At 28.6% G+C, this 57,671-nt stretch carries 51 protein-coding genes (1 of these 51 running past the window's edge); 30 read left to right on the top strand and 21 right to left on the bottom strand.

Translation table 11 applies throughout. From position 1 onward, the window contains the following. Positions 1-161: 161 nt before the first annotated feature. Both ACPKM0_RS04510 and ACPKM0_RS04515 read right to left on the bottom strand, forming a co-directional pair. Positions 162-1,634, bottom strand: a complete 1,473-nt coding sequence (locus tag ACPKM0_RS04510; protein WP_472473720.1) for a response regulator — start codon at positions 1,632-1,634, stop codon at positions 162-164. Next, positions 1,627-3,117: a sensor histidine kinase gene (locus ACPKM0_RS04515; RefSeq protein WP_472473722.1), complete on the bottom strand. Its 1,491-nt coding sequence runs from the start codon at positions 3,115-3,117 to the stop codon at positions 1,627-1,629. Before ACPKM0_RS04515 ends, ACPKM0_RS04510 begins: the two co-directional genes overlap by 8 nt. Positions 3,118-3,269: 152 nt before the next feature. Between ACPKM0_RS04515 and ACPKM0_RS04520 the strand changes: the two genes are divergently transcribed. The 3 genes from ACPKM0_RS04520 (at position 3,270) to ACPKM0_RS04530 (ending at position 6,124) form a co-directional block, all read left to right on the top strand. Beyond that, a complete protein-coding gene (locus tag ACPKM0_RS04520) occupies positions 3,270-4,265 on the top strand; it encodes a TRAP transporter substrate-binding protein (protein WP_472473724.1) in 996 nt (331 codons plus the stop codon). Positions 4,266-4,326: 61 nt separating this feature from the next. Continuing rightward, positions 4,327-4,833, top strand: coding sequence for a TRAP transporter small permease (locus ACPKM0_RS04525; RefSeq protein ID WP_472473726.1), 507 nt, complete (start codon positions 4,327-4,329; stop codon positions 4,831-4,833). Continuing rightward, positions 4,826-6,124 carry a TRAP transporter large permease gene (locus tag ACPKM0_RS04530; RefSeq protein WP_472473728.1) on the top strand — a complete coding sequence of 433 codons (1,299 nt, stop codon included), beginning with the start codon at positions 4,826-4,828 and terminating at the stop codon, positions 6,122-6,124. Before ACPKM0_RS04525 ends, ACPKM0_RS04530 begins: the two co-directional genes overlap by 8 nt. A 55-nt stretch (positions 6,125-6,179) precedes the next feature. On the opposite strand, the gene ACPKM0_RS04535 is transcribed toward ACPKM0_RS04530, so the two are convergent. Continuing rightward, the gene (locus ACPKM0_RS04535) at positions 6,180-7,511 is read right to left on the bottom strand and encodes a uracil-xanthine permease family protein (RefSeq protein ID WP_472473730.1); all 1,332 of its coding nucleotides are present in this window, start codon (positions 7,509-7,511) and stop codon (positions 6,180-6,182) included. A 457-nt stretch (positions 7,512-7,968) separates the two neighbouring features. Here ACPKM0_RS04535 and ACPKM0_RS04540 point away from each other — a divergent pair, with 457 nt between their 5' ends. The 6 genes from ACPKM0_RS04540 to ACPKM0_RS04565 all read left to right on the top strand — a co-directional run bounded on the left by ACPKM0_RS04540 (position 7,969) and on the right by ACPKM0_RS04565 (position 16,104). Continuing rightward, positions 7,969-9,222 (top strand): ABC transporter substrate-binding protein, encoded by a 1,254-nt coding sequence (locus tag ACPKM0_RS04540; protein ID WP_472473732.1) that lies wholly within the window; start codon positions 7,969-7,971, stop codon positions 9,220-9,222. A 64-nt stretch (positions 9,223-9,286) separates the two neighbouring features. Next, positions 9,287-10,180, top strand: coding sequence for a carbohydrate ABC transporter permease (locus tag ACPKM0_RS04545; protein ID WP_472473734.1), 894 nt, complete (start codon positions 9,287-9,289; stop codon positions 10,178-10,180). Further along, the gene (locus tag ACPKM0_RS04550; RefSeq protein ID WP_472473736.1) at positions 10,173-11,000 is read left to right on the top strand and encodes a carbohydrate ABC transporter permease; all 828 of its coding nucleotides are present in this window, start codon (positions 10,173-10,175) and stop codon (positions 10,998-11,000) included. The genes ACPKM0_RS04545 and ACPKM0_RS04550 overlap by 8 nt, the downstream gene beginning before the upstream one ends. Position 11,001: 1 nt before the next feature. Further along, positions 11,002-13,311, top strand: coding sequence for a TIM-barrel domain-containing protein (locus tag ACPKM0_RS04555; protein ID WP_472473738.1), 2,310 nt, complete (start codon positions 11,002-11,004; stop codon positions 13,309-13,311). Between the two features lie 89 nt (positions 13,312-13,400). Continuing rightward, complete coding sequence (locus ACPKM0_RS04560; protein ID WP_472473740.1) at positions 13,401-14,408, top strand: LacI family DNA-binding transcriptional regulator; 1,008 nt, start codon at positions 13,401-13,403, stop codon at positions 14,406-14,408. 91 nt (positions 14,409-14,499) lie between these two features. Beyond that, positions 14,500-16,104 (top strand): mannitol dehydrogenase family protein, encoded by a 1,605-nt coding sequence (locus tag ACPKM0_RS04565; protein ID WP_472473742.1) that lies wholly within the window; start codon positions 14,500-14,502, stop codon positions 16,102-16,104. 54 nt (positions 16,105-16,158) lie between these two features. Here the strand turns inward: ACPKM0_RS04565 and ACPKM0_RS04570 are convergent, their stop codons facing one another. Both ACPKM0_RS04570 and uxuA read right to left on the bottom strand, forming a co-directional pair. Further along, entirely contained in the window at positions 16,159-16,857 is a 699-nt protein-coding gene (locus ACPKM0_RS04570; RefSeq protein WP_472473744.1) for a GntR family transcriptional regulator, read from the bottom strand. Positions 16,858-16,868: 11 nt separating this feature from the next. Further along, positions 16,869-17,936 carry a mannonate dehydratase gene (gene uxuA / locus ACPKM0_RS04575; protein WP_472473746.1) on the bottom strand — a complete coding sequence of 356 codons (1,068 nt, stop codon included), beginning with the start codon at positions 17,934-17,936 and terminating at the stop codon, positions 16,869-16,871. 182 nt (positions 17,937-18,118) lie between these two features. Here uxuA and ACPKM0_RS04580 point away from each other — a divergent pair, with 182 nt between their 5' ends. Both ACPKM0_RS04580 and ACPKM0_RS04585 read left to right on the top strand, forming a co-directional pair. Next, entirely contained in the window at positions 18,119-18,763 is a 645-nt protein-coding gene (locus tag ACPKM0_RS04580; RefSeq protein ID WP_472473747.1) for a CBS domain-containing protein, read from the top strand. Then, positions 18,763-19,962 (top strand): Smr/MutS family protein, encoded by a 1,200-nt coding sequence (locus tag ACPKM0_RS04585; protein ID WP_472473749.1) that lies wholly within the window; start codon positions 18,763-18,765, stop codon positions 19,960-19,962. The genes ACPKM0_RS04580 and ACPKM0_RS04585 overlap by 1 nt, the downstream gene beginning before the upstream one ends. Positions 19,963-20,079: 117 nt before the next feature. On the opposite strand, the gene infA is transcribed toward ACPKM0_RS04585, so the two are convergent. Further along, complete coding sequence (gene infA / locus ACPKM0_RS04590) at positions 20,080-20,310, bottom strand: translation initiation factor IF-1 (protein ID WP_464625604.1); 231 nt, start codon at positions 20,308-20,310, stop codon at positions 20,080-20,082. A gap of 271 nt (positions 20,311-20,581) precedes the next feature. On the opposite strand from infA, the gene ACPKM0_RS04595 reads away from it, so the two are divergent. From ACPKM0_RS04595 to ACPKM0_RS04610, 4 genes are all read left to right on the top strand, one after another. After that, entirely contained in the window at positions 20,582-21,001 is a 420-nt protein-coding gene (locus ACPKM0_RS04595) for an RrF2 family transcriptional regulator (protein WP_472473751.1), read from the top strand. A gap of 95 nt (positions 21,002-21,096) precedes the next feature. Further along, on the top strand, positions 21,097-22,023 hold the full coding sequence (cysK, locus tag ACPKM0_RS04600) for a cysteine synthase A (protein ID WP_472473753.1): 927 nt from the start codon (positions 21,097-21,099) through the stop codon (positions 22,021-22,023). Positions 22,024-22,218: 195 nt separating this feature from the next. Beyond that, positions 22,219-23,259, top strand: a complete 1,041-nt coding sequence (gene arsB / locus ACPKM0_RS04605; RefSeq protein ID WP_472473755.1) for an ACR3 family arsenite efflux transporter — start codon at positions 22,219-22,221, stop codon at positions 23,257-23,259. A 142-nt stretch (positions 23,260-23,401) separates the two neighbouring features. Continuing rightward, complete coding sequence (locus tag ACPKM0_RS04610; protein WP_472473757.1) at positions 23,402-23,977, top strand: DNA-3-methyladenine glycosylase I; 576 nt, start codon at positions 23,402-23,404, stop codon at positions 23,975-23,977. Between the two features lie 47 nt (positions 23,978-24,024). Here the strand turns inward: ACPKM0_RS04610 and ACPKM0_RS04615 are convergent, their stop codons facing one another. Beyond that, positions 24,025-25,407, bottom strand: coding sequence for a sodium-dependent transporter (locus tag ACPKM0_RS04615; protein ID WP_472473759.1), 1,383 nt, complete (start codon positions 25,405-25,407; stop codon positions 24,025-24,027). A gap of 241 nt (positions 25,408-25,648) precedes the next feature. Between ACPKM0_RS04615 and ACPKM0_RS04620 the strand changes: the two genes are divergently transcribed. The 3 genes from ACPKM0_RS04620 (at position 25,649) to cdd (ending at position 29,934) form a co-directional block, all read left to right on the top strand. Further along, complete coding sequence (locus ACPKM0_RS04620; RefSeq protein ID WP_472473761.1) at positions 25,649-27,169, top strand: glycine hydroxymethyltransferase; 1,521 nt, start codon at positions 25,649-25,651, stop codon at positions 27,167-27,169. 143 nt (positions 27,170-27,312) lie between these two features. Beyond that, a complete protein-coding gene (locus tag ACPKM0_RS04625; protein WP_472473763.1) occupies positions 27,313-28,713 on the top strand; it encodes a dihydroorotase in 1,401 nt (466 codons plus the stop codon). A gap of 69 nt (positions 28,714-28,782) precedes the next feature. Next, a complete protein-coding gene (cdd, locus tag ACPKM0_RS04630) occupies positions 28,783-29,934 on the top strand; it encodes a cytidine deaminase (protein ID WP_472473765.1) in 1,152 nt (383 codons plus the stop codon). Between the two features lie 25 nt (positions 29,935-29,959). On the opposite strand, the gene ACPKM0_RS04635 is transcribed toward cdd, so the two are convergent. Beyond that, positions 29,960-31,192, bottom strand: coding sequence for an FMN-binding protein (locus tag ACPKM0_RS04635; protein ID WP_472473767.1), 1,233 nt, complete (start codon positions 31,190-31,192; stop codon positions 29,960-29,962). A gap of 468 nt (positions 31,193-31,660) precedes the next feature. Here ACPKM0_RS04635 and ACPKM0_RS04640 point away from each other — a divergent pair, with 468 nt between their 5' ends. The 7 genes from ACPKM0_RS04640 to surE are packed head-to-tail and all read left to right on the top strand — an operon-like array spanning position 31,661 to position 39,230. Further along, positions 31,661-32,443: an SDR family oxidoreductase gene (locus ACPKM0_RS04640; protein ID WP_472473769.1), complete on the top strand. Its 783-nt coding sequence runs from the start codon at positions 31,661-31,663 to the stop codon at positions 32,441-32,443. Between the two features lie 36 nt (positions 32,444-32,479). Then, complete coding sequence (locus ACPKM0_RS04645) at positions 32,480-33,742, top strand: MFS transporter (protein WP_472473771.1); 1,263 nt, start codon at positions 32,480-32,482, stop codon at positions 33,740-33,742. A gap of 36 nt (positions 33,743-33,778) precedes the next feature. Further along, positions 33,779-35,212 (top strand): FGGY-family carbohydrate kinase, encoded by a 1,434-nt coding sequence (locus ACPKM0_RS04650; RefSeq protein ID WP_472473773.1) that lies wholly within the window; start codon positions 33,779-33,781, stop codon positions 35,210-35,212. A gap of 22 nt (positions 35,213-35,234) precedes the next feature. Further along, positions 35,235-36,686 carry an FAD-binding oxidoreductase gene (locus ACPKM0_RS04655; RefSeq protein WP_472473774.1) on the top strand — a complete coding sequence of 484 codons (1,452 nt, stop codon included), beginning with the start codon at positions 35,235-35,237 and terminating at the stop codon, positions 36,684-36,686. Beyond that, a complete protein-coding gene (locus ACPKM0_RS04660) occupies positions 36,686-37,471 on the top strand; it encodes an electron transfer flavoprotein subunit beta/FixA family protein (RefSeq protein WP_472473776.1) in 786 nt (261 codons plus the stop codon). Before ACPKM0_RS04655 ends, ACPKM0_RS04660 begins: the two co-directional genes overlap by 1 nt. Then, complete coding sequence (locus ACPKM0_RS04665) at positions 37,468-38,406, top strand: FAD-binding protein (protein WP_472473778.1); 939 nt, start codon at positions 37,468-37,470, stop codon at positions 38,404-38,406. The genes ACPKM0_RS04660 and ACPKM0_RS04665 overlap by 4 nt, the downstream gene beginning before the upstream one ends. Positions 38,407-38,420: 14 nt before the next feature. Beyond that, positions 38,421-39,230, top strand: a complete 810-nt coding sequence (surE, locus tag ACPKM0_RS04670; RefSeq protein ID WP_472473780.1) for a 5'/3'-nucleotidase SurE — start codon at positions 38,421-38,423, stop codon at positions 39,228-39,230. Between the two features lie 42 nt (positions 39,231-39,272). On the opposite strand, the gene ACPKM0_RS04675 is transcribed toward surE, so the two are convergent. From ACPKM0_RS04675 to ACPKM0_RS04690, 4 genes are all read right to left on the bottom strand, one after another. Continuing rightward, positions 39,273-39,839, bottom strand: coding sequence for a glycerol-3-phosphate responsive antiterminator (locus ACPKM0_RS04675; protein ID WP_472473782.1), 567 nt, complete (start codon positions 39,837-39,839; stop codon positions 39,273-39,275). Between the two features lie 21 nt (positions 39,840-39,860). Beyond that, the gene (locus tag ACPKM0_RS04680; RefSeq protein ID WP_472473784.1) at positions 39,861-41,231 is read right to left on the bottom strand and encodes an FAD-binding oxidoreductase; all 1,371 of its coding nucleotides are present in this window, start codon (positions 41,229-41,231) and stop codon (positions 39,861-39,863) included. A 159-nt stretch (positions 41,232-41,390) separates the two neighbouring features. Next, positions 41,391-42,398, bottom strand: coding sequence for an electron transfer flavoprotein subunit alpha/FixB family protein (locus ACPKM0_RS04685; protein ID WP_472473786.1), 1,008 nt, complete (start codon positions 42,396-42,398; stop codon positions 41,391-41,393). Continuing rightward, positions 42,398-43,186, bottom strand: a complete 789-nt coding sequence (locus ACPKM0_RS04690) for an electron transfer flavoprotein subunit beta/FixA family protein (protein ID WP_472473788.1) — start codon at positions 43,184-43,186, stop codon at positions 42,398-42,400. Before ACPKM0_RS04690 ends, ACPKM0_RS04685 begins: the two co-directional genes overlap by 1 nt. 338 nt (positions 43,187-43,524) lie before the next feature. On the opposite strand from ACPKM0_RS04690, the gene ACPKM0_RS04695 reads away from it, so the two are divergent. The 4 genes from ACPKM0_RS04695 (at position 43,525) to ACPKM0_RS04710 (ending at position 48,606) form a co-directional block, all read left to right on the top strand. Further along, a complete protein-coding gene (locus tag ACPKM0_RS04695; RefSeq protein ID WP_472473790.1) occupies positions 43,525-44,679 on the top strand; it encodes a YibE/F family protein in 1,155 nt (384 codons plus the stop codon). Beyond that, on the top strand, positions 44,676-46,541 hold the full coding sequence (locus ACPKM0_RS04700) for a bifunctional metallophosphatase/5'-nucleotidase (RefSeq protein WP_472473792.1): 1,866 nt from the start codon (positions 44,676-44,678) through the stop codon (positions 46,539-46,541). The genes ACPKM0_RS04695 and ACPKM0_RS04700 overlap by 4 nt, the downstream gene beginning before the upstream one ends. Positions 46,542-46,678: 137 nt before the next feature. Beyond that, a complete protein-coding gene (locus ACPKM0_RS04705; RefSeq protein WP_472473794.1) occupies positions 46,679-47,149 on the top strand; it encodes a MarR family winged helix-turn-helix transcriptional regulator in 471 nt (156 codons plus the stop codon). Between the two features lie 80 nt (positions 47,150-47,229). Beyond that, positions 47,230-48,606 (top strand): MATE family efflux transporter, encoded by a 1,377-nt coding sequence (locus tag ACPKM0_RS04710; protein ID WP_472473796.1) that lies wholly within the window; start codon positions 47,230-47,232, stop codon positions 48,604-48,606. 55 nt (positions 48,607-48,661) lie between these two features. Here the strand turns inward: ACPKM0_RS04710 and ACPKM0_RS04715 are convergent, their stop codons facing one another. The 9 genes from ACPKM0_RS04715 to ACPKM0_RS04755 all read right to left on the bottom strand — a co-directional run bounded on the left by ACPKM0_RS04715 (position 48,662) and on the right by ACPKM0_RS04755 (position 56,866). After that, positions 48,662-49,099 (bottom strand): RpiB/LacA/LacB family sugar-phosphate isomerase, encoded by a 438-nt coding sequence (locus ACPKM0_RS04715; RefSeq protein ID WP_472473798.1) that lies wholly within the window; start codon positions 49,097-49,099, stop codon positions 48,662-48,664. Between the two features lie 73 nt (positions 49,100-49,172). Next, positions 49,173-50,060 carry a ribokinase gene (locus tag ACPKM0_RS04720; protein WP_472473800.1) on the bottom strand — a complete coding sequence of 296 codons (888 nt, stop codon included), beginning with the start codon at positions 50,058-50,060 and terminating at the stop codon, positions 49,173-49,175. A gap of 83 nt (positions 50,061-50,143) precedes the next feature. Beyond that, positions 50,144-50,764 (bottom strand): dihydroxyacetone kinase subunit L, encoded by a 621-nt coding sequence (locus tag ACPKM0_RS04725; RefSeq protein ID WP_472473802.1) that lies wholly within the window; start codon positions 50,762-50,764, stop codon positions 50,144-50,146. Between the two features lie 9 nt (positions 50,765-50,773). Continuing rightward, positions 50,774-51,784: a dihydroxyacetone kinase subunit DhaK gene (locus ACPKM0_RS04730; protein ID WP_472473804.1), complete on the bottom strand. Its 1,011-nt coding sequence runs from the start codon at positions 51,782-51,784 to the stop codon at positions 50,774-50,776. A 15-nt stretch (positions 51,785-51,799) separates the two neighbouring features. Further along, positions 51,800-52,282, bottom strand: a complete 483-nt coding sequence (locus ACPKM0_RS04735) for an ureidoglycolate lyase (RefSeq protein WP_472473805.1) — start codon at positions 52,280-52,282, stop codon at positions 51,800-51,802. Between the two features lie 14 nt (positions 52,283-52,296). Next, positions 52,297-53,268, bottom strand: a complete 972-nt coding sequence (locus tag ACPKM0_RS04740) for an ABC transporter permease (protein WP_472473807.1) — start codon at positions 53,266-53,268, stop codon at positions 52,297-52,299. A 14-nt stretch (positions 53,269-53,282) separates the two neighbouring features. Beyond that, the gene (locus tag ACPKM0_RS04745) at positions 53,283-54,281 is read right to left on the bottom strand and encodes an ABC transporter permease (protein ID WP_472473809.1); all 999 of its coding nucleotides are present in this window, start codon (positions 54,279-54,281) and stop codon (positions 53,283-53,285) included. Further along, positions 54,274-55,779 carry a sugar ABC transporter ATP-binding protein gene (locus tag ACPKM0_RS04750; RefSeq protein WP_472473811.1) on the bottom strand — a complete coding sequence of 502 codons (1,506 nt, stop codon included), beginning with the start codon at positions 55,777-55,779 and terminating at the stop codon, positions 54,274-54,276. Before ACPKM0_RS04750 ends, ACPKM0_RS04745 begins: the two co-directional genes overlap by 8 nt. A gap of 79 nt (positions 55,780-55,858) precedes the next feature. Then, positions 55,859-56,866 carry a substrate-binding domain-containing protein gene (locus tag ACPKM0_RS04755; protein ID WP_472473813.1) on the bottom strand — a complete coding sequence of 336 codons (1,008 nt, stop codon included), beginning with the start codon at positions 56,864-56,866 and terminating at the stop codon, positions 55,859-55,861. Between the two features lie 269 nt (positions 56,867-57,135). On the opposite strand from ACPKM0_RS04755, the gene ACPKM0_RS04760 reads away from it, so the two are divergent. After that, positions 57,136-57,671, top strand: partial view of a LacI family DNA-binding transcriptional regulator gene (locus ACPKM0_RS04760; protein ID WP_472473814.1) — the 5' portion only. Its footprint extends 466 nt past the window's final position; only the first 536 of its 1,002 coding nucleotides appear in the window; it begins with the start codon at positions 57,136-57,138; its stop codon lies beyond the right edge, outside the window.

Genomic DNA, 57,671 nt, shown 5'->3' on the forward strand with positions numbered 1-57,671 from the left:
ACAAAAATCAATAAAATGCAGATAACTGAAATATTTAAGGGAGCATTGCCGTTTGTAATTTGTAATGTTATAGTGCTAATCTTAATAAGTATTTTCCCAGCTCTTACAACATATTTACCATCATTGATGTCATATTAATTAAATATACAACATATGAGAAATTATTTTTTCTCATATGTTTGTCTATATTGTGATGGAGAAATATTAAACTTTTGATTAAATACTTTAGAGAAATATGCTGAATCTAAATATCCAACAGATTGAGCACTTTCTTTTACTCCGTTTCCTTCTTTTAATAGTTTTTGAGCTTTAGTCATTCTTATGTTTGTTAAACAATCAATAAAACTAATTTTATTATAGCATTTAAATAGTTTAGAAAAATATTTTATGTTGATATTTAAAAGCTCAGAGTAATAATCCATTGTAAGTTGTTTGTTATAATTTAATTCAAGCTCTTTTTTTATTTCAAAGAAAATTCTTTGATATTTATCTTTTTTATCTTCTTGTAATGCAGCGACTGAACTATCTATTAAATTAAAGAATGAAATTTCTATTTCTTGTATAGTTTTATTTGGTTTTTCTATTCTCAAAAATAATATACTTTTTGTTAAATCGTGATGAAGTAAAAGAACATTTTGATAATAAGTCTCTAATAAATTTGTTTTATCAAGGTGCGTGATTGAATCATAGAAAAAGTGAGCTAATTCTCTAGCATGTTTTATATCTAAATTATAAATTGCTTTCTCTATTTCATATATATAATTAGTATTTGTATTATTAATAATAAATTCATCTAAATGATTAAATTCATGAATTGTTTCGTTATTTTTCTTAGCAATACTGTATGCAATTGAAGATTCTCTAATGGAGCGTGGAAGTTCTTTTAAATTTGTAAAAACACTACCAATTGATATTGTTAGATTTGTAAAAGTATTGATTAAATAAGATTTTGAATTATATTGTAATTGATTAAAAAATTTAGTTTTATTTTTGAAGAAAACAATTATGGTTGATCTATCAATTGATGGGAAATAATAAAATCTATTATTTATAAATTCTTTTTGTTCAAAAAAGGTTTTTAAATTATGAATATTTACTTCATTAACAATAATACTAACACCTTCAAAGTATTTGTCCTTGTTAAGATTAAAATAATTTAATAATATTTTTTCATCAATTAACCCATGTTTCATATATGCAAAAAAAGATCTAGAAAATTGATTAACAACTGTTTTAAGTTCTTCATTCTTCATAGATTTTTCTATGTTCTGTTTTTCAATATAATTTTCTAAGACTCTATAAAGTTCTTTTTTATTTATTGGTTTTACTAAATAATCTAAAGCTCGAATAGATATAGCTGATTTTGCAAAGTCAAAAGTGCTCCAAGCTGTTAAATAAACTATAGGGATTTTATTGTTAATATTTCTAATTTCTTTTCCAACTTCAATTCCATCTATCAATGGCATTTTAATATCTAATATTAGAAAATCTATTTTATTTTTTTTAAAAATATTTAATGCTTCTTTACCATTTCTAGCTTTAATTACGTTGAATGGTAATTTTCTTTTTTTGATTAGAAATTCAATAGCATCTCTTTCAAGTTGTTCATCATCAGCAATCAATAAGTTATACATTTTTCACCTCGAATGGTAATTTAATTTCAACTTTACAACCTCCATTTTCGTTTAATTTACTAAAATTAATTGAGGCTTTGTTTTCGAAATAAATTATTAATCTTTTTTTTATATTATTAATTCCAATATTATGACCTTTAAAATTATTAAAAGTTTTATTCTTTTCTATTCCAATACCTGTATCTGAAATATTAATTACAATTTCATTTTTATTTTTAAATGCTTCAATATCAACTCTACCACCTTTTTCTTTTGGCTCTATTCCATGAATAATTGAATTTTCTACTAATGGTTGAATAATAAGAGGGGGGATTAAAATATTCTTGCATAGCTCACCACAAGAAATAGAATATTGTAACCTTTCTTTAAACCTAGCTTGTTGAATTTTTAAATATTGCTCAGTAAAATCTAATTCCTCTTTTATTGTTATTTCTTCTTGATGTTCTAAGGAGTATCTAAAAATACAACTTAGGTTCTCAATTAATTTACCAGTTTTGCTTGCATTTTCAAAAAGAGCTGTTAATTGTATGATATTTAGGGTATTAAATAAGAAATGAGGATTGATTTGAGATTGTAGAGAGTTAAATTTAGCTTTTTCTAATTCTTTTTGTATGTTTAATTGTTCGATTTCTTTTTTATGTATTTCTTTTTCTAATAACGAGTTTTCTTCAATTAATTTCATTCTATCTTGTAAAGATATTTTCATATTGTTAATAGAGTCTGCTAAAAATACTAGTTCTTGTGGGCCTTCTGTTACCCTTTGCTTAGAATTAAAATCTCCTTCTGCAATTGATTTTGCAGTTTGTACCATTTCATCAATTGGTGTTAACATTTTCTTAGTTGTTCGTGAAGTTGTTATTATATAACCCAGTAATAAGATTAAAAATAAGATAATTGACGATATTCGCAGTCGAAGTAGCTGTTGCTCTCTTTGTTCCATAATTTCAACATTATCTTTCACCATAACTAATAGATATTGGTTTGTTAAATATTTATTTAAATAATCATATGTATTACTTATCCTATAATACACTTTATAAAATGATTCATCATCATTTATTGAATCAGTATCCAATTTGGAAAGTAATTCGTTAATTGTTGTTTTACCATTAATTATACCATTATTTAAGAAATACCTATTAGGAGAATCTTTATATAACATGGATAAACTATTAATTTCACTTTCAATATTTAATAATATAGTTTCTTGTTTTAGTAGTAGTTCTTTTTGTCTTTCTGGTATTTTTGAAATTCTATATTCTTCTAATAAAGTTGAGCATTGTTCTATTTCTGTAATAATATTATGTACAATTAAATTTTCTTTTGAACTTTGTTGTTCTTCGTCTAAAATGTTATATATATAGTTAAATAAAAATAAGGCAATTAAAAAAATAATTACTACTGTAAAAAAATTATGCTTGAATAATAATTGATGAATATTTTGGGTTTTAAAAAGGTTAAGTTTATTTCTATTTTTATACATATTTTAATTATATCATGAAAAGATATGATAAAAATTATGAAAATTTGTAAAAAAGGAAAAATAAAGTGATTTATGTGTATTTTTTCTTACTGTTTTTCTTGAACTTTTCAAATAATAATATGTATAGAATTAAAAAAAAGGAGATTTTTTCTATGAAAAAAATGTTAACTCTATTAATGTTAGTATGTGTAACTTTATTACCAATGTTTGCGCAAGGTGGTGGAGAAGTAAAAGCTGAGGAAACTATTGTGTTAAGATTAGCTGATAATCAACCTATTGGCTATCCAACTGTTATTGGAGATGAGAAGTTTGCTGAATTAGTCGAAGAATATACAGAAGGAAGAATTAAAGTTGAAGTTTATCCTCAAGCAACTTTAGGTGATGAAAAATCTTGCATTGAGCAAGTTCAATTTGGTGGTATTGATTTTACTCGTGTTTCTATTAGTCCTTTATCCTCCTTTAATCCTTTGTTAAATGCTTTACAAATGCCTTATTTATATAGAAATCCAGATCATATGTGGAACGTATTAAATGGAGAAATTGGAGCATATTTTTTAGAATCAATGGAAGATAGTGGTTTTGTTGGACTTACTTATTTTGATTCCGGTGCTAGAAGTTTTTATAATACAATTAAACCTATTTATACAGTTTCAGATTTATCAGGCATGAAAATACGTGTTCAAGAATCTGATTTAATGATGGGACTAGTTGAAGCTTTAGGTGCAACCCCAACTCCAATGAGTTATGGAGATGTTTATTCTGCATTACAAACAGGTGTTATTGATGGCGCTGAAAATAATTGGCCTTCATACGATTCGTCTAGTCATTATGAAGTAGCTAAATTTTATTCAATTGACCAACATACTCGTGTTCCTGAAATGTTAATTGCCTCAAAAACTACAATGGATAAATTAAGTGCTGAAGATCAAGAATTAATTAAAAAAGCAGCAAGAGATTGTCAAGCAACTCAAATAGAAGCTTGGGCTGATTATGCAATGAAGTCTGAAGAAAAAGTTAGAGCTGCAGGTTGTCAAATTAATGAAATTAATGATCAAAGTGAATTTGCTAATGCAATGAATCCATTATATGAAAAAATGTTGGATGCAGAAGGAAAAGCTTGGGTAGAAAAAATTAGAGCTGTTAAATAAATAGTACTAATATTTAAAAAGGGGTTCTAAATTTTGAGCCCCTGTTTTAATAGGAGCAAAGATGAAGAAATTTAAAGAAAACTTAGATAAAGTTTTCAATTTAGTTTTATATTTCTGTATGGCTTTAGTAATAATTATGGTATTAATAGTTTTTTCTAATGTTGTGTTGAGATATGGATTTCAAAGTGGAATAAAATGGGGTGAGGAAATTCCTTTAGTAATTGTTATTTGGTTTACATTTATAGCAATGGCATTAGGAGTTAAAGAGAATTTACATATTAGTATTACTTTACTTCCAAAAAAGCTACCTGCACATTTAGAAAGATTTTTAAGAGCATTTAAATATATTTGTGAAATAATATTAGGAATAATACTGTTTTATTATGGTTTAGGATTAGCAAAAAATGGACTAAGAAGTTTTCTCCCTGCTACTCATATAACAAATGCAATTAATTATATTGTTTTACCAATAAATGCTGTTTTTATAATTCTATATGCTTCGATATATTTATATGCAGCAATAACTTCGAAAGATTTATCAAAAAGTGAGGTAGAATTAGATGATTAATGTTAGTATGGCTTCAACTATTTTAGTAGGATCTTTTATTTTATTATTAATTTTAAGAATGCCTATTACTTTTTCTTTGTTTTTGTCTTCAGTTGTAACCGCAATTTATTTAAACATCCCTTTGTTAGCAATTGTTCAAAGATTAGTTAGTGGAGTTAATTCGTTTTCACTATTAGCAATACCTTTCTTCATTCTAGCAGGAGAGATGATGAGTAGGGGTGGAATATCTAGAAGATTAATCAATTTCTCAAATGCGATGATAGGTAGATATAGAGGTGGATTAGCTCAAGTCAATATTTTAGCTAGTATGTTCTTCGGTGGTATATCTGGTTCTGCAGTTGCCGATGTTTCATCTATTGGGACAATGATGATACCAATGATGAATGCAAAAGGGTATGATGATGATTTCTCTGTTGCAGTTACAGTTACTAGTGCTTGCCAAGGTGTTATTATACCTCCAAGCCATAATATGATTATCTTTGCTTTAGCTGCTGGTGGTGGAGTAAGTGTTGGTAAATTGTTTTTAGGTGGTTTACTTCCAGGTGTTATTTTAGGTGTTGGGTTGATGATTGTTACTTACATAATTGCTAGAAAAAGAAATTATCCTAAAGAGAAGAAATATACACTAAAAGAAACTCTTAAAGTAAGCGCTGATGCAGTTCTTGGAATGTTAACAATGATTATCATAATTGGAGGAGTTGTCTCTGGTGTATTTACCGCAACTGAAAGTGCTGCGGTTGCAGTAGTTTATTCTTTCTTTATTACTTTCTTTGTTTATCGTGAGATTAAATTATCAGAATTAAAAGATATTTTATTAGCTTCTCTAAAAACGTTGGCTATGGTTATGAGTTTAATTGCTGCAGCTTCTTCTTTTGGGTATTTATTAGCATTTTTAAGAATCCCACAAGCTATAACAAATGCATTAATTGGGATAAGTAGTAATAAAATTGTTTTATTATTATTGATTAATATAATGTTATTACTTTTAGGAACTATTATGGATATGGCACCATTAATTATTATATGTACTCCCATATTATATCCTGTAGTTGTAGGAGCTTTAGGTATGGATCCGGTTCAATTTGGTGTTGTTATGATACTTAACTTAGCAATTGGTCTTTGTACTCCACCTGTTGGTTCAGCGTTGTTTGTGGGATGTGCCGTTGGTAAAATATCAATTGAAAAAGCTACAAAGAGTATGCTTCCGTTTTATTCTATTATGATAATTGTTCTGCTTTGTATTACGTTTATACCTAGTTTAACTCTTTCTATTCCATCATTAATGGCTTAATAATTTATAGGATTGCATAATATGCAATCCTATAAATAAAATATTTAAAATATAATTATTTTGTTGCTGGAGCAACTTCCATATTTTTAGGTAAGAGTAAATCTAGTACTAGAGATATAATAAATACAATTGCTACACAGTTATTAGATAATTCTTCAGCAACTAATTCAGGTAAAATATTAAATAATTCACTAGCAGAAGGAAATCCCAATCCAATAGCAAGTGCAAATGCAGCAATTAAACTGTTTCTTTGATTTAATCCAGCTTTTGCTAACATTCGAATACCTGAAATAACAATTTGACCAAACATTAAAATAGTACAACCACCTAGAACTGATTCAGGTAAAGTGTTGAAGAAAGCTCCAATTGGTGGGAATAATCCTGCAAGAATTAATGCAACACCACCTGTTGCAATTGTGTATCTATTTACAACTTTTGTCATTGCAATAATACCAACATTTTGTGAGAAAGATGTAACAGGTAAACAACTAAATAAACCAGATAGAGATGATGAATAACCATCACAAGCAAGAGATCCTGAAATTTCTTTTTCGCTTGGTTCTCTTCCAACACCCATTACACAACAAGCTGTTGTATCTCCTATTGTTTCAGTTGCAGAAACTAAGAATACTAAAATTACTGAAATAATAGCACCTAAATGGAAAGTAGGTTTTACAGGTAAGATTTTTGGTAAATCAAAAATAGCAATATTGTTAAAAGCAGAAAAATCAACTTTTCCCATGAATAATGCGACTATATAACCAACAATAAGACCAAAAAGGATTGCAAGTTGCTTTAAATAACCTTTTGCAAAAATTGTAAAAAGTAATAATGATAAAAGTGTTATAGTTCCTAGTAACATGTTTTGAGCAGATCCAAAATCTGCAACATATCCACCACCAAAACTTCTAGCACCTACTGGTAATAAAGACATACCAATAGCTAATACTACATTAGCAGAAACAACAGGTGAAATAAATCTTTTCCAATATTTTGCTAAAAGGCCTAATGTTCCTTCTACTAAACCACCAACTATAATTGCCCCAACTACTGCAGAATAACCAAAGTTGGCAGCTACATAACTTAAAATTGCTACAAAGGTAAAACTAACACCCATAACAACTGGTAAACCAGAACCAATTTTCCAAATTGGGAATAATTGAATTAGAGTACCAATTCCTGCAATGAACATACAGTTTTGTAATAAAGCAGTTGTAGTTGCTTGATCTAAAGCCCCACTACCTGCAACGATGATTATTGGGACAATGTTAGCTACGAACATAGCGAGTACATGCTGTAGTCCAAAAGGAATAGCTTTTCCTAAAGGGACCTTTCCATCTAATTGATATATATTCTCAATTGATGCTGTTGAATTTGAGCTTTTCATATAAATTTTCTCCAAAATTAATATATATATAAATTTTTTGTTGAAGCAACATTATGCAACAACCACACAAGGAGATATACTATCCTAAGATATTTTAGCGCACAAGAAATATTTATTTTTTATACCATATTTAGTATATTTATATCGATATCTAAACTGTTGTTAAATAAATACTTAATTTATGTTAAGCTAAACGTCTCTAGTAATGTAATAAAAGAAAGAAAAATTTACTATTTGTTGTAGTTCAATCTTTATTATTTTTTATGTCTTATAGCTCAAAAAGAATAATTAAAACAAAAAGAGATTACATAAATCTTTGTTAAATCTATTATTTTCATAATAAAATTTTTATAAATTTGTGTTTGACATATTTAAAATCTCATTTTATTATAAATTAGCAAATCGTTTTGCTAAAATTTGACAAATATTTTGTTTTTACATTTATTAGGAGGTTGAAATGAAAAAACTATCATTATTAATGATATCACTTTTACTATTTACAAGTTTCTTATTTGCTAATGGTGCAAGTGAAGAAAAAGCGGCAGATGAAGATGTAACTTTAACAGTTATGTGGTTTAATGATGCAAATGAATCAGATGTATTTTTAGATACAATTTCTTCTTATTTAGAAGAAAACCCAAATGTTAAGGTTGATATGCAAGTAGTTGCATTTAGTGAATATGAACAAAAGTTAAAACTTATGATTAGTGGTGGAAATCCACCTGATATTGCTCGTGTTACAAATAACCATTTAGCAGCATTAGGAACAAGTCTAGAACCAATTAATTCTTATGTTGATGATATTAGTGCTGTTGAAGATAGTTTTATGCCAGGTTCAATTGCATTTGCTCAAAATACTGATGGTGAATTACTAGCTTATCCAACTGAAGCTACAGCAAATGGTATGTTAGTTAATTTAACTGCATGGGAAAATGCTGGTATTGATGTACAAGAATTATGTAAAACTTGGACATGGGATGAATGGGAAGAAGCAGTTAAGAAAGTAATTGCTGCAAATAGTGGCATGAAATATGGTTTAGCTCTTGATTTCTCTCCACACCGTTTCTCAACTATTATTTATGAACATGGTGGTAGCATGATGAATGCTGATCAAAGTGAAGTTGATTTTAATGATGCTGGAACAATTGCAGCTATTGAAAGATTTGCAAGATTACATGAAGAAGGTTTAGTTCCATCTAGTGTTTGGTTAGGTAGTGAAAATCCTGCTGAATTATTCCAAGCTGGCTTAGTTGCATGTCATATTGGTGGTAGCTGGAATATCAACACTTATAATAAAAATGTTAAAGATTTTGATTGGGCTGTTGTAAATACTCCAATTGCAGAAATTAGATCATCAGTTCCTGGTGGTAAATTTATTGCTTCTTTCAAAGATAGTGAAAATAAAGAAGCAGCAATGGACTTAATGGCAGCATTTAGTTCAAAAGAAAGCAATGAAAAATATTGTGCTGAAACATTTAACTTATCAGCAAGAGTTGATGCAGATGTTCCTTATACTTCAAATAAAGCAGACTTTGAAGTATTTGCAGAAGACTTAAGAGTAACTCCAGCTTTTACAGCTACAGAATGGAAAAATAATGCAGTAAATAAAGTTTATTCATATATTAGAGAACAAATTGTTCAAGTATTAATGGGTAATATTAGTGCTGATGAAGCAACTAAAAATATAAATAAAGAAGCTGCTAAATATTAAAAAAAATAGGAATAAGCCTCCTATATAAATAGGGGGCTTTTTTAGAATTAAAAAGGTATATGTAATGAAGACTAGATCTCAAAAAGGGAATTTTCATCAAATTCTTGCTCCAATTCTATTTTTACTACCCAACTTATTAATCTTTGGATTGTTTATTATTATTCCTGCATTTCAGGGATTGAGAATGAGTTTTATGAAATGGGGAGTATTTACACCTAAAGAGTTTGTAGGGTTTGATAATTTTATTAGTTTATTTAGTGATGAAGTATTCTGGATTACGTTTAAGAATACTATGGTTTACTCACTTTGTACTGTAGTTTGTTTGCTTGTAAGCTCGTTATTCTTAGCATTGTTATTATCAAAAAATAATATAAAAGGTGAAAAAGCTTTTAGAGCAACTTTTTATATTCCTGCTCTAATTAGTATGATTGCTGTTGGTATCGCTTGGAGATTTATCTTAGGTGATGAAATGGGAATAATTAACTATGTATTAAGAGCAATGGGTAAAAATCCTGTTGGATGGTTAACAAACGGTTCGATAGCAATGCTTAGTGTAATATTAGTTACTGTATGGGCACAATCAGGTTATTACATGATTATGTTTATCGCAGGATTACAAGCAATTCCAATAGAATTGTATGAAGCTGCTAAAATTGATGGAGCTTCAACTGTTCAAAGCTTTAGAAAAATTACAATACCAATGTTAAAAAGTACAATTCTAGTTGTATTAGTTTTGGCAACAATACAATCATTTAAAGCATATGAATTGATAGTCACAATGACTAAAGGTGGCCCAGGATATGCTACAAAATTTGTTGTTCAACAAGTTTATCAAGTAGCATTTATTGAAGATAGATTTGGATATGCATCCTCAATGTCTATGGTTTTAATGTTTGTAATAGCTATATTTACATTAATCCAATTTAAATTAACAGGAAAGGAGGAATCTTATGAATAAGAAAGTATCAACTTCAATAATTATTCAGCACGTTGTAGTCGTATTGTTAGCTGTGTTTTGTTTATTTCCTGTTGTTTGGGTTATTTTATCTTCTTTTAAACCTCAAAGTGAATTATTTAGAATTCCAATGACTTTATTTCCAAAAAAATGGAGTTTCTCTAATTATATAGAAGCCTTAAGTTATGGAAGTTTTGTAACTTATTTTTCTAATACTTTATTTGTTGCAGTAGTTGCAACAGTACTTACTGTTTTGATAAATATAATGGCTGGCTATGCATTAGCAAAGTATATATTTCCAGGAAGAAATTTGATATTTACTATTATGATAGGAACACTTATGATTCCTCTTCAAGTAATTATGATTCCAATATTTTTGCAACTAAAAAGATTTGGTATGTTAAATACACTATGGGGAATTATTATTCCACCAGCAGCAACTCCTACAGGAATTTTCTTAGCAAGACAATATATGGTTAACCTACCAAATTCAATGATAGAATCTGCAAGAATAGATGGGGCTAAAGAGTTCTTTATTTTTAGGAAAATTATAATTCCTTTGAGCAAACCTATTATTGCAACAATTGCAATATTCTCCTTTATGTGGAGATGGAATGATTATCTTTGGCCATTGATTGTTATAACAGATAATGATAAACAAACTCTTCAACAAGCTCTTGCAAATTTTGTTGGACAATTACAAATTAATTGGTCAAATTTATTGGCAATGACTACTGTTTCTATAATACCTGTTATAGCAGTATTCTTAATGTTTCAAAGATATTTTATGAGTGGAATTACAACAGGGGCGGTTAAAGGATAATATGAAAAGATTTATTCATGACTTACAAAACTATAAAATTAAAGAAAATGTAATTTTTTTTGAAAGTGAAAATGGTAGAATTGAATTAAGTATATTTGAAGAAGGTATTTTTCATTTTAATTATATCTTTAATGATATATTAGTAGATCCGTTGTTAGATAAATGGAGTGCTTATTTATCTAAAAATGATTTAAAGCCTTCAAGAAGTTTTGAAGTAAAAGATTTTGAAGATATTTATGATATTGAATCAGATAATATAAAAATTATTGTTGATAAGATTAGTGCAAATATCACAGTATATAAAAATAATGAAATTATTCATGGCGGAGTTTTAGGCTCTAGTGATACGGTAATTCCAGATTATCAACTTAGATGTATAGGTAGTAATGATAAAAAAAATCTTTTTGGAAAATTTAATTTTCCTCTTGAAAGTGATGATTCTTTTTATGGTTTAGGTGATAAAGGTGGTTTAATCGATAGAAAAAATAAATCTTTTAGATTTTTTAATAGAGATAGTTTAGGTTATGATGCTGAAATATCTGATCCTTTATATAAATCTATTCCATTTTTTATTAAAGAGAAGAACAAGAACTATAGTGGGTTTTTCTTTGATGAATGTAATATTGATTTTATGGATTTTGGTAAAGAAAGCCCTTACTTTTATTCAATAAAAATTGATGGAGGTCCCTTTTCTTACTTTTTAATTGATGGAGATGATTATAAAGAAGTATTAAGAAAGTATTATATTATAAGTGGTACTTCTTATTTTCCTCCTTTATTTAGCTTTGGCTTTTTAGGGTCTTCAATGAATTATGTAGAAAGCGATGATGCAAAAGATAGGATATTAAAATATTTTGAAACTATAGAAAAGTTTGATATTCCTTGTGAAGGTATGTATGTTTCATCAGGATATTTAAAAGCCAATGATGGGAAAAGATATGCTTTTATGTGGAATAAAGATAAATTCCCAAATTATAAGGATTATTTATTAGATTTATCAAATAGAGGATATAATTTAATAATGAATATTAAGCCAGGTATTTTAACTACCCATCCTTGGTATGATGAATTAGCTAAAAAAGGTTATTTTATTAAAGATGAATTTGATAAACCTTATGTTGAATTCTATTGGGGTGGAGATGCTTCCTTAATCGATTTTTCTAATCAAGATGCAAAAAACTGGTGGAAAAGTCAGTTAAAAAAACAGTATCTAGATCATGGATGTAGTGGAATTTGGAATGATAACAATGAATTTGAAATTGAGGATGTTGAAATACCAAATAGTAAAATAAAAACTATTCTTCCAATATTAATGAGTGAAGCTGCTTATGAAGCTTTTGAAGAACAAGCTCCTACAAAAAGAGCATGGAACTATTCTAGAAGTGGTTACAGTGGTATTCAAAAATATGCAAGAACTTGGAGTGGAGATAATTGTAGCAATTGGAAATCTTTAAAATATAATCAATATCAAAGTATTTCTATGGCTTTAAGTGGATTAACTTTTTATGGACATGATTTAGGTGGATTTTTTGGAGAAAGACCAAGTGAAGAATTATTAATTCGTTCATGTGAAAGTGCTGTTTTCCAATCAAGATTTGTAATCCATTCGTGGAGAGAAGATGATAAACCTACAGAACCTTGGACTTATGAAAAAGCTTTACCACAAATTAGAAATTTAATTATCGAACATTATAAATTTTTACCATATACCTATAATTCTGCTTATAATGCAGTGATAAAAGGTAGTCCTATGGATCGCTCTCTAAAACTAGAATTTAATGAAGATGATAATATTGATGTTGCTGATATAAATTGTATGTTCGGTGAAGATATTTTAAAAGTTTTAGTTGTTGATAAAGGGTGTTCTTCAACAAATGTTTATTTACCAAAAACAACTAATTGGTATAGTCAAGATGGTAAATATTATGAAGGTGGTAGGGATGTTGATGTTTCAACACCTTTAGGTAATCATAAATATTTTGTTAGAGAAGGAAGTTTGATTCCTACGTCGAATATAAATAAATTAAAAACAGCGTTCTTTGAAAGAGTTATTTTTAATGTTTATCCTATTAATGAGGGAGTTAGAGAAGGTTCTTATTTTGAAGATGATGGTTCAACAAAGCTTGAACTTAATAATTATAATCTTTATAAATATAGAGTTTATAAAAATGAAGTTGAATTTACACTAACTACTGAAGGTGTTAATTTAGAAAATAGAGAATTTATTTTTAAATTACCTAATAAAGATGTAATAAAGAGAATTAATCTAAATTCTTTTAAAAAAGACGATACAATAATTATTAATTTTTAGTTTTTATTTTTTTTGTATTTAAAATATGGTACTATTAACAATTGTTATATATATATTACAATTGATGAAAAGAAAAATAGAGGAAATGTATGAGTGATGCTGTAACAATATTTGATGTAGCTAAGAAAGCTGGAGTCGCTCCTGCTACAGTATCTCATGCATTAAATGGAAAACGACCTGTAAGTAAAAAAACTAAAGATGTAATTCAACAAGCTATAGATGAATTAGGATATGTTCCATCTTGGAATGCTTCAAAATTGAAAAGCAGTGGATCTGGTATTATTGGTTGTTTAGCAATTGATATTACTGAATCTTTTGTTAATAAAATAGTAAAAGGCATAGAAAAAGGTATTAGTGGTGGTCAATATTCACTATTATATGTATCTGCATTAGAGTTTGATGGAGATTTTCAAAAAGCTTATAATTTTTTAAAATCTCATAATGTAGATGGAACTTTGTTTTGCCATCATATTCCTCGTCCATTAAATAATAATATTGGTGATTTAAAATTTAATAGTCCTTTGGTATCGGTTAACACTGTAATTGATAAAGTGCCTTCAATAGTTGTAGATAATAAAACTGGAGGGCTTCAAGCTGCTGAACATTTAATTAGTTGTGGAGTTAAAAATCCTGCAATTATAGGTGGTCCAAAAGATAGACTCTCTGCAATAAATCGTTTAGTTGGATTTAAAAAAAGGTTGAATGAACTAAATATATTATTAAATGAAAGAAAAATTTGTTTTGGTGAATATGAAGCAGACCATGGTTATGAAGCTGCAAAAAAAATTCTATCATTTGATAAAAGTGTTGATGGAATATTTTGTGAAAACGACTATATTGCAGCGGGGGCTATTAATGCTATTTTAGATTTAGGGCTTTCTGTTCCAAATGACGTAAAAGTATTAGGTTTTGATAATAGAGATTTTTCTAAATTTTGGAGGCCTTCTATTTCGACTTTTGATATTCCATTAGAGGAAATGGGACTTTTAGGAGCTTATAAACTTAAAGAAATTATAAATAATAATAGTAGTAGTAATGATGAAATAATCGCTATGCAATCAAAAATTATTCCTAGAAAAAGTACTTTAATGATATAAATATTGAAAAAAAGAAAAATTAAAGTAATTATCTTTACAACTAATATATTAGAATGTTAGAATGTTAGTAGATGTTTAATTTGGAGGAATTATGAAATTAAATTTAGCAGAATTAAAAAATAAAGAGCAATGGTTAGAAAAGGGGTATTCTTTATCAACATATAATAGAGAAAGAATGGTTAAAAATACTATTAATAATCCAAAATGGATACATTTTGGTGCTGGTAATATTTTTAGAGGTTTTCCAGCTCATTTAATGCAAAATTTATTAGAGAATAATATTGAAGATACTGGAATTATTGTAGCTGAAGGTTTTGATTTTGATATTATTGATAAAATTTATTCTCCTCATGATAATTTGAATTTATTAGTTACATTAAATTCTGATGGAACAATTGAGAAAAAAGTAATTGATAGTTTAGCTGTTTCATATAAATGCGATTATGCTTTTCAAGAAGATTGGGAAAGCTTAAATAAAGTATTTTCTAATAAATCACTTCAAATGGTTTCTTTTACAATTACTGAAAAGGGATATTCTTTACAAGATTCTAATAATAATTATTATTCAATAGCTGTTGAAGATTTTAATAATGGTCCAATGAAATCAAAATTATTCTTATCAAAACTTACAGCCTTAGTTTATAATAGATATAAAAAAACTAATTGGCCATTGGCACTAGTTAGTATGGATAATTGTTCTCATAATGGGGAAAAATTACAAAAGGCTGTAATGACAATTGCAGAGAATTGGTTAAAAAATAACTTTGTTGAACCAGAGTTTATAACATATTTAAATGAAAGCGTATCATTTCCATGGTCAATGATTGATAAAATTACGCCACGTCCAGATAAATCAGTAGTTGAAATGTTAAAAGCTGATGGGTTTGAAGATACTGATATTATAGTAACTGATAAAAATACTTGGATTGCCCCTTTTGTTAATGCTGAAAAGCCACAATATTTAGTAATTGAAGATGATTTTCCAAATGGAAGAGTTGCTTTAGAAAAAAGCGGGGTATTTTTTACATCTAGAGAAACAGTAAATAAAGTTGAAAAAATGAAAGTTTGTACTTGCTTAAATCCTTTACATACTACTTTAGCAGTATTAGGGTGTTTATTATCCTATAATTTAATTTCAGAAGAGATGAAAGACCCACAGCTTAAAAAGCTTGTAGAGATTATTGGTTTAGAAGAAGGTATGAAAGTTGTAGTTGATCCAAAAATTATTAATCCTAAAGATTTTATTTCTGAAGTTTTAAATATTAGATTCCCTAACCCATTTATGCCTGATACCCCTCAAAGAATAGCTTGTGATACTAGTCAAAAGTTGTCAATCAGATTTGGTGAAACTGTGAAAGCTTATATAGAAAGAGAAGATTTAAATGTTAATCAACTAAAATATATTCCTTTTGTATATGCTGCTTGGATTAGATATTTGATGGGAGTTGATGATAATGGTGTGAAATTTGAACTTTCTCCAGATCCTCTATTAAATGTTGTTACTCCTTTTGTAAGTGATATTAATTTAGGAGATAAAGGTCCTTTCGAAGATCAACTAAAGGATTTATTATCTAATGAAAAAATCTTTGGTGTAAATCTTTATGATGCTAAATTAGCTAAATTAGTATTGAAGTATTTTAGTGAAATGGTAAGTGAAAAAGGTGCAATACGAAAGACTTTAGAAAATATTCTATAATGCATTAGATTAAAGAAACCAAGAAAAATAAACATTCTTGGTTTTTTTTGTTTGTTAAATAAATAACTTTTTTTTCTTAGTATCTGTCTTGAAATATAAAGGGTATTCATCAAGTAGAGTTTTTATTTCGATATCAATTTTATTCAAGTGCTTATTGATTTCTGCTTCAACATTCTTTTTATCCCTGCTAATTAATGCATCTATAATGTTATAATGTTGTTGAATTAAAGTTTCTTTATCTATATTTTGTTTAAAAGATAAAAATCTAAGCCTATCGTAATTAACACATCTTTTATTAATTATTTCCCAGCATTGTTTTTTATTGATTATGTCAAAAGTTATTTTGTGGAAAGAAACGTCATGATTAAAAAAATCATATAAATCAGTATTATTACTTAAATATTCTTGAGCAGAAATAGCTTCTTTATATTTATTAATATCTTTATCGTCCATTATTAATATAGCTTGTAATAGTGCTTTTTCTTCAAGACTACTTCTTAAAAATTTTTCTTCTTCTACTAGATTTAAATCAATCAAAGAAACCCTAGTTCCGCGTTGTGGGAAAATATCAACAAGTCCATCAGTTGCTAATTTCATAAGTGCATCTCTAACAGGAGATCTGCTAACTTGAAGTTGTTCGCATAAAGTATTTATTTTTAATTCTTTTCCTGGTTCAAAGTTTAGAGATAAAATCTCTTCTCTTAGTATGTTGTATATTTCATCACTCGCAGTACTTCTAAGGTTTCTTGCCATAATATATCCTTTTATTTATTGCTTTTTTCTATAGCCTCGATTAGTCCGTTTATATAAGTTGCTCCTAGAGCTCTATCAAATAAACCATAACCTGGCATTGCCTTTTCATCCCAAATCATTCTTCCATGATCCGGTCTAATAGGTCCTTTAAAGTCAATATCATACAATGCTTTTACAATTTCATAAAGGTCAAATGAACCATCTCTTGATAAATGAGCAGCTTCTTCAAATATTCCTGGTTCAAAATGATGTAAATTTCTTACATGTGCAAAATGAATTCTTCCTGGTAATGATCTGATAATGTCGGGTAAATCATTATTTGGGTTTGTTCCAAAAGATCCTGCACAAAAAGTTAAACCATTAAAAGGGGCATCAATAGCTTTCATTAATTTTAATATTTTCTCTTTAGATGTTATAATTCTAGGTAAATTAAATACTGGCCAAGCTGGATCATCTGGGTGAATAGCCATTTTAATTCCATATTTTTCACAAGTTGGTCTTATAGCTTTTAAGAAATAAACTAGATTATCAAATAATTTGTCTTCATTTACATCTTTATAAGCATCAAAAAGTTCTTGAACATGAGCTAGTCTTTCAGGTTCCCATCCTGGCATCTCAAAACCTTGAGAAGAATCATTTGTATTATCAAAAAAAGTTTTAGGATCAATATTATCAATTATTCCTTGATTATAAGCTAAAACAGTAGATCCATCAGGCCTTTCTTTAGCTAAATCAGTTCTTGTCCAATCGAAAACTGGCATAAAATTATAGCAAACTAAATCTATACCTAATTGTCCTAAATTTTCTAAAGTTTTAATATAGTTTTCAATATATTTATCTCTATCTGTATTTCCAATTTTAATGGAATCGTGAATATTTACGGATTCAATACCTGATAAATTTAATCCAGCTTCTTCTATTTCATTTTTTAATGATTTAATTGCTTCTAAACTCCAAACTTCTCCTGCAGGAACATCATATAATGTTGATATAACACCTGTAACACCAGGAATTTGTTGTATTTGTTTTAATGTAACTGTATCAAATTTTGATCCATACCATCTGAGAGTCATTTCCATAAAGTATCTCCTAATATATTTATACTGCTATTCTAACATACTAATATATTAGTTGTAAAGTAAATACATCTCTCATTTATGTTTCTTGTAATTTTTTTGTGTGCTCACACAAATAAAAGAATAATTATTGTAGAAAAAATTTGAACAATAGGTTAATATATATATATCAAGGAGAAAACCTAATGATTATTGAACGAAGAATGACTAGACACCCAATAACTTGCAATCCAGAAATGTCTTTAGCAGATGCTAGTGCATTGATGAAACATGAAAAAGTTCATCGTTTGCCTGTGTTAGATAAAGAAAAAAAATTAGTTGGGTTAATTACGGAAAAAGATATTTTATATGCATCTCCTTCCCCAGCCAGTTCACTTTCAATACACGAAATGGCTTATTTATTAAGTCGTCTTACTGTAGGTAAATTAATGAATAAAGATGTTGTAACTATAGAAAAGAATACTACTGTTGAAGAGGCAGCTAGATGTATGGTAGATCAAGATTTATCATGTCTTCCTGTTTTAGAAAACGGTAAATTGATTGGAATAATTACAAAATCTGATATGTTTAAAATTTTACTTGAATTATTTGGAGCTAGACATTTTGGTGTTAGGGTTTCTTACCTTGTAGAGGATCAACCTGGTACTATTGCACATATTACTACTGCATTAGAAAAAGAAGGGGTTGATATCATTACATTTGGAACATTTATGGGAACCGATCCAACAAATGCAATTTGTACTATGAAAGTACAAGGGGCTTCAATGACTAAAGTTATAGAAATAATTAAACCTTTCGTTTCCCAGATTCTAGATATTCAGGAGGTCTGATGGCTAGAAAACGAAAAAAAAGTCCTCAGAATAGACAAAATGCGGCTGGAAACAGTCGCATTTCTGTCTTGACAGAGGATAGTGACACATATAACCCATTTAAAGATATTAACAAAATGGATGTTATCGAAAAAGTAAATACACCTACAAAATCAAAGGTTATAAAAAATCAGCAAAGAAGAGATAAAATTATAGATATTGATGATAATGTTTCTTTTGAAGATATATTTAATCAATGGGAAAATGCAGGTGTAGTTGGTAAAAATAAAGGAAAAAAGCAAGCAAAGAAAACAGATGAAAGTGAAGACTTTGCTTCAATATTTAATAAATGGGAGGTTAGTCAAGGGTTAAAACCTAAACATGAAAAAAAGGTTAAAGATTCTCCTAACCGGAAAGCTAGTAAATATACTCCTAAAAAAGATTTTTCTCAAATCCTAAATGAATTTGAAAATGGTGGTAAAGAAAAGAAGGAAAACGTTAAAATAAAAGAAAATGTTAAGACAAATGAAAATGTTAAGACAAATGAAAAACTAAAAAACACTATTAGTTCTAATAAAAAAAATATTATAGAAAAAGATGGTGCTGAGGCTAATAAAAGTATCAAAACGAGTGAGAAAGTTAGTTGGACGAGAACTAATTTATCTGAAAATGTTTCAAAAAACAAAGAAGATAATGTTATTAAAGAACACTCTTCTAAAAAGAAATATCATAAAGATAATAAATATGATAAGGATAGAAAATCTAATATAAATAACAAAAATAATCACAATTCAAAGTGGGATTTTAGTGATATTTATAATGTTTGGGAATCTAAACATAATGATTCTTTAAAGATTGAAGAGAAAAAGAAGACCGAAAAGAAAGAAAATAAAGGAATTTCTATTTCTTATCTTCGTTCAATGTCCCCAGAGGCAGAAATTGATTTACATGGATTAACTAGTGATATTGCTGCGTTAAAAGCAAGTGAATTTTTAAATGCTTCAAGGAATAAAGGCTTTAAGAAAGTAAGTATTATTACTGGTAAAGGAATTCATAGCGATAATGGAAAGTCTGTAGTAAAAGAGGCTGTTTTAGATGAAATTAGATTTTCTAACATAGTTAGAGAAGCTTATCATCCAAAAGCTGTAAATGGTGGAACTGGAGTTATTTGGGTTATTTTTAAATCTAACAGTGATAAAAAGATTTATTTTAACAACTAAATATAGAATAATGAATTCTTTTTTATTTAATTGAAATAGAAATACAAAAGCAAGAGGGGATAGACCTTCTTGCTTTTTATTAATTAAATTAGAATAATAGTAATTTATAAAGAGAGACTATCTTTCTCTATAAATAATTCTACCTTTTGTTAAATCGTAAGGTGAAAGTGCTACTCTTACAGTATCACCAGGGACAATTCTAATGTAGTGTTTACGCATCTTCCCTGAAAGATGTGCTAGGATAACATGTTTGTTTTGTAGTTCAACGCGGAACATTGTATTAGGTAGTGCTTCTTTTACTAAACCTTCTACTTCAATTGCTTCTTCTTTGGCCACATAGCCCTCCATTTTTATAAAGAAACTCATTAGTTATAATAACTAAAGTTTTTATATAATTATACTTGAATTAATCAAGTTTTTTTTACTCACAGAAAGAAATATACTTCTTTTTTTAAAGAATATCAATATTTATATGTTTATAAACTTAATATAAAAATGTATTTCTATAGAATAAATCAATTAATTTTATTATATTTTAGATAGTATTAATTATCATCTATATAATTATAGCAAATAGAATTACATTGGATTTATGAGAATTTTCTTTAGGAGGCATTCTTTGATAGTTTCAACAAAAGGCAGATATGCTCTTAGAGTAATGTTAGACTTAGCAAAAAACGAAAATGAAAAGTTTGAATCATTAAAAGATATTTCAAACAGACAAGAGATTTCATTAAAATATTTAGAAGCAATAATAGGAATATTAAATAAAGCAGGCTTTGTGAAGAGTTTACGAGGTGTTCATGGTGGATATAAATTAGCTAGAGATCCTAAGAACTATACTGTCGGAGAAATATTAAGGCTAACTGAAAATGGATTAAATTTAGTAAATTGTGAAGGTTGCTCTTCTGATGGTACTTGTTCAAGATCTTCTGAGTGTTTGACAATGCCTATTTGGCAAAATTTAGATAAAATTGTTAATTCATATCTAGATAAGATTTCTTTATTAGATGTACTGAATGGAAATTATAAAATTTAATAAATATTTCTAATTCCTATTGACTTTATAGGAATTATATTTTATATTTAATTCATATAAGATTAGTAGGATTTGTTAGAGAATAGGATAAATATATGAATATAAATAAAAGTATAGATGAACTAATTGGAAAAACTCCATTATTAGAATTGTCTAGACTGAAAGAAAAATTAAATTTATATGGTAATATTATTGCAAAAATAGAATTTTTTAATCCCTCAAGTTCTGTGAAAGACAGAGCTGCAAGAGAGATGATTGAAGATGCAAAGGCGCAAGGATATTTAAAGAAAAATTCAACGATAATAGAACCTACCAGTGGAAACATTGGAATTAGTTTATCTATGATGGCGGCAATCAATGGATATAAAGCTATCATGGTAATGCCTTCTACAATGAGCGTAGAAAGACAAAAAATAATGAAAGCCTATGGTGCTGAAATCGTACTAACCGATGGAAAATTAGGTATGAAAGGTGCTATAGATAAAGCTAATGAGTTAGCAAAAGATATAGAGAACAGTTTTATTCCTAGTCAATTTGAAAATGCTAATAATCCACTAGCACATTACAAATATACTGGTTCAGAAATATTTGAAGATACTGATGGAAAGTTAGATTTTTTTGTTGCAGGAGTAGGTACTGGAGGTACATTAAGTGGCACCTCAAAGTTCCTAAAGGAAAAAAATAGTGATATTAAAATTATTGCAGTTGAACCTGAAGGTTCTCCAATAATTAGCAAAGGAGAAAAAGGTCCTCATAAAATACAAGGAATAGGGGCTGGCTTTATTCCAAATAATTTAGATGTCTCAATTATTGACGAAGTTATAGTTGTAGATGATAAAGATGCTTTTTCTTCAAGTGATACATTAGCTAAGACCGAAGGTGTTTTGGTAGGAATTTCTTCAGGAGCTGCCCTTAAGGCCGCTATAGAAATTGCTAGTAGAATAGAAAATAAAGATAAAAATATTGTTGTAGTATTCCCAGATACGGGTGAAAGATATTTATCTACAGCATTATTTGAGTAGATAAAATAATAATTTTGTTCATTTCGAGAAATATGGATTTAGTTGTTTTTATGTTTGATAATACTAATACAGTCAATCTAAACAATTGGCTGTATTTTTTTATTATGAAGCATTACTAAAAGATAAGTTAAATATATTTATTTATTGTCTAGTTATATAAGTAAATAGTAATACAAAAAAAACAAGGATTAAGAAATGGAAAAGAAAACAAGTAATATAGGTTTTTTTGAAAAATATTTAACTATTTGGGTTTTATTATGCATAGTTGTAGGATTGCTAATTGGATTATATTTGCCTAATATACCAAATACCTTAAGTAAAGCAGAATATGCTAATGTATCAATTCCTATTGCTATATTAATTTGGTTGATGATCTATCCAATGATGTTAAAAGTTGATTTTACTAGTATTATTAATGCAACAAAAAATCCAAAAGGTTTAGCAATTACTTGTGTAACAAACTGGTTAATTAAACCATTTACAATGTATTTAATTGCAAGTTTCTTTTTAAAGGTAGTGTTTAATAGATTTATTGGATCTTCATTAGCTAATGAATATGTTGCTGGGGCTGTTTTATTAGGTGCCGCCCCTTGTACTGCAATGGTTTTTGTTTGGAGTCATTTAACAAAAGGAAATCCTGCTTATACTGTTGTTCAAGTAGCTGTTAATGATTTAATTTTATTATTTGCTTTTACACCAATTGTTGCTTTTTTATTAGGTATAAATAATATAGTAATTCCTTATGATACTTTATTCCTATCTGTTATTTTATTTGTTGTAATCCCATTAGCTGCGGGAATTTTATCAAGAAAATTTGTTATAAAGAAATATGGTGAAAAATATTTTAATGAAGTATTTATTAAAAAGTTTAATAGTACAACTATAATTGGTCTATTATTAACATTAATTATAATATTTTCTTTCCAAGGCGATATTATATTAAATAATCCCCTTCATATATTATTAATTGCAATAGCCTTAATTATACAAACAATATTAATTTTCTTTGTAGCTTATTTATGGGCAAAAAAATGGAAATTACCTCATAATATTGCAGCTCCTGCAGCAATGATTGGTGCAAGTAATTTCTTCGAATTAGCTGTAGCTGTTGCCATTGCTCTTTTTGGATTAAACTCAGGTGCAACTTTAGCAACAGTTGTAGGTGTTTTAGTTGAAGTACCTCTAATGTTAATTTTAGTAAAGTTTGCAAATAATACGAGAACTTGGTTTAAATAACATATATATTCAAATTAGTTTTTATCCCTTAAGTTAAGATTAATCATATTAATTTAACTTTAAGGGTTTTTTATTAGCTTTTTCTAAATAGATAAAATATAATAAATTAGTTTGAAAATTAATTTAATATTGGAGGTGTTTTGTGAATACTCGGTGTTATTGGTGTGCTGATAATGAGTTGTTAATAAAATATCATGATTTAGAATGGGGAACTCCAGTTCATGATGATAAAATTCTATTTGAATTTATTCTTTTAGAAGGTGCTCAAGCTGGGTTAAGTTGGTTAACTATATTAAAAAAAAGAGAAGATTATAGAAAGGCTTTTGATAATTTTGATTTTTATAAGATTGCTAAATATGATGAAGGTGATTTTGAGAGATTAATTAATAATCCCAAAATTGTTCGAAATAAATTGAAAATAAAATCTGCTATAACAAATGCACAAGCAACTATAGAAATTATAGAAGAATTTGGGTCATTAGATTCTTATTTATGGTCATATGTAGATGGAAGTCCCATAATAAATAGATTTAAAACATTAGATGAGTTACCTATACAAACTGATATTTCTGATAAATTAAGTAAAGATTTAAAAAAAAGAGGATTTAAGTTTGTTGGTTCTACAATAATGTATTCATTTATGCAAGCAGTTGGTATGGTTAATGATCATACTATAGACTGTTTTAGATATAATGAACTAATAAATTCAGAAAGTTAATAAAAAAAATGAGCTATTGTTTAATAGCCCATTTTTAGATTTAACTCTTATATTTTACTAAAAGTATTATAATATCCTTGAATAAAGATAAATAAAACTATTAATGGTAAAATGTAAGATACATAAATTCTTGACCATTTAGGGAATTTTACCCCTTCTCCAATATCTGCTTCTTTTAAGAAATTCTTAAAGCCCCAACCGTATCTTTTGTTGCAACAAAATAATAAGAAAATTAAAGATCCTAAAGGTAAAAGTGTTGTGCTTACAAAGAAATCCTCTAAATCTAAAACACCTGTTCCAGCTCCTAATGGTTGGAAATCTGACCATACATTAAATCCTAAGATACATGGTAGAGAAAGTACTATAATTACAAAAATATTTATAATTGCTGCTTTCTTTCTATCAACTTTCCAAATATCAATCCAGTAAGATACGATGTTTTCAAATACTGCAATTAATGTTGATAATGCTGCAAAGCTCATAAATACAAAGAATAAAGTTCCCCATATTCTACCACCACCCATTTGATTAAATATATTAGGTAAAGTAACAAATAAAAGACCTGGGCCTGCGCCTGGATCAATATTAAAAGCAAAACAAGCAGGGAATATAATTAAACCACTTACTATAGCAACAAAAGTATCAAGACCAATAATTCTTAAGCTTTCACCAGTTAAAGTATGTTTTTTGTCTATGTAAGAGCCAAATATTGCCATAGATCCTATACCGATACTAAGAGTAAAAAAGGCTTGTCCCATTGCTGCAAAAACTGTTTCACCAAAACCATATTTAGTAAAATTAGAAAAATTTGGTGCTAAATAGAATTTTAATCCTACACTACCACCTTCTAATGTAATTGAATGTATAGCTAAAATTACCATCAATCCAATAAGTAAGCTCATCATTATTTTTGTTACTTTTTCAACACTGTTTTCTAAACCACCAGCTACAATACCTAGTGCTAAAACAACTGTAATTATCATCCAAAAGATTTGTGAACCAGGATTTGATAGCATATTTGTAAAATAGGATCCTATTTGTTCTGTATTTAATTTTGTAAAATCACCTGTTGCTGTGTGGAACATATAAGAAAATAACCATCCTGAAATAGTTGTATAGAACATCATTAATATATAGTTCCCAAGAATAGCAAGGTGTCCATAATAATGCCATTTAGTACCTTTAGGTTCTAAAGTCTTTAAAGCTCCTGCAATATTTTGTTTACTAGCTCTACCTATTGCAAATTCCATTACCATAATTGGTGTTCCTAAAATTAATAAGAATAATAAGTAAATTAGAACAAAAGCTCCTCCACCATATTTACCTGTAATTGCAGGGAATCTCCAAACATTTCCTAATCCTATAGCACATCCTGCTGAAAGTAGAATAAAACCTAATCTACTACTAAGAGATTCTCTTTCTTTCTCCATATTTCATGCTCCTCAATTTTTTAGTATTAATACATAAAAAAAAATATATAAATATAATCAATGCATTAATTTATATAAATAAAATTTACATATTAATAAATTCAATCTCATTATATTAATATGCTATTTTTAATAAATCAATATTTTTTTTTAATATTATGTAAATTTATATATTTAGATGTGTTGACACTTTTTTATATAGAAAAGAAAATAAGGTATATATATATTTTTGGGGGACAAAATGGCCAAAATACTAGATTCATATCTAAAAGAAAATTTGGACAAGGGTTTAGATGCAAAAATGGTTGCTTATTTAGCATCATTAGAAACAATTAATGAGGTATCACCATCAGTTGCTGCTTATATAGTAAATGAGTTAGCAGACCAGAGATCTAATTTAAAATTAATAGCAAGTGAAAACTTCTCAAGTGAAGCAGTACAATTAGCTATGGGAAATTTATTAACTGATAAGTACAGTGAAGGTTTTCCTTTTCATAGATTTTATGCTGGATGTGATAATGTTGATGCTATTGAAGCTGAAGCAGTTGAAAAGGCTTGTGAACTATTTGGTTGTGACCATGCTTATGTTCAACCACACAGTGGTGCAGATGCAAATCTTTGTGCTTATTGGGCAATATTAAATCATAAGGTTCAAGTTCCAAAATTAGAAGAAATTGGAATCACTAATCCTTCTGCTTTAAGTAGAGAAGATTGGGATTCAGTTAGAAAAGCAGTTGGTAATCAACGTCTATTAGGTATGGACTACTATAGTGGTGGTCATTTAACTCATGGATACAGACAAAATGTTTCAGCACAAATGTTTGATGCTTATAGTTATACTGTAAATAAAGAAACTGGTTTATTAGATTATGATGAATTAGAAAAGATGGTTAAAGAAATTAAACCATTAATATTTTTAGCAGGATATAGTGCTTATCCTAGAAAAATAAATTTCAAGAAATTAAGTGATATTGCTCATGAAAATGGTGCAGTATTTATGGTAGATATGGCTCACTTCTCTGGATTAGTTGCTGGAGGTGTTTTTGAAGGTGAATTTAGTCCTTTCCCTTGGGCTGATGTAGTTACTACAACTACTCATAAAACTCTAAGAGGCCCTAGAGGTGGAATGGTTTTATGTAAAGAAGAATTTAAAGAAGCAGTAGATAAAGGTTGTCCTCTTGTAATTGGTGGTCCACTTCCTCATGTAATGGCTGCAAAAACTGTAGCATTTACTGAAGCTTTAAGTGATTCATATAAAGATTATGCTAAAAAGATTGTTGAAAATTCAAATGTTTTAGCTAATGCTTTTATTGAAAGAGGTGTTAAAGTTGCAACAGGTGGTACTGATAATCATTTAATGCTATTAGACGTAACTAATTTTGATTTAAATGGTAAACAAGCAGAGTTTGTTCTTAGAACTGCTGGTATCACTTTAAATAGAAATGCTTTACCATTTGATCCAAATGGTCCTTGGTATACAAGTGGATTAAGAATTGGTACTCCAGCTGTTACTTCCCTTAATATGGGAAAAGAAGAGATGGTAGAAATAGCAGAAATTATTTCTACAGTATTAAAGAACTCTACTCCTACTATATTAAAGAAAGGTAAAAATGCAGGAAAACCTTCTAAAGCAAAAGCCGTTTGTAAAGAAGAAGTTAGAGTTGAAATGAAAAAAAGAGTTGAAGCTTTATTAAATAAATTTGTTTTATATCCTTCACTAGATTTAGAATTTTTACAAAAGAATTTTCCATTAAATAATTAATTGATATAATTTCGTTATTATATAGGGGTTGTTGTTTTTACAATAACCCCTTTATTTATTTAATAACATTTAATAGTTATTTTAGTTGTTTTTTGTTGCATTTTTTTCTTTTAAAAGAAATAAAACAGTAGTATTATAAAGCTATGAGTACATTATTAATACAAGGCGGTCTATTAGTTGATACTGAATGGACTAGACATGCAGATATTTTAGTAGATGGACCTAAGATTGTTAAAATAGCTAACAAGATTAGTGAAGATAGTCTTCCACCTGGAACAGAAATTGTTCAAGCAGATGGATTATGTGTTCTTCCTGGACTAATTGATGCCCATACACATTATCATTTAGTAAGTCGAGGTACAGTAACAGCTGATTCATTTGAAGAAGGAAGTAAATTAGCAGCTTTTGGTGGAGTAACTACCGTAGTTGATTTTGCAGATGATGATAAAAAAGGTGATTTAAAAGCTTGTGCAAAGTCAAGAATGAAAGCTATGCAAAAATCAATGGCTATTGATTTTTCTTTACATCAAGGTGTTTATGCATATAGACCAGGTGTTGAAAAAGAATTAGCACAGTTAAAAGAATCAGGTATAAGTACAATTAAAATATTTACAACTTATAAAAATGTTGGATATTTAATTGATAATCCGGATGAGCTTAGAGAATTATTTAAACAATGCAAAGCTTTAGATATGCTAGTTTGTGTTCATTGCGAAGATGATGCTTTAGTTACTAAAATAAGTGATGAATGGGAAGGCGAATATAGGGCTGAAGATCATGCTGATTTAAGACCTAGTGAAGTTGAAGCTAGAGGCATTGAAACTGTAGCAAAAATAGCTCTTGAATTAGATATGGGATTGTATGTTGTTCATCTATCTTCTAAGAAAGGCTTAGAAGTCATAAGAAAATATAGAGATGAAGGATTAGATGTTTTAGTAGAAACAACTCCACATTATTTATTCTTAGATAGAAGTAAACTAGAAGGGGATAAAGGTCCATTATATGTAATGACACCACCACTTAGAAATACAGAAGATAATTTAGCATTACAAGAAGCACTTCGACATGGTGAAATTCAAGTTGTTGCAACAGATCATTGTACATTTACATATGACCAAAAATTAGAAAGTGATGATTGTAGAACAATCTTCCCTGGTATTCCTGGAACCGAAGAATTGTTAGTATTGTTAAATACTTTTGCATATAGCCATGGAGCATTTGGTTTATCTCAAGTTGTAAATTTATTATCTACAGGTCCTGCAAAAGCCTTTGGATTATATCCACAAAAAGGAAATTTGAGAGCTGGAGCTGATGCAGATATTGTTTTATTTGATCCTGATGAAACTTGGGTTATTGAAAATGAGAATATCCATTCTGCTGCAAAATATTCAGCATATGATGGGTTTGAAGTAAGTGGTAAAGTAAAAGCTACTTACCTAAGGGGTCGATTAATAATGAGTGAAGATGTATACTTAGGTATCCCTGGTGATGGATTATTTGTAAAACAAAAAGAAATTCATCAACAAAAAACATATTGGATGTAAAATTCGATATAAAAAAAATATGCCAAGGTGTAAAGCCTTGGCTTAAATTATCTATAGAGGCAACGATAAATGAATATTGAAGCAATATTATTTGATTTAGATGGTGTTTTAGTTGATTCAGAAAAAGTTATTGGAAAAATATCAATAGAAGTTTTTGCTGAATTAGGTATAAATGTAACAATGGAAGATATTATTCCTTTCATGGGTGGCGGAGATAAATATTTTGTTGATAATGTTGCAAAATTACAAAATAAAACAGTTGATTTCGAAAGCACTTTTAATAAAATTTATAACAGATATTATGAAAGTGATATTCCACTTGTTAAAGGGGCTCTCAAGTTTGTAAAACAAGCAAAAGATGCTGGTATTAAGATTGCAATAGTTTCAAGTGCAAGAAAAAAGAAAATAATTAAAAATTTAAATGCATTAGGTCTTGGAGAAGATTATTTTGATTTAGTCGTATCTGGTGAAAATATGGTAAAAAATAAACCTGAGCCACATATATATCAATATGCAGCATTAAATTTAAAAGTTCCATATGAAAATTGTATAGTATTTGAAGATAGTTTATTAGGTGTAACTGCAGCAAATAGAGCTAAATGTAATGTTATGGCTTTATCTACTAATTGTGAAGAATCTGATCTTTTAGAAAGAGGAGCAATGTTTGTTTTTGAAGACTTTAATGCTATTGATGATTTTGATTCAAAAGAACAATTAACTGATTTTTTAGAAGAATGTATTAAAGATGATAGAATTCAATACGGAGCTGTTAAATGTTTTGAAAAACAATATCCTTTGCCACATGATAAGCTATTGGCTGATGCGATAAAAATAGCTTATAAAGCAAGGAAAAATGCATATACTCCTTATTCTCATTATAATGTAGGAGCTGCAGTAGTAAGTGCAAAAACAAATAATATATATCCTGGATGTAATGTTGAAAATGCAAGTTTTGGAGCAACTATTTGTGCAGAACGTGGTGCTATTATGTCGATGTTAGCAAAAGAAGGTGAAACTGGAATTAAAATGATTGTAGTTGTAACACAAGATAATCCACCAGCACCCCCTTGTGCTCTTTGCTTACAAGTATTGAGTGAGTTTTCTAAAAGTGATACAGAAATACATTTAGTAGATATTGAATATGCTAAAGATCAAACAAAAGGGGTTCATGAAACCTATAAGTTTATAGATTTATTACCCAACCCTTTTGTTTTAAAATAGCTATATATAATAGTGCCTTTGGGCACTATTTTATTTTTGCTTGCTCTAAAGCATTTTTAATTGCATTAATAATACCATTAGATGAATATGTAGCTCTACTTACAGCATCAACATCAGTAGATTGTTTTTCTAAAATTTCTTCAACTATAGTGTCGTATGCCATATCAAAAAATCTAGCATCATCTCTATTGTAATCTACTTCTAAATCAGTAATTATATCATTTTCAATGGTTACAGCCATTGATATATAATCTCTATAACCTCTCGCCATATCAACATACACACCATCATTATAAATCTTATTTTCACTAACTAATTTACTCTCTTCAATAGAATTTTCACTTTCACTTTCTATTTCAATGTCTTTAGTTTCTTCAATTATATTATCATTTGATTCTAATAGTATTTCATTGTTAGATGATTCTGTATCATCTTCTTGATTAGTTCTAATTTGAGATTGCTCTCTTGTTTGTGTGTTTAAACTTGAGGTATTCTCATCAAAAACAATTGCTTCATTACTTAACTGCATTTGGTTACTTTGTTTAATAGCTTTTATTGGCATAATGATAAAGAAAATAATTACTATTATTTGAATAAATAAATAGTATTTTTTATTACTTTTTTTTCTAGCTAGGTTTAATCTAAGTATAAAATAAAGTAAGAAAACGAATGAATAAATACTTAAATCTATAATTGCTGAAGTGCCTGCTCTAGATATATGTAAAGCTGTTACTGAAAATACATGAAGGAATGTTAGAAAAAAGAAAGGGTATGCTAATCTTTGTACTTTTTTCCAGTTTTTCCCCTTTAATTTTATCTTGAAGTATTTAAAAGAAGTAATAAATAATATAACAAAAAATATGAAAATTATTAATGTTATAATTCCTGTAACTTTTAAATCTAAAATATCAAATATACATTTTTGATATAAAGTGAAAATATGAGGAATTGTAATTATAGATGCTATAATCGATAATTGAGTCCTAATAGGTATTAGCTTTTTATATATTTTTGAGTTTTTATTTAATGCGCCGATAAACATTACTATTGTGAATAAAGCTAGTGAAATGAAGCCTCGATTAACAACTCTTAGAATGTTGCTAATAATAATATTTTCAAATTGAAATGAATTAAAAATGATTGTTGCTATACTTAAAATAGATATAGCTATGTAATGAATATTTTTCTTTTTTTTAATCGACTTATAAAAAATTGCGATATATATAATAGAAAAAATAATACTGTATAAAAATGTCATTTATTATGTCCTTAAATTGTAGTTTAAATATAAATATATTATATATAAATATTTACATAGAAAATATATTCTATAATTAATATAAAAAAAAGATATTTAAGAATAAATTTTGTGTTGTTTAATTGTACTTTATGTAAATTATGTAAAATACTATATATAGGAGTTTATTAATTGTCTATATAGGAGTATTTTAAACAGTTTGAAATAAATATAAAGGTTTATTTTCCATTGTAAAGTATTAATAATCTTGCGTTTTTTTAAACAAAATTTCTACATAAAAAAAATTCTTGACAACTCATATTTTGTTTGATAATGTAAATTTATAGATAATAATATTTAATCGTTAGAGTGGAAAAACGAGGAAAATAAGTTTATTTAAAATGCCATAGGTGTATTTTTGATAGGCTCGTTTTCCTCGTTTTTTATTTGCTTAAAATTTAATACGGGCGATTAAATTAGGAGGAAAAAATGCATGATATTAAGGAGTTTGAACTAGGACTTTTTTCATTAAAAGGAAAAAACGCATTAGTTACAGGAGGAAACTCTGGTTTAGGACAAGGTTTTGCTACAGCTTTAGCAAAAGCAGGTGCTAATATTATGGCAGTATCATTATTGGATGATGAGGGTGAAACTCAACAAATAATTGAAGAATGTGGAGTTAAATACAAACTTGTTCTTGCAGATATCACAGCAGAAGGTGAATGCAAAAGAGTTGTAAAAGATTGTGTTGATACTTATGGTAGTATTGATATTTTAATCAACTGTGCAGGAAGAGGTATTAACATTGAAAATGTTAGAGAATTTAAAAAAGATAGTTGGGATAAAGTTGTAGCACTTAATCTATCAGCTGCTTTTGAAATGACTCATGAAGCTATTCAATATATGATTCCTCAAAATAGAGGTAAAATTATAAACATTGGTTCTTTGTTTACTTTCTTAGGTGGCCAATGGGATCCAGCTTATGCTGCAACTAAACACGGTATTTCTGGATTAAGTAAAGCAATGTGTGATGAATTAGCACAATTCAATATTCAAGTAAACACAATAGCTCCTGGTTATTTTGCAACTAAATTAACAGCAGATACAAGAGCTAATGAAAAAGCAAGCAGAACTATATTAAATCACGTTCCAGCAAATAGATGGGGTGATGTTTATGATTTAATGGGTCCATGTGTGTTCTTAGCAAGTGATGCTTCAAATTATGTAAATGGAACAGTTTTAACTGTAGATGGAGGATATTTAGTAAGATAATAGCTTACTAAGTAAAAAAAACAAAAGGAAAAAAAGATGAAAGAAAGTAAGAGTGCAAGTAAATGGGTTGTTTTTGCCGTTATTTGTTTAACAACAGGTGTAATAACAGAATTACCTTATTTAAGATGGGCATTATACGAACCACTTAGAGAATTTTTAGGTCAAGATAATACTCACTTTGGTATGTCAGCAAGTTTGTTTGGTTTATTATCAATGTTCTTATATATCCCAGGTGGTTGGATTGCTGATAGAGTTTCCCATAAAATATTATTTACTGTTTCAGCCATTGGTTGTGGTCTTTTAGGTTTATGGTTATCAACTGGCCCTGGATTCGTTTCTGTTATGATTATTCATGGTCTTTGGGCAATAACTAATATTGGTTTATTCTGGCCTACAATGACAAAAGCTATTTCATTATTAGAAAAGAAAGATGGACAAGGAAAAGTTTTTGGTTATTTCGAAGGTGTTAGAGGTGTATTTGTTATTGTAATGTGGCTTGGATTAATGCAAGTATTTAAAGCAATGGGTGGAATTGGTGCAGTTATTGTAGTTATGTCAATTTTATCAATCATTTGTGGTATTATTTCATGGTTCTTTATGCCAGATAATTCTGATGCTGAAGCAACAAGTAGTGTTGGTATCTTAAAAGATATGGGAAAAGCAGCAAAATATCCTGCAACTTGGTTATGTGCTGGTACTATCTTCTGTGTTTACTCAGTATATTCAGCTTCATCATATATGCAACCATATACACAACAAGTATTAGGTTTTAGTGCAGTATTAGCAGGATATGTTGGAATTATAAGAAAAGATGTTGCAAGATTATTTGCAGCTCCATTAAGTGGCTTTATTTCACAACATTGGGGTGGTAGATGTGCAGCTCTTATTGGAATTTTTGGAACATTATTTGCTCTTTGTTTAGCAGCTCTTTTAATAGTTCCAACTGGAACAGCTGCAGCAGTTATTGTTATTATCTTAGTTACTTCTTCATTTGCTATTTATGGTATGAGGGGTATGTATTATGCAATTATTGGAGAAGCTGGAACTCCTAAATCCATATATGGTACAGTTGCTGGTTTAGCAATGTTTATTGGCTTCTCCCCTGACTTCTTTAATCCAACTTTAATTGGTAGTTGGTTAGATAAATATCCTGGAGCACCAGGTTATAAAATGGTATTTACATATATGTTAATCACAATGCTTGTTGGTTTAGTATTTGTTCTTCTATTAATGCGTCATAACAAAAAGAATAAAGAACAAATTGCTGCAACTAAAGTTGCAGATGCTGCAAAAGCATAACAAAAAATTCTAGAATAAGTTTAGGAGAAAAATAGAATGAGTTATTTAGTGGGCATTGATGGTGGAACCCAAAGTACAAAAGTAAGTATATTTGATGAAAAGGGTAATATTGTTTGTGAGGAGAAAACTCTCCTCAGCCCTTTATATTCACCTGATGCAGATACTGCTGAACATCCAGCAGATGATTTATGGGATTCTTTAAAATTAACTTGTAGGAAATTAATGAATGAATTCCCATATGACCCAAAAGATATTATAGGAATTGGTCTTGGTAGCATAAGATGTTGTAGATCTTATTTAGATAAAGAGGGAATGTTAGTCGCACCAATAATAAATTGGATGGATAAAAGATTAGAAAAACCTTATCCAGGAAATATTCCAAATTTTCAATATATTGCAACTACAACTGCTTATTTGACAGTTAGATTAACTGGAGAGTTAAAAGATACTGCTGCAAATTATGAAGGAGTTTATGGTCCTTTTAATAAAGAGACTTGGTCTTGGAGTGAAAATGAAGAAGATTATAAACCTTATAATATTACAAGGGAAAATTTATTTGATTTAGTAATGCCTGGTGAAGAATTAGGGAAAATTACTGAAAAAGCTTCTTTAGATACAGGCTTTCCTGTGGGATGTCCTGTTATAGCAACAGCAAATGATAAAGCAACTGAAGGTTTAGGTGCAGGAATTATAGATGATACTTCATGCTTAGTTTCTTTAGGTACTTATATTGGAGGAATGATTAACGGTCATGAATTTAATGATAGTGCTAAACATTATTGGTCAAATTTATCTGCTATCCCACATAAATATTTATATGAAGGCATGCAAGGTATAAGGAGAGGAATGTGGAGTGTTTCTTGGTTTAAAGAAATTTTAGGTATCCCTTGGGAAGAATTCGCAAACCAAGAAAACTGTATTGTTGAATCTTTATTAGATCTTGAAGCAAAAGAAATTCCACCAGGAAGTGATGGATTAATTACTGTTCCAGAATTTATGGCTCCAGTTGGAATGCATTATAGAAAAGCCTTAATGATTGGTTTTGATGGTAGACATAAAAGAGCTCATATTTATCGATCAATTTTAGAAGCAATAGCAATGACTATTCATATGAGCATGGAAGATATGTTTAATGAAATGGGTTATAAACCAGACCATTTGATTATTTCTGGTGGAGGTTCTAATTCTGAGTTATTTATGAGAATTTTTGCTGATGTATTTGGTATGCCAACACACAGAAATGAAGTAAATAATGCTGCAGGTATCGGAGCTGCTATTTGCGCAGCAGTTGGTGTTAATCTTTATAGTGACTATGAAACTGCTGTTAAAAATATGGTTAGGATAAAAAATCGTTTTGAACCAAATGAAGAGAATATAGAACTATATAAACAAGTAGAAAAGAATATTTATAGAAATATTAAAGAATATTCAGATCCTATTAATAAAGAAATATATAAAATATTCAAGTAGATAATAGAAAAGGAGTTCCTTAATGGAAATTACTAGAGAAAAAATTGTTGAAGCTATGCAACAATTTGTTGGAGTAGATAATGTAGTTCTAGATAGAGAAGTGTTAGAAGATGCAACTCATGATAGATTTAGAAAATATGAAGGTTATAATAAAGTTTTTACAAATCCATTACCTGCAGCTGTTGTATTTGTAAATAATGCTGAAGAAGTATCAAATGTTTTACGTTTCTGTAATGCTAAAAAAATAAATGTTGTTCCAAGAACTGGACATAGTGCAACAGAAGGTGGTCTAGAAACTATCGTTAAAAATTCAATTGTTCTTGATGGCTCAAATATGAATAAAATTATTGATATTGATCCAATTAATATGCAAGCAACTGCAGAGTGTGGTGTAGTTCTAGAAGATTTAGAAGATGCTTGTAGAAAATTAGGTTTTACTACAGGACATTCTCCTCAATCAAAACCTATTGCAATGATGGGAGGTTTAGTAGCAACAAGATCTATTGGTCAATTTTCTACACTATATGGTGGCATGGAAGATATGTTAGCTGGGGTTGAAACAGTATTCCCAGATGGTACCATTTGTGATATTAAAGCAGTTCCAAGAAGATCTGCTGGTCCAGATATTCGTCATGTAGTTTTAGGTAATGAAGGAACCACAAATTTTATAACAAAAGTAACTGTTAAACTTTGGAAATATTATCCTGAATTCCATGAATGTTTAGGTTTTACACTTGATAAAATGGAAGATGGACTCAAAATAATGAGAGAAGTTATGGTAGAAGGATATAGACCATCTGTAGCTCGTTTATATGATAGTGAAGATGGTAAAGAACATTTCTCTCATTTTGCACCAGAAAAATGTGTATTAGTTTTTGTAACTGAAGGCCCTCAATTAATTTCTCATGCAACTGCTGAAGGAATTAGGCAGATTATGGCTAAACATCCTGAGTGTATTCCTGTAGAAACAAAACTTATAGAAACTTGGTTCGCAAATCTTAACTGGGATGCTTCTCGTATTGAAGAAGAAAGACTTGAAGTTTTAGAAACAGATATAGTTTGTTGTACAACTGAAATATCTGCTCCTTGGAGTGCAGTTGAGTCTATTTACCAAACTTGCGTTGAAAGAGTTACTAATGAAATTCCTGATTTAACAATATTTGGTGCTCATGCATCACACTGTTATTCAAATGGTATAAATTTATACTTTGTATATTGGTATAAAGTAAATGACTGCAAACCAGAAGATGAAATAAATAAATATCATTTACCAATTAAGAAAATTATTTGTGAAGAAACTATAGCAGCAGGTGGGTCAATGTGTCACCATCATGGTGTTGGTAAACATAGAGTTCATTGGATTGATAAAGAGCATGGTTCAGCATTATATATGGTAAAAAAACTTAAAGAAGCTTTTGACCCTAATGGAATTATGAATATTGGAACTATTCTTCCCTATAATGGAAAGAAATAATGAATTTATTGGTTTGTTTCAAAATTTATTCTGATTTAACAAAAGTTAAATTAGAAGATTTAGAAATTGATGAGGAAATGGGAGTTGATACCCATTTCCTCCCAAATATAATAAATTGCTTTGACGAGAGTAGTTTGGAATTTGCAATTAGATTAAGTGAAAATTATACCTCTATCAATAAATCAGCTTTAACTATTTGCAAAAGTGCTGCTAATATGACATTAAAGTCATTATTAGCTTTAGGCTATGAGAACGTTGTTAGGATAGAAGCTGACGAGATGCAAATTCGTTTTAATCCTGAAACTGTTGCTGAGAATATAGTTAAATATGTTAAAAAAAATAATCAGGATTTAATTTTAATTGGAAAAGAATCCCCTTTATCTAATAATGCTGCAACAGCTCAATTAGTATCTAATAAATTAAATTATCCTTTAATTTCTTCGGTTATTGATATTAAAGTTATTGATGATAATATTATTAATGTAAAAATTGAGAATAATAATTCGATTTATTCTCAAAATATTAAACTCCCCTGTGTATTGTCGATGGGTAATGCTGTTATTAGTAAGTTAAGAATGCCTACTTTAAAAGAGAGAATGAAAAACAAAAATCGAAAAATTGAAGAAGTTGATTTTGTTGAATCAGAAAAAACTATATTTAATCAACCTATTAGCATATATAAGCCAAAAAGAAATCGTCAAGGCATTATTTATAAAATCGATGGAGATGAAAATATAACTGCTATCTTAGATAAAGAGTTATCAAAGAGGATTATTGAATTATGAAAAATTTAATTATCTTACATGTTGGCGGGAAAAATAACTTAGACATAGTTCTAAGACAGCATAAAGCACTAAAATCTTTAAGCGAAAATATTGGTTTTGAAAGTGATACTTATATTTATTTTAGTGATTCAAACTTAGATTTTTTAGGTAAATTTTTTTGTGGTAATGTTTTTTTTCAAAAGTATGAATTTCTATCTCCATCTTTAGTTTCTCAAGAAATATTATTATTAGAAAATATAGAAAAATATAATGGGATTATAATAGCTGAAGATGATTTTGCAAATGAACTTTCAGTTTTGATAGCTAAATCATTAAATTATCAATGTGTAACAAATGTTCAAAACATAATTAGTGATAATGAAAATTTACTTTTCACTAGGTTTTCTTATAATAATAATTTATTAGCTGATTTTTTAATTAGTGATAAATATGTAATTAGTTTAAGAGGTTATAAATATAATAAGTTTATTGAGCTAAATGAAGAATTAAACCTTAAAGAGATAGAAGTTACTGTATCTAATGATTATATTTTAGATTCTCAGTTAATACAAAATGCAGATGATTTGATAGAATCTGATATATTAATAGCTGTAGGAATGGGAGTTAATTCTAAACAAGAGATTGATAATATTAGATCTTTTTCTCAAATAAATGGTTTTTCTTTTGGTGTATCAAGGCCTATAGCAATGCGGGGTTGGGGAACTTTAAGTGAAATAATTGGAGTATCGGGTAATATTTTCTCTCCAAAAATTTGTATAACTATTGGAGTATCTGGTGCTGCAGCCTTTTATGTAGGCATTGAAAATAGTGAATACATATTATCCATAAATGTTGATGAAGATGCTTCTATTATTTCTTTATCAAACAGTAATATTATAGAAGATTATAAAAAGGTATTGCCTTCTATATTTACTTATTTAAAAGAATTGAATTAAATATATAGTTAATTATGAATAACGAAAAACCTTTAATATTATTAGTTAATGATGATGGAATATTATCTCCAGGTTTAGCAGCACTTTGTGAGGCTGTTTCAAAATTTGGAGAATTGTTAATTGTTGCACCAGATAGACAGCAAACTTCAATGGGCAGATCTTATCCGAGACATGATAATTTAGGAGTTGTTGAAGAAGTTGAAATAATAACAAAAAAAGGGGAATTTAAGGGATATTCTGTAAATTCTTCTCCTGCCTATGCTGTGGCCTATGCTGTTAAAGAGATTAGTACTAAAAAGCCTGATTTGTGCATAAGTGGTATAAACTATGGTGAAAATTTAGGTAAGACTTTATCCTATAGTGGTACAATAGGAGCTGCATTACAAGCAGCTGATTTCGATATTCCAACTTTAGCTATATCAAGACCAACTGAATTAGATATTATTAATAATAGAGATTATGCACCATTAAATTGGGATATCGCAAAAAAAGTTATTTCATTTTGGACCGATAAAGTATTAAAAGAAGGAATTCCCTTTAAAGCGCCTATAATTAATATTAATGTCCCTGAAAATCCAGAAAACTTATATGATTATAAATATACAAATCAAAGCAAAAAAGAACTTTTTGAATTTATAAAACCAAAAGAAAGAGTAATGAATAAACCTTATAAATTACCATCATTAAAAAGAACTAATTTTGATGATATAGAAAAAGGTTCAGATATATATTCTGTATGTGTTGAAAATATTACATCAGTTACCCCAATAGAAGGGGACTTTACTTTTAAATCTTTCTTAAAAGAAAAAAATATTTTTTGTTAATGATAATTTGCATATCAAAATAAAGAAAATTTTTATTAATAATTAAAGATCCCAAACATCATGGTTTGTTGAACAAATTGCAATTGCTCCAGCTTTTAGGTTTTCTAATACAATTGGTTTATCACATACAAGACCTGATGCAATAACAGGCTTTTTATATTTTTCAACAGTCCATTGGATAATCTTAGTCCATCCTGGTGCTATATTTATTATATCTGCATTACTTATTTTTATTTGTGATTCAATAATTCTCCATGAACTAGAATCTAATATAAAGAAGCGATGAATAGTAAAAAGACCTTTATGTTTAGCGTATTTAAGTAATTGAGGTTTATTGCTAATTATTCCATCAATATTTGAATTATTGATTAAAAAATCAATAACACTATTTTTACTAGAAAAACCACTTACCATATCAACGTTAACAAAGACTAATTTATTCATTGCTTTTAGTTTGTGAATTATTTCTATTATATTTGAGACATTTCCAAAAAGAGTAAATACTACTTTTGAAGGGTTCATTTTTACCTTAAAATATTCTTCTTCACTTTTCATCCCTAAAATAATAGGATTTTTTTCTATTTCTCTTAATATTTCCATTGTAGTCATAGAATTCTCCTTGTAGTTGGGTTATAGCTCTTTTTTTGAAAACATGTTTGTAGGGTTAAATAAGTTATTATAATCATATTTTTGTTTTGCTTTCATCTTTTTATTTATTACATCTATTCTTTCAGTATTGCAATATATATTATTTTTTAATTTGCCGACACCAAATTCAGATAGTATTAAATTCCCCTCCATTATAGCATCCTTATAACAAATTTCTACTATTTTATTTGCTAATAAATATTCATCTATAGTTTTAGTTAAAATATTAACATATGGTGCATTGCTACCTATATGCCCATAGATTATATAATCTAGATTAGTTTCTTTTAATATATCTGTATAATAATTTAAAATTTCTAATTTATTTTTAGAAATCCATTTTATATCAATATTTACAAGTTTAATCCTAGAGTCTTGATTATTATATTTTGCAACTTCCATGTTAAAACACTCAGTAATGGCATGTCTTAAGCTTTGTAATTTGATCATCTCCTCCTGACTTACAACCCAAGCTATATCAGGGTCACTATTGTATTCTATTGATTTCTCCATTAATTTTTCAGCAATATCTTCAATTTCCTCTTCGTTATTGCCATATATTTCTAAATAGAGGGAACAAGCAAATTTATCATCTACTGAAGGGATTGCTTCTAAATTAGACATTATATTTTTATATTTTTCAGTTATCTTAAAACAATTTTTATCCACATATTCAATTGCTTGGATTTGGTTAAATGATTCACAATAGTTAATAAAATTAGTACAATCTTCATTAGATTCAAAGAAAAACATTATTCCCCAGGCACTATTCTTTTTAATTATTGTTTTTAGTGTTACTTCTACTATTATACCAAGCATTCCTTCGCTACCAACAAAATCTTTAAATGATTCATCATTTTTATTAATGATTAGAATATTGCCATTTTGATCACATACTTTTATTTTTTCTACATAATCAATAACATTACCTAATCTATAAGATCTCAATCCAGATGAGTTAAATGAAATTGCTCCACCGATAGTTGCAGTTTTTTCGGTAGGTGAAACAGGGAATTCTCTTTTTCCTTTGCTTTTTATTAGGATAATTTTTTCTAATTCTTCAAATGTTGTTCCACTTCCAATTCTTATAGTATTATCAATTTCATTATATTCTATATCTTTAAGATTAATTGTTGATAAACTATGACCTTTAGATGGTACAGCTGCACCGTTTAGACCAGTCAATGAACCACAAACTGTTATTTTTTCACCTATGTTTTTGCATTCTTTTATAATTTGAGAAACTTCAAAATCGTTTGTTGGTGCAGAGTGTGAATTTGCATAATCTGTGTATAAAGATTCGTCATGTATTTCATTTAATCTAGCTTCAAATGGAATAATTAAATTTTTCATTATTTACCTCTTTTTCTAATAAATTTTGACAATAAAAAAAGAGATAAAAAACTGGTTGCATAAGCAAACGTTTTTCACCTCTAACGTATATTTATTATATAATTAGAGTATAATAAACATTATCAGTAGTCAATAAAATTTTAATATTTTTCATTTGAGTTAAAGTGTTTTTTTTGTCTTTATTTCTTCAATTAATAATGGGATTATTTCAAATAAATCTCCAACTATTTTGTAATCAGCGATTGAAAAAATAGGGGCATCTTCATCATTATTAATGGCAATTATTTTATCTGAAGTTTTCATGCCGACCATATGTTGAATTGCTCCAGAGACTCCACATGCTATATATATTTTTGGTGCTACTGTCTTACCAGTTTGTCCAACTTGATGAATTCTCGAAATTAAATTGGCATCTACTGCAGCTCTAGAAGCTCCAAGAGTCCCTTTAAGAGCACAGGCTAAATCACTAACTAATTTAATTCCTTGTTCATTTTTTGCACCTAATCCTGCAGTTACAATAATTTCAGCTTCTTCTAAATTAATATCTTCATTTTCAGTGTCTAAAAATTCCTCAATTAGTTTTATTTCATTATTAGTATTAATAAAGTGTTCTTCAATTATTTTACCATTTAAGGTTTTGTCTAATATCGGTTTTTTAAAAACACCTGGTCTAATAGTTCCCATCTGAGGTCTTTTGTCAGGGCAAATAATAGTTGCCATTAAATTCCCACCAAAAGTAGGTCTTGTCCATAAGATATTTTCATTGTTTTCGTCAAATTCAAATTTAATACAATCAGCTGTTAGCCCTGTGTTTAATCTACAAGATAGTCTAGGAGCCATATCTCTACCATTAGAAGTTGCACCAATTAGAATAGAGTCTGGATTATATTTTGTTATTAGATTATAGAAATTATTTACATATGTAAGTGTTTCATAATTTTCTAATTTTTTACTTTTTATATAAATAACTTTTTCAGCTTTTGAATGGAGAGCAATATTGAGTGTTTTATCAATATTATAGCCAAATACAATTGCAACTACACTTATATTTTTGTTTTTAGATATTTGATTTGCTTCATTTAATAATTCAAGACCGACATTTTTAGGGTGACCATTTTTGAAACATTCAATAAATACCCATATTTCTTTATTTTTTGTATTCATCATTATTTCTCTATTATTTTATATATCTGTTTAGCGATTTCTTTAGAAGAACCTGTAATTTCATGATTTTCTTTTTCTATTTTATTTACATATGTTTTTTTTACTTTTGTAGGCGACCCTTTTAACCCAATCTTTGATTGATCGATATTGGATAAAGAATTAATATCTATTGTAAATATTTCTTTTTTCTTTGCTTTCATTTTCATTGATAATGAAGGGAATCTAGGTTCAAATGAAGGCTTTGTTATAGTCATTAAACTTTTCTTAGGAACTTCTAATATTTGATAACCTTCATCTGTTTCTTTTTTAACAATAAAATAATCATCTTTAACTTTTAATTCTCTAACATAAGTAACTTGTGGATAGTTAAGATGTTCAGCTAATTCTGGTCCAACTTGTGCTGTATCTCCATCAATAGCTTGTTTCCCACATAATATTAAGTCAAAAACTTCTCTTTCTTTTTCAATATATTTAATGCTTTTTGATAATATATAACTTGTAGCTAATGTATCTGATCCACCAAATTTTCTGTCAGTTATTAAATAAGCGAAGTCAACTCCTAGAGCATAAGCCGATTGTAAAGCTTTTGTAGCTTGTTTTGGTCCCATTGTAATTACTGTTATTTTAGTATCACTATTTTCATCTTTAATTCTATTTGCAAATTCAATTGCATATGTATCAAAAGGATTAATAATTGATTCAACACCTTCTCTGATTAAGGTGTTTTTCTCTTTATCAATTTTAATTTTATCAGTATTTGGTACTTGTTTTATACACACAAGAATATTCATTTTTTTATCCTAAATTTTTGAGTTCTTAAAAAATATTATTGCAATAATTATATCAATAAAAGTTTTTGAAATAAAGGAAAAAAGATAAAATTATTATGTAATTTTGTATAGAATAAGTATATTTGTACTCGTATGAGTATAAATATACTTAATAGTTTATTTTGTAGTTTATTAATATTTTTATAATTATAGTATGGATTTATATGTGTTTGAATAAAGTTGTACTATTTATATTTATGTATAACTAAATATGTGTTTTAGTTAAATTCCATTATTTAATAATAAATTAGTTGCCTATTTGTTATTTGTATATTAGACTGTTAATCCACCCTAAAAAAATGGAGGGGAATAAAATTAATAAAATAGAGGTTAAAAAACAAGTTGCAACCACACTTATTGTAATGTTGTTAATATTATTAATTTCTCAAATAGCTCCTAAAATTACTCAAAGATATAAGAAAAGTGCAATCTTTACTCAAGAGTTTGTTTTAGGAACTGTAGTTGAGGTATTAGAGGATAATACAGAAGAAGATTTATATGTTGAAAATAGATATAGGGGAAATCAAAAGTTTACAGTTAGAATAGAGGAAGGCTCTCAGAGTGGAAATGAGTTTACAATTTCTCATACATTAAGTTCTGTTAGAAGTGCATATGCATATGAGGGATTAAAAGCTATTTTTACTGTAAGAACTGATTCGAATGGTAAAATAGTAGTTTGGCTTTATAATTATAGAAGAGAATTTGGTGTTTATTTTTTAGCTTTATTATTGGTTGTTATTGTATTATTAATAGGGAGAAAAGAAGGCTTAAATAGTTTACTTGCTTTACTTTTTACAGCAGTAGTATTGGTTTATATTATAGTCCCTGGGATGTGGACGCCTTATCCAATCTTTGTTGCAATTGTAAGTTCTATTGTTATCTGTGCAGTAAGCTATTTATTAATAGCTGGTTTTTCTAAAAAAGCATTGATAGCTTCAATTGGGACATTATTTGGTATTTCTTTAGCAGGCCTTTTAAGTTATGTGATGGGTAGAGTATTAAATCTTACTGGTGTTGATATGGAAAAGGGAGAAGCTTTATTGTATTTAGCACAAGATAGAAACTTTAAAATCAAAGATATTTTATTCGTTTCAATTCTTTTTTCTTCTTTAGGCGCAACTATGGATGTTGCAATATCTATAGCAAGTAGTGGGGAGCAATTATTAAAAGTAAATCCAAATATAAAGAGAAAGGAATTATTTTCTTCTCTTATGGCTGTTGGAAAGGATATCATAGGAACAATGACTAATACTTTGGTATTAGCCTTTTGTGGGGCATCATTACCGTTGGCAATGATGATATGGGGATATGATATGAGTTATAGACAGTTTATAAATATACCATTGATTGTAATAAATATCTTACAAGCATTTTGTGGATCAATTGGTATGGTTTCAAGTGTTTTATTTACAGCAATATGTGTAATATTGCTTAATTTTTGGAGGGAAAAATGAAAAAATCTCAATTTAGATTAGGTTTAATTTTGATTCTTTCGTTGTCACTAATGTTTAGTTGTACAACAAAGAATACTGTAGAATCTGAACAAGCTACAGTTAAAGCTTTTGATTACGTAAGAGAAGGTGAAGTAGTTAAGGGAGTAGCTACAGGAGCTGATGAAGTAACTATTGCAATTGCTGCAACATCTGATGTTCATGGTAGAATTTATCCTTATGAATATGCTATTGATTCAGAAGATAATGATGCTGGTTTCTCAATGACTTATCCTTTTGTTGAACAAATTAGAGAAGAATATCCTAATGCTTTAGTTATTGATGTTGGTGATACAGTTCAAGATAATAGTGCTGAATTATTCAATGATATGGACATTCACCCAATGGTAGAATGTATGAATATGATGGAATATGATGTTTGGGTACCTGGTAATCATGAATTTAACTTTGGTCTTCCTTTCTTAGAAAGAAACTTAGAAGCTTTTGAAGGTAGAGTTGTTTGTGCTAACATTAAAAATGTTGCTGATGGTTCTGATTATGTATTACCTTATCAAATTTTCGATATTGAAGGTGTTAAAGTTGCTGTTATTGGTGGAGTTGCTCCACACGTACCACAATGGGAAGCTTCAGCTCCTGAACATTTCCAAGGTCTAGATTTTGTATCTCCTTTACAAGCTACTAAAGATGCTGTAGCAGCTATTGGTGATAGTGCTGATGTAATTGTTGCTGCAATGCATATGTCTAGAAACGGTCAATACGAAGAAGAAAATATTAGTGGTGCTTATCAATTAGCTGAAGAAATTCCTGAATTAGACTTAATTATTGCAGGTCATGAACATGCTACATATTGTGAAAAAGTAAATGATACATATGTAATGGAACCTGGTAGATACGGTAATAAAGTTGCATTTAGTACAATTAATTTAGTAAAAGTTGATGGTGAATGGACAATTGAAGATGTTCAAGCTGAAAACTTAGTAACAAAAGGTGCTGATGCTTCTAAAGAAGTTCTTGAAGAATTTAAATGGGTACATGATAAGAGTGTTGAAAATGCAAATACTGTAATTGGTGAAATTACTTCTGATTTCCTTCCTGAGGGTGTTGACTATATTACTGGTGATTCTAATGTAACAACAATGCCAAGAACTCAAATCGAAGATACTGCTGTTATTGATTTAATAAATACTGTACAAAAGAAATATGCTAATGCTGAAGTTTCATCAGCTGCTTTATTTAACTTTGGTTCAACTTTGAATAAAGGGGATTTCAAGAAAAAAGATGTAGCTTTCATTTACAAATATAATAATACTTTAATGGGTGTTAATATAACAGGTCAAAATTTATTAGATTACATGGAATGGAGTGTAAGCTATTATAATACTTACCATGATGGAGACGTTACAATTTCCTTTAATCCTGATGTAAGAGGTTATAACTATGATATGTTTGCTGGCGTTGATTATAAAGTAGATATTTCTAAAGAAGCTGGAAGCAGAATTGTAAATCCAACTATTAATGGTGAAGCAATTGACCCAAGTAGAGTTTATAAATTAGCTGTAAACAACTACAGATTTGGTACTTTATCTTCTCATGGTTGGGTAGATGAAACTGATGTTTATTATGATAGTTATAATGAAGATCAACTTAATGCTGAAGTTAGAGCATTAATTGCTAAATATGTTCAAGAAGAATTAGATGGTGTATTAGCTCCTACTTGTGATAATAACTGGGAATTAGTTGGTATGGGTGATAGTTTTAATGAAGCAGAAGTAATTCAAATGATTAAATCTGGTGATATTGTAATCCCTGCATCTGAAGATGGCAGAACATTAAATGTTAAAGCAGTTAATGTTAATGAAATTTAATTTATCTTAAATATTTAATATAATATTTAATAAGCCTTTCTTGTTTATTATTAAATGAGAAAGGTTTTTCTTTTGTCTATTTGACTTGACGATATATAGTTCTATATAGTACTATATTATATAGAAGGAAATAAAAGATGAAAAAATGTAATTTAGAGAGTCTTAGTTCAGTTAATGTTGGTCGAGCTATCTTAATGGCTGCAAATTTATTTCGAAGACGTTTAGATCATCAAATAATAAAGTTAACAGATGATGATAATATTACAGGCTCTAATTCTCATATTATTGGATTTTTAGTTGCGAATAAAGATGAAGAAATTTTCCAAAAAAATATAGAAACACATTTTTCACTTAAACCTTCTACTGTATCTGCTAATTTAAGATTATTAGAACAAAAGGGATATATTATTAGAGAATATTCTAAAATAGATACAAGGAAAAAATTTGTAAGTCCTACAGAGAAAGCTATAAATTTTAACAAAATTATTTGTGATAAAGGTTTAGAAATAGAGAATGAATTTAAAAAAGTCTTAACTTTTGAAGAACAAGAGCAATTAGTATCTTTGTTAAAAAAGCTAATAAGTTCAATGGAAAAAGAAGAGAATTAATCTCTTTTTTTTGAGTATATAGTTCTATATAGAAATATATTAGATAGTATGATTTTATATAGAATAAAATAGAGGTAAATATGGAAGAAACAAATATAGAATTATTTGAAAAAACAAAAATAAGTAAAGCGGTGTGGACTTTAGCGCTTCCGACAATGTTGGCAATGATAGTAACTATTATTTATAATTTAGCTGATACTTTTTTTATTGGTCAAACAGCAGATTCTAATCAAGTAGCAGCGATTACTTTAGCAATGCCAGTATTTATGGTTATGATGAGTTTTGGAACACTTTTTGGAACAGGTAGTAGCTCTACTATATCAAGAAATCTAGGAGAGAAAAAAAACTCAAGAGTTAAACAAGTTTCATCATTTGGTTTTTACGGAGCTATTATTACAGGTATAATTGTTGGAGCAATATTATTAATTTTTGTAGGCCCACTTACTAATGCTTTGGGAGCTAGTGAAGATACTTATTATTTTGTAGTAGACTATATAAGTTATTTAGCATTAGGTGCTCCTTTTATTATAGTATCAAATGCATTTGGAAATATTGTAAGAAGTGATGGTAATGCAAAAGCAGCATTGATGGGTATGTTAATAGGAACTTTAACTAATATCATATTAGATCCGATTATGATTTTAGGACTTAATATGGGAGTTTCTGGAGCGGCTATTGCAACAGTAATAGGAAATATTGCAGCAACAATTTACTACATTATTTATTTAAATAGTAAAAGAACAATTCTTAGTATTAAATTTTCTGATTTTAAAGTAAAAGAAAAAATAGCTAAAGATGTTTTTTCTATAGGAATCCCAAGTTCTATAAATACACTATTAATGAGTTTTTCTATTATGGTATTAAATTTCTTTTTAGCCTCTTATGGTGATATTACTGTTGCTGCTATGGGTGTTGCAACTAAAGGAAACCAAATCCCAGCAATGTTATTTGGTGGATTTACTATGGGTGTTCAACCTTTATTAGCCTATGCATATGGAGCTAAAGATACAAAAAGATTAAAAGGAATTGTAAAATATACTTTAACAATTTGTATAATTTTAGGGCTAAGTATTGCTTTGACTATAATATCAATTGCACCTACATTTGTAAAAGCATTTATAAATGATCCAGAAATAATTGTATTAGGAACAGTAATGGTTAGAGCATTAATGTCTACCGTTGTGCTTTTAGGTATCTATTTTTTTTCTACTATAGTAAATCAAGCAATGAATAAACCACTTAGTGCTTTAATTTTAACTATTTCTAGACAAGGACTAGTTTTTATTCCATCTTTATTTATTGGTAATTATTTATTTGGATTGACAGGTTTAATTTGGGCACAACCTATAGCAGATATTGTATCTGTAATCATTGCAGTATTTATGTTAGTAAAAAATCTAAAAGCAATGGAATCTGAATACGGTGTGAATAAAAATATTCAATTAATTAGAGCATAAAATAATTATAGCTATGTCTTTTTGACATAGCTATAGCTTATAAAAATATGATAATTTATTTTTCTAAGGCCATTATTTTATTAACACGTCTTTCGTGTCTATCACCTAAAAATTTATCATCAATAAATGCATCTATCATATCTAATGGGTTTTCAGCATAATCAATTCTACCACCGAAAGCAATAAAATTAGCATTATTATGTTCTTTAGCCATTTGAGCTGCAAATATATTTTGAGGTAGTGCACATCTAATTCCATTAATTTTATTTGCACTAATAGAGATTCCAATTCCTGTTCCACAACAAACAATACCGAAATCATAACCACCTTTCAAATATTCTTTACATGCTAATTCAGCCATATCAGGATAATCAACTGATTCTACTTCTTTAACACCTAAATGATTTACTTCATGACCCATTTTTTCTAAATGTTCTACGATTTCTTTTGATAATTCTACAGCACCATGATCATTAGCTATTACAATCTTCATTTTCTTTCTCCTTGAAAGTAATATAACAAAAGTATAGCTAAATGTTAATATTTAAATATTATAAAAATTGAATTTATTCAAAAATATCTTCTTTTAGTGGAATTGATATAAGAGCCCCTTCTTTACTAACTGTAACTGCTGAAGCTTTTGTTGCATAAAATAATGCATCTTTTACTTCATAGTTATAAATTAATGATGCAATAAAATATCCCATAAATGTATCCCCTGCAGCAGTTGTATCTATAACAGGTGCATCTATAATATCTTGATGTAATGTTACTTGGTTAAAAGAATAATAAGCTCCTTCTTTTCCGACAGTCATTATTATTTTTGAGTTAGGAAATTTTGAACTTATAGTATTTAATGTTTCTATAAAATTATCATTTTCATTAACTTGAGTAATTTGAGCGGCTTCTATTTCATTTACAAAGAAATAAGATACTTTTTCTAGTGGTAAATTCAAAATTTCATCATTGAATGGGGACGGATTAAAACAAATTATTAATCCTTTTTCATAACCTTTATTAATAATATATTCAATATTATTGATTTCATTTTGTAAAATTAAATAATCACCTTTAGAAAAGTTATTTATAACAGAATCTATTTCAGATTTTGAGTTTTCAAAATTAGCACCGGGATTTAATATAATTGAATTTTGTCCACTTTTGGAAACTTGAATTAAAGCTTGTCCTGTAATAGTCCCTTCTGTGCTTATATAATCAGTATTAACATTAAATTGATTTAATAAATCTATTAGGAAATTTCCATCAGGACCAATTTTCCCTGCCATATAAACTTCACAACCAGCTTTTGCTAATGCCCCAGCTTGATTACAACCTTTACCTCCAGCATTTTTACTAAAAGTATTTGAAGAAATTGTTTCTCCAGGTTTTACTATATGGTCAAGAGTAAAAGTTTTATCTATATTTAGTGATCCATAATTTAATATTTTTTTCATAATAATTTTCCTAATTACTAAATATTGCACGAAGAATTTATTCTTCGTGCAGAGTATATACAAATTGAAAGATAATCTTTCAATTAATTATTAAGGGAGTTTGCAAAAGCCTTCATTAATAATGCAGCTACTAAAGCACCAGGATCAAGAAGTTTTCTTGAATCTTCACCCCTTGTTGCAGCTCTACCATGTACAGCTAACATACCTTGAGTATTTTTATAGCCTTCCATAGCTGCTTCTTCAGCTAGTTTTGCACTTTCTAGTAATGGTTTATCTATAGAGTTTTTTAAGCATTCAACTGCTGGATATAGTCCATCTACAAAAGTTTTCTCACCTATTTTTGCTTTTCCTCTATGTGTAACGCCATTTAGATATTCTTCGAAAATAGAAACAACATCTTCTCTTGTTAATTCTTCTTTTCCTTTTAATACTTTTCCTGCTTGCATTAAGCCACTAGCCATTAAGGTTCCCATTGTTGAAGGTACTTTTATACTCATAGCTTTACCAGCGAAATAAAGTGCTTTACCACAATCTGTTTGAGGGTTATTTTTTAAGCTTTCTGAAGCTGCAATAAAACCATCACTCATAGTTAAGCCTAAATCACCATCTCCAACTATGCTATCTTCTTCAATTAAATGAACCTTTTCTTCTGCCATTATTTTAGCAGCTTCATCTAAAAAATTTTCTATTAGTTTTACGTTCATGATTTCTACCTATAGTTGTACAAAGAATGGAGTTTGGGCTGGAGCATCAAGATATTTCTTTAATTCATCATCAAGCTTCATCATACTAATTGATAATCCTGCCATTTCAATAGATGTTGCATATTCTCCAACATAATATCTATGTACTATAATGTTTTCACGTTTTAAAATTTCATCAATTTTTCTAACTACAATATATTGTTCATCTAAAGGTGTTGCACCTAAGCCATTAACCATAACAGCAACTTCATCACCTGAAGAAAAAGGAATATCTCCAATAATTTTTGCAACCATTTCTTCAGCAACTTGATCAGCTGGTTCTAATTTACCACGTCTTATTCCGGTTTCGCCATGTATACCCATACCGATTTCCATTTCATCTTCCCCGATATTAAATCCAGGTTTACCTACTCTTGGTACAATACAAGGAGTAAGAGCTACACCCATAGTTCTAACATTTGCACAAGCTTTTTCAGCAACTCTTTTAACTTCATCTAAACTAAGCATTGCATCAGCAGCACCACCAGCACATTTATAAACAAAAACTATACCAGCTACACCACGTCTTGTGTTTTTTTCACCAGGAGCAGCAGGACCAGCTGAAGCTACATCATCACCTGCAACAACGGATTCAACTCTAATATCTTCTTCAAAATCAGCTTGTTCAGCAGCCATATCGAAATTAAAAATATCACCATTATAATTACCATAAATGTATAAAACGCCAGCTCCGCTATCGATGTATTTTGTACAAGCTAACATTTGATCTGGGCTTGGACTTTGGAAAACATCACCAACGGAACAAGCATCTAACATGCCTTTTCCTACATAACCTAAGAATAAAGGTAAGTGGCCAGATCCACCACCTGTAGCTATTCCTACTTTGCCTTCTTTTTTGTTGGCAGTTACTAAACAATGTACATCATCACCTGTATAAGTGATTAAGTCTGGATGAGCTATATATAGCCCTTCTAGCATTTCTTTTACATAATTTTCTGGTTTGTTGATTAGTTTTTTCATATTAAAATCCTTTTTTTATAATACAATTTCAAATTGGTCTTCAGATGATAAATCCACAAGAACACAATCATTTTGATAAGTCCTTTGTGGTAAAGCTACCATTACATGTCCTTCTTCTTCAGTAATTGAAAATGGGCAAAGGTGAGTAACTCCAATATTTAATTTAACTATTGTTCCTTTTGGAATGATGAAAGCTTGTGTTAATTCAACAACATTTTTGTTGTTAGGTGGTGCTACGTGAATAACAATATCAGTATCTATAGGAAGAAGTACTTCCGCACTATAATTATGATATTCTACTGTATCAACTAACATTTTATCTTTTTTATAAACATTAAGTGAAGAAAAACCGTAAGACATATTAGTAGTGTTTGCAACATCTAAATGATCAGGGAAAAAATCTCCTAAATTGTAACCTTGTGGATCAACCATATTATAAAATGATCCAAATTCTTTGAAACTTTCTGTAGTTAATTTTTGTGCTTTTATTTTTCTCATAACTTCTCCTAAAATTAATCTCTTCTATTTCTTCTTTCGTCAATATATGCACTAGATAACATAGTAATTACTAGGATTAATCCAAATACAAATGTTTTCATAAAAGAACTTATTCTTAAAATATTAAAAGCACTTGAAACTAATTGTAATAAGACAACTGCAAGAGCTACGCCAACAACATTAGATTTACCACCATCTGGGTCTGTGCCACCTAATACAACAATTAATAAAGTTAATAAAGTGTAAGATTTTCCATAATCACTCTTAGCTGAATTGTAGTGTGATGAAATAAGTAATCCACCAATAGCTCCTAAAATTCCACTAGTCATATAAGTAATTAATGTAACTTTTAAATTATTAATACCTGCATATTTAGAAGCAATTTCATTAGTACCCATGAACTCAAGTTGATGTCCATAGACGGTAGATCTTAGTAAAAATGCTATAATTATCGTCACAACTATAAAGATATAAAAAGGAATAGGAATCCCTAAAAAATTACCATTTGCAATATTTCCATAAGCTTCAGGTAAACCTGTTAATGCAGGTCCTTTTGTTATTGCTAGGCCTAAACCTTGATAAAGTTGTAAACCACAAAGAGTTACAAGCATTGCTGGTATTTTTAAATAGCCTATTAAAAAACCATTAAATAATCCGCATAATGCACCAACTAAAAGAGCAATTAAAATAGCAAAGAAAATAGATCCTGTTGTTCCACCTCTTTGAATCATGAAAGTTGCTGCTACAATGCTCGCAAAATTAGCAATACCTACTAGGGATAAATCAATTCCCCCAGAAATCATGGCTAGCATCATACCAAAACATAAAATACCATATTCTGGTAATTGAACAAACATACCTCTTATATTTGCAATTCTCAAAAATGCACGAGGTTCTAAAATACTCATAGTAATGAAAATCGCTATACCAATAACTATTATCATTAAATTATTTTTATTTATTTTTTCAAATTTTGATTTAAACATTAATCTTTACCTCGTTATACTTTTGCACTATTTGCTATGTGTTTAGCCCTAATAGAAGTAATTCCTGTACCAAGAACAATAATTAGTCCAACAACAAATGTTTGTAAATGTGTTGGAATACCAACAAGAACTAAGTTATTTTGTACAATGGCTATTAATAATACTCCTAAGATAGTTCCTAATACTGTTCCATGACCACCAGTAATTCTAGTGCCTCCAACAACTACAGCTGCTATAACCATCATCTCTGATCCCATTAAGTTTTGAGGACTAGATTGTCTCATTAAAATTGTATAAGTTACACCACCAATTGCAGCTAATACGCCTCCAAGCATATATAGACTTGATTGAATTTTAACAACATTATATCCTGCTATTCTTGCTGCATTTTTATCTCCACCAATAGCATAAATTCCTCTACCATAAATAGTAAATTTTAATACTATAAACAAGATAATTAAGAATATAATTGGAATTAAAATAAGAGAGGTCATTTGATAAGTAATTCCTGAACTATTTGTATAAGAAAACAAGAAACTTTTAGAAAGACTATCTATGTGCTCAGGGATATTAGAAAACTCTTTTGTTCCCAAGAAAGCTAAAGTTGCTCCATTTGCAATGCTACTAACTGCTAAAGTTGCAATTAATGGTGGCAGTTTTTTTCTTGCAATTAAAAACGCATTAATACATCCAAATCCTAAACCAATTAAACAGGCGACAATATAGAAAAAGGCGATACTATCTATCTCGTATTTTAAAATTAATTTGATTGTTGCATAAGCTGAGAAACAAGCAATAGCTGGGAAAGAAACATCAATACCACCCCCAATTATTATCATCATTTCTAATCCTGCAAAAATTAAAGTAATTAGCATTGCTCTTGATAATGTGATAACAGTACTGAATGATAAAAATACTGGGTTTGCAATTCCAATAATTGCACATAATAATATAATTGTATAAGCTACAATAGCTTCATTTGTAGAAAATATTTGCTTTGTTTTTTTATTCATTATTTTCCTCCGCTGTAGCTTCTTTTATTTTTTTAGAAATTTCATCTTCACTATAATCTGCCGTTGTTAATACACCAGAACTAATTCCATTACTCATTATTATTAGCTTATTACAATTGAAATATAATTCATTTAAATCATCACTAATTATAATTATTCCCATTCCTTCATTTGCTAAGTTATGAAGTATTTTATGAATATCTGATTTTGAACCAATATCAACACCAACGGTTGGACCGTTAAGAATTAGTAAGTTTGGATGTGTATTTAACCATTTTGCTATAACCATTTTTTGAGCATTTCCACCAGATAATGTTCTAATAGGAGCCTTTGGAGAGGAAGCGACACAGCCTATTTTTTCAATCCAAAAATTTGTGATTTCTTCAATTTCTTGTAAATCTAATCTACCTTTTTTCATATAGGTCTTTAGTGAAGCTGCAACTGTATTGTCGCTAATAGATCTTGATAGAAATAAACCTTGTGTTAATCTATCTTCAGGAACATATCCTATCCCTTTATTTACAGCATCAAAAATGGATTTAATTATTACTTTTTCGTCGTTGATAAAAATATCACCAGAGGTTGCCGGTGTAATACCAAATAAAGTGTCTCCAATTTCTGAACGTCCAGATCCAAGCAATCCTGTAATTCCAAGAACATCACCTTGAGTTAAGGAAAAACTTACATCTTCAAAATATCCATCTAAAGATAAATTTGAAACTTTACAAACTTCTTTAGTGTTTGAGTTAGGTGTATAAATATTATCAATAATATCTCTACCTGTCATATGGTGAATAAAAGTTTTCCTGTTAAAATCTTCAATTAGGCCAGTTGCAACATTTTCGCCGTTTCTTAAAATAGTAAGTCTGTCAGCTATATCAAAAATCTCATCAATTTTATGGTTAACAATTACAATAGCCATGCCTTTGTTTTTTAAATTTATTAATGTTTTATTTAGTAGTTCAACTTCACGTGCGGTTAATGCAGTTGTAGGTTCATCGAGAATTAACAATTTTGCATCATTAATAATTGCTCTAGATATTGCAACCATTTGTTTATTTGAAATAGATAATCTTTCAACTAAAATATCAGGATCTATATCTGCTCCAACAAGAGACATAGCTTTTTCTGCTAATTTTCTAGCTTCTTTCCAATTCATTCTCTTTTTGGCATTTAATAAATTGTTGTTCATTGCTATATTTTCTGCTACTGATAAATTAGGGAAAACAGCAAAGTCTTGATATATTACTTGAATACCATGTTGTATTGAAGCAATTGGGTTTAAATGGGTAACTTCTTCTCCATTAATATAAATATTTCCAGAAGTTGGTTCGTGCGCACCTGAAATTACTTTTATTAATGTTGATTTACCACATCCATTTTCTCCTGCAAGACAATGAATCTCTCCAGTATTAATTGTTAAATCAACACCTTTTAGAGCTTTTACGCCTGTAAAATATTTTTTTATTTTCTCAAGGCGGATAAATTCTTCAGTCATTTGTATATACTCTCCAATAACTTAAATAAAGGGGATTTAGATAAATCTTAATCCCCTTGTATTAACTCTTTAATTTAATTTAGAAATCAATTGCAGGATCGTTTACATTTTCTTTTGTAATATCAATCCAAGCTTGACCTGATAATACTTTGCCATCTAAAGCTAAGTTAGTATAACCTGGAACATTCAAGTTACAACCATTATCAATTGTTTCACCTTCTAATACTTTAATTGCTAATTCAACCATTGCTTTACCAGCTAAAGCAGGATCCCAGAAAGATGCCATTTGGATTGTGCCATCTTCAATATATTTACCTGCAACTGATACTAATGATGTACCAACAATAGCGATTTTACCTTGTAAACCTAATTCTTGTACTGCTAATGCTGCACCAGCTACGTCAGGCATTGCTGAACCTTGGATAGCTTTAATATTAGGATTTGCTGTTAGAACTTCTTTGATTTTGTTATAACATTGGCTTTGATTGTCAGCTGTTTCAATCTTATCTCCATATTGACTCATTCCAGGGAATTTTTCTTCTTGTAAAGCTTTTGCAGCATCAACCCATTGGTTATGAGATTCTGAAGTTAAAGATCCAACAGTTAAAACATATTCACCTTCACCATCAACTAATTCGCCAATTTTTTCCATGAAGTGCATACCATATTCAGCATTGTTGAAAGCTTCAATATCATAATCAATATTTGACATACCTGAAGCTTCATGTGTAATTACTACAATACCAGCTTCACGAGCTTTCTTTAATACAGGTTCTAAAGCTTCTGTTGAGAAAGGTACAACACAAATTGCATCAACACCTTGTGAAATTAAATCTTCAATAGCTTGAGCTTGTAGAGCACCATCACCTTCAGAAGGTCCTGTATAGAATGCGTCAACATCATTTGCTTCAGCATATTCGTTAACACCAACTTCCATTCTTTGGAACCAAGAAATACTTGTTAATTTTGGAACAACAGCGATTCTATAATCTTTTGCACCATCTGCTTTTTCACTTTCACCGCCAGCAAAAGCAACAGTAGAAACCATTAATAACATAGCTAATGATAAAGCTAATAATTTTCTCATTTTTTAAATCCTCCTAAATGATAACTAAACAATGTGATAAATGTTTAGTAAATTGAACATCTGTATTATAGGTATTAGATCTTAAAATTGTCAAAGTAATAAAAATAATAAAAATAAAAAATATAAATAAGTAAATAATTTGTTATTGAATAAAGAAATAATTGAATAATATTTGTTTAGTAATTGTTTAGTAATTACTAAATGTTAAGTGATTTGTTTTCTTGACAACTAAACTATAGTGTGATTTACTAAAAAGGAAGGAAGATGGTATGACTGTAAGAGAGATTGCAAAAATTGCTGGAGTATCTCCCGCAACAATTTCTTTAGTTATTAATAATAAACCTGGAGTTAGTGATAAAAAAAGATTAGAAATTCTATCTATTTTGAAAGAAGCAAATTATCCAGTACGTTTTGATATTGATATTAACAAAGAAGAAAATAGAAATTTATTATTTATAAAAGTTATTAAAGAAGGATTTTTAGTAGAACAAAATGCAGGATTTATCGCAAAAATTGTAGATAGTATTCAGATAGAATGTGCTAAAAACGGATATAATTTACAAATGGTAACTTTTAATAAGAATTATTCAAAAAACATAAAGGATTTAAAATTTTCTAATGTTGATGGGGCTTTTGTAATTGGTACAGAATTACAAGATATAGATTATAAAGCATTGGATACAATTAAAATACCATATTTAGTTATTGATAATTCAATGCCAAATTATCCTTGTAATTCAATTACAATGGCAAATGAAGAAATGGTTGATATAGCTATTAGGTATGTATGCAATCAAGGTGAAAA

It is taken from the genome of Pleomorphochaeta sp., from assembly GCF_050031695.1.
GTDB lineage: Bacteria > Spirochaetota > Spirochaetia > Sphaerochaetales > Sphaerochaetaceae > Pleomorphochaeta.

Excerpts from the sequence above, each read along its gene's own strand:
- ACPKM0_RS04755 (WP_472473813.1), bottom strand. The coding sequence starts at position 56,866 with ATGAGAAAATTATTAGCTTTATCATTAGCTATGTTATTAATGGTTTCT.
- ACPKM0_RS04560 (WP_472473740.1), top strand. The coding sequence starts at position 13,401 with ATGAGTGATGCTGTAACAATATTTGATGTAGCTAAGAAAGCTGGAGTC.
- ACPKM0_RS04725 (WP_472473802.1), bottom strand. The coding sequence starts at position 50,764 with ATGAACGTAAAACTAATAGAAAATTTTTTAGATGAAGCTGCTAAAATA.
- ACPKM0_RS04580 (WP_472473747.1), top strand. The coding sequence starts at position 18,119 with ATGATTATTGAACGAAGAATGACTAGACACCCAATAACTTGCAATCCA.
- ACPKM0_RS04730 (WP_472473804.1), bottom strand. The coding sequence starts at position 51,784 with ATGAAAAAACTAATCAACAAACCAGAAAATTATGTAAAAGAAATGCTA.
- ACPKM0_RS04640 (WP_472473769.1), top strand. The coding sequence starts at position 31,661 with ATGCATGATATTAAGGAGTTTGAACTAGGACTTTTTTCATTAAAAGGA.
- ACPKM0_RS04735 (WP_472473805.1), bottom strand. The coding sequence starts at position 52,282 with ATGAGAAAAATAAAAGCACAAAAATTAACTACAGAAAGTTTCAAAGAA.
- ACPKM0_RS04665 (WP_472473778.1), top strand. The coding sequence starts at position 37,468 with ATGAAAAATTTAATTATCTTACATGTTGGCGGGAAAAATAACTTAGAC.
- ACPKM0_RS04655 (WP_472473774.1), top strand. The coding sequence starts at position 35,235 with ATGGAAATTACTAGAGAAAAAATTGTTGAAGCTATGCAACAATTTGTT.
- ACPKM0_RS04720 (WP_472473800.1), bottom strand. The coding sequence starts at position 50,060 with ATGAAAAAAATATTAAATTATGGATCACTAAATATAGATAAAACTTTT.
- ACPKM0_RS04680 (WP_472473784.1), bottom strand. The coding sequence starts at position 41,231 with ATGAAAAATTTAATTATTCCATTTGAAGCTAGATTAAATGAAATACAT.
- ACPKM0_RS04660 (WP_472473776.1), top strand. The coding sequence starts at position 36,686 with ATGAATTTATTGGTTTGTTTCAAAATTTATTCTGATTTAACAAAAGTT.
- ACPKM0_RS04620 (WP_472473761.1), top strand. The coding sequence starts at position 25,649 with ATGGCCAAAATACTAGATTCATATCTAAAAGAAAATTTGGACAAGGGT.
- ACPKM0_RS04570 (WP_472473744.1), bottom strand. The coding sequence starts at position 16,857 with ATGGCAAGAAACCTTAGAAGTACTGCGAGTGATGAAATATACAACATA.
- cysK (WP_472473753.1), top strand. The coding sequence starts at position 21,097 with ATGAATATAAATAAAAGTATAGATGAACTAATTGGAAAAACTCCATTA.
- ACPKM0_RS04540 (WP_472473732.1), top strand. The coding sequence starts at position 7,969 with ATGAAAAAACTATCATTATTAATGATATCACTTTTACTATTTACAAGT.
- ACPKM0_RS04715 (WP_472473798.1), bottom strand. The coding sequence starts at position 49,099 with ATGAAGATTGTAATAGCTAATGATCATGGTGCTGTAGAATTATCAAAA.
- ACPKM0_RS04545 (WP_472473734.1), top strand. The coding sequence starts at position 9,287 with ATGAAGACTAGATCTCAAAAAGGGAATTTTCATCAAATTCTTGCTCCA.
- infA (WP_464625604.1), bottom strand. The coding sequence starts at position 20,310 with ATGGAGGGCTATGTGGCCAAAGAAGAAGCAATTGAAGTAGAAGGTTTA.
- ACPKM0_RS04740 (WP_472473807.1), bottom strand. The coding sequence starts at position 53,268 with ATGTTTAAATCAAAATTTGAAAAAATAAATAAAAATAATTTAATGATA.
- ACPKM0_RS04555 (WP_472473738.1), top strand. The coding sequence starts at position 11,002 with ATGAAAAGATTTATTCATGACTTACAAAACTATAAAATTAAAGAAAAT.
- ACPKM0_RS04550 (WP_472473736.1), top strand. The coding sequence starts at position 10,173 with ATGAATAAGAAAGTATCAACTTCAATAATTATTCAGCACGTTGTAGTC.
- ACPKM0_RS04675 (WP_472473782.1), bottom strand. The coding sequence starts at position 39,839 with ATGACTACAATGGAAATATTAAGAGAAATAGAAAAAAATCCTATTATT.
- ACPKM0_RS04530 (WP_472473728.1), top strand. The coding sequence starts at position 4,826 with ATGATTAATGTTAGTATGGCTTCAACTATTTTAGTAGGATCTTTTATT.
- ACPKM0_RS04700 (WP_472473792.1), top strand. The coding sequence starts at position 44,676 with ATGAAAAAATCTCAATTTAGATTAGGTTTAATTTTGATTCTTTCGTTG.
- cdd (WP_472473765.1), top strand. The coding sequence starts at position 28,783 with ATGAATATTGAAGCAATATTATTTGATTTAGATGGTGTTTTAGTTGAT.
- ACPKM0_RS04635 (WP_472473767.1), bottom strand. The coding sequence starts at position 31,192 with ATGACATTTTTATACAGTATTATTTTTTCTATTATATATATCGCAATT.
- ACPKM0_RS04625 (WP_472473763.1), top strand. The coding sequence starts at position 27,313 with ATGAGTACATTATTAATACAAGGCGGTCTATTAGTTGATACTGAATGG.
- ACPKM0_RS04710 (WP_472473796.1), top strand. The coding sequence starts at position 47,230 with ATGGAAGAAACAAATATAGAATTATTTGAAAAAACAAAAATAAGTAAA.
- ACPKM0_RS04585 (WP_472473749.1), top strand. The coding sequence starts at position 18,763 with ATGGCTAGAAAACGAAAAAAAAGTCCTCAGAATAGACAAAATGCGGCT.
- ACPKM0_RS04520 (WP_472473724.1), top strand. The coding sequence starts at position 3,270 with ATGAAAAAAATGTTAACTCTATTAATGTTAGTATGTGTAACTTTATTA.
- arsB (WP_472473755.1), top strand. The coding sequence starts at position 22,219 with ATGGAAAAGAAAACAAGTAATATAGGTTTTTTTGAAAAATATTTAACT.
- ACPKM0_RS04695 (WP_472473790.1), top strand. The coding sequence starts at position 43,525 with ATGGAGGGGAATAAAATTAATAAAATAGAGGTTAAAAAACAAGTTGCA.
- ACPKM0_RS04690 (WP_472473788.1), bottom strand. The coding sequence starts at position 43,186 with ATGAATATTCTTGTGTGTATAAAACAAGTACCAAATACTGATAAAATT.
- ACPKM0_RS04750 (WP_472473811.1), bottom strand. The coding sequence starts at position 55,779 with ATGACTGAAGAATTTATCCGCCTTGAGAAAATAAAAAAATATTTTACA.
- ACPKM0_RS04615 (WP_472473759.1), bottom strand. The coding sequence starts at position 25,407 with ATGGAGAAAGAAAGAGAATCTCTTAGTAGTAGATTAGGTTTTATTCTA.
- ACPKM0_RS04685 (WP_472473786.1), bottom strand. The coding sequence starts at position 42,398 with ATGATGAATACAAAAAATAAAGAAATATGGGTATTTATTGAATGTTTC.
- ACPKM0_RS04650 (WP_472473773.1), top strand. The coding sequence starts at position 33,779 with ATGAGTTATTTAGTGGGCATTGATGGTGGAACCCAAAGTACAAAAGTA.
- ACPKM0_RS04705 (WP_472473794.1), top strand. The coding sequence starts at position 46,679 with ATGAAAAAATGTAATTTAGAGAGTCTTAGTTCAGTTAATGTTGGTCGA.
- ACPKM0_RS04745 (WP_472473809.1), bottom strand. The coding sequence starts at position 54,281 with ATGAATAAAAAAACAAAGCAAATATTTTCTACAAATGAAGCTATTGTA.
- ACPKM0_RS04510 (WP_472473720.1), bottom strand. The coding sequence starts at position 1,634 with ATGTATAACTTATTGATTGCTGATGATGAACAACTTGAAAGAGATGCT.
- ACPKM0_RS04535 (WP_472473730.1), bottom strand. The coding sequence starts at position 7,511 with ATGAAAAGCTCAAATTCAACAGCATCAATTGAGAATATATATCAATTA.
- uxuA (WP_472473746.1), bottom strand. The coding sequence starts at position 17,936 with ATGGAAATGACTCTCAGATGGTATGGATCAAAATTTGATACAGTTACA.
- ACPKM0_RS04515 (WP_472473722.1), bottom strand. The coding sequence starts at position 3,117 with ATGTATAAAAATAGAAATAAACTTAACCTTTTTAAAACCCAAAATATT.
- ACPKM0_RS04645 (WP_472473771.1), top strand. The coding sequence starts at position 32,480 with ATGAAAGAAAGTAAGAGTGCAAGTAAATGGGTTGTTTTTGCCGTTATT.
- surE (WP_472473780.1), top strand. The coding sequence starts at position 38,421 with ATGAATAACGAAAAACCTTTAATATTATTAGTTAATGATGATGGAATA.
- ACPKM0_RS04525 (WP_472473726.1), top strand. The coding sequence starts at position 4,327 with ATGAAGAAATTTAAAGAAAACTTAGATAAAGTTTTCAATTTAGTTTTA.
- ACPKM0_RS04565 (WP_472473742.1), top strand. The coding sequence starts at position 14,500 with ATGAAATTAAATTTAGCAGAATTAAAAAATAAAGAGCAATGGTTAGAA.